The organism is Streptomyces sp. NPDC045431 (assembly GCF_040646655.1).
In the GTDB taxonomy this organism is placed as follows: domain Bacteria; phylum Actinomycetota; class Actinomycetes; order Streptomycetales; family Streptomycetaceae; genus Streptomyces.
This window is the reverse complement of the sequence record NZ_JBEZAQ010000013.1, coordinates 1-52,192: the sequence shown is the minus strand read 5'-3', so window position 1 is coordinate 52,192 and position 52,192 is coordinate 1. Positions and strand designations below refer to the sequence as shown.

The following is a 52,192-nucleotide window of genomic DNA, read 5'->3' as shown; positions in this document are numbered from 1 at the left end:
TACCCGCCCGGAGCGGCCGTACCGCCCGGAGCGGCCGTACCGCCCGGAGCGGCCGTACCGCCCGGAGCGGCCGTACCGCCCGGAGCGGCCGTACCGCCCGGAGCGGCCGTACCGCCAGGAACAGCGGTCCCGCCAGGCGTCACCCAGCAACAACAGCAACAACAGCAACAACAGCAACAACAGCAACAACAACTGGACCAGCAGCAGCAACAACAGCAGCAGAACCAACAGCGACAAGACCAGCAACAGCCCCCCGGGCAGCGGACGCAGCCGGACATCGATCGGGGGCTCATCGCTCGCGCCGGGGCGTTGCTGGCCGAGGACGAGGAGACGAGCCTCGCCGTGTTCCTGTTCCTGCTCTTCCTGCCCGTGGCGATCGTCGCCGTGATGGCGGGCCGGCGCCTGTGAGAGCGAGCGAGCAAGCCGAGGAAGCCGAGGAAGCCCTATGAACCATGTGGTGAGCACGCTGGCGATCGGCCTCTTCGGCGCACTCCTCGCCGCCGGCGGGGTCGTCCTCTGGCGCCACTACCGGCCGGTCGAGGACTGCGAGGCGGACGGCGGGGACGTCGTCGAGTACCTCTCGATGATGATCGCGCTCCTCTACGCGCTGCTGCTCGGCCTCGCCCTCGTCTCCGTATGGGAGCTGCGGGGCGACGCCGGTTCGAACACGTCCACCGAGGCGGGCGCGCTGCACCAGATGACGATGCTCGCGGACGGCATGCCCCCGGCGCAGCAGAAGCGGATCGAGATCATGGCCGAGCGGTACGCCGTCCACGTGGTCCAGCAGGAGTGGCCGCTGCTGGAGGCGCAGCAGCCGCTGGGCGAACAGGGCTGGGTGCTGCTGCAGCAGCTGCGCGCGGTGTCGGAGGCGCCGCCCGACGCGACCCCGGCGCAGGAGGTGACGGCCCTGGAGATGCTCGGGCAGCTCAGCGTGCTGGACGAGGCCCGGCGGGGCCGGGAGTCGGCCGCGGGCGACTCCCTGTCGCCGCTGCTGTGGGCGGGGCTGGCGGTCGGGGCGGTCCTCTCCTTCTGCATCGTGTTCTTCTACGGCGTGGGCCGTACCTGGAGCCATCTGGTGATGCTGATGGGCATGGTGGGGCTGACGGTCTTCCTCGCCGTGCTCATCCACCACCTCGCGACGCCGTTCGGGGAGGTGATGGGGGTGGCGCCGGACCCGTTCACGGAGTACTTCCCCCGGGCGGCCACGGCGGGTGCCTGACCGCCGCGCGGCACCCGGCACACTGACCCGCATGCGCGAGAAGCCCTTCCTCTACGTCGTCGTCTGCGCCGCCGGTATCGCCGGGGACGTCCGCAGGCTGATAGCGGCGGCCCAGCAGAGCGGCTGGGACGTCGGCGTCATCGCCACCCCGCACGCCGTGCCCTTCCTCGACGTACCGTCCGTGGAGGCGCAGACGGGCTACCCGATCCGGTCCGCCTGGCGCCGCCCCGGGGACCCGCGGCCGCTGCCGCCCGCCGATGCCATGGCCGTCGCCCCGGCCACGTTCAACACGATCAACAAGTGGGCGGCGGGCATCGCCGACACGCTCGCGCTCGGGACCCTCTGCGAGGCCTACGGCGCGGGCGTGCCCACCGCCGTCGTGCCGTGCGTGAGTGCCGAGCTGACCGCCCACCCGGCGTACCGGCAGAGCCTGGAACGGTTGCGCGGGATGGGCGTACGGATCGGGGAGGGCAGCGCCGCCGCCGGGGGCTTCCGGTGGGAGGAGGCCCTGGAGCTCCTCGCGCGACCGGCCTGACCCCGGTCCCCGCGCGCCCGCCGGGCGGCGGCGCACCGGCTGCGGGCCCCGCCGTTGTGGAGGGACGATGGGAGGCATGGGCGGTGCGGATGGGCTGCGGGCCGAGCGGGAAGCGGTCGACGGCGCGGAGGTGGGGCCTTCGCCGGTCGGCGGCCTGCTCGACGTGCTCGGCGTGGCGGCGATCGTCGTCGACGCGGACGGGCGCGTCGTCCTGTGGTCCCCGCAGGCGGAGGAGCTGGTCGGCTACAGCGCGCACGAGGCGCTGGGCAAGTACGCCGCGCGGCTGCTGGTCGCGGAGGAGCACTTCGGACTCGCGCTGCGGCTGTTCGAGCAGGTGATGACCACCGGCCAGAGCTGGGCGGGTGTCTTCCCCGTACGGCGCAAGGACGGCACCACGCGGCGGCTGGAGTTCCGCAACATGCGGCTCCTGGACGACCTCGGGGACTTCTACGCCCTCGGGCTCGCCACCGACCGGGAGAAGCTGCGCCAGGTGGAGCGGGACCTGGCGCTGTCGGTGCGGCTGGTGGACCAGTCGCCGATCGGGCTCGCGGTCCTCGGCCCCGACCTGCGGTATGTGGCGGTCAACGCCGCGCTGGAGCGGATCGACGGCCTGGGCGCCGAGGCGCACCTGGGCCGCACGGTCGGCGAGGTGCTGCCGTACCTCGACGCCGACCGGACCGAGGCGGCGATGCGGCGCGTCCTGGAGACCGGCGTACCGCTGCTGGACCGGCAGGTGGTGGGGCGGGCGCCGGCCGACCCGGACCACGACCACGCCTGGTCGGTGTCGATGTACCGGCTGGAGGACGTGGCGGGGCGGGCCATCGGGCTGGCGATCTCGGTCGTCGACGTGACGGACCGGTACCGGGCCACCGCCGAGGCGGAGCGGGCGCGGGACCGGCTGGCCGTGGTCGCGGACGCGTCCGTACGGATCGGCACCACGCTCGACCTGGAGCAGACCGCGCGCGAGCTGGCGGACGTCGCCGTGCCGGAGCTCGCGGACATCGCCGCCGTCGACGTCCTGGACAGGGTGCTGGAAGGCCGCCCGAGCCGGATGACGGCCCTGTCCGACGAGGAGGGCCCGGCGGTCTTCCGGGCGCTCGCGGTCTCGGCGGCGTACCGGACGCCCGCCGTGGAGGCGGCCGACCCGCCGGGCGAGCTGGCCCGCTACGGCGCCGACCGGCTCGTCACCCGCTGCGTACGCACCGCCCGCCCGGTCCGGGAGGCGCACCTCGACGAGCGGACGCTGTCCTGCGTGGCCCGCGACCGGCGGGCGGCGGACCTGCTGGCCGAGGCGGGCGTCCACTCGTACCTGGCGGTGCCGCTGATCGCGCGTGGCGAGGTGCTGGGCGCGCTCGACCTGAAACGGGCCCGCAACCCGGTGCCGTTCAGCGAGGACGACACGCTGCTCGCGTGCGAGCTGGCCGCCCGCGCGGCGGTGTGCATCGACAACGCCCGCCTGTACCGGCAGCAGCGGGAGACCGCGCTGACGCTCCAGCGCAGCATGCTGCCGGAGACGCCCCGCGACCTCGTCGGCCTGGAGGTCGCCTCCCGCTACCAGCCGGCCGGGGCGCGCAGCGAGGTCGGCGGCGACTGGTTCGACATCATCCCGCTCTCCGACGAGCGGACGGCCCTGGTGGTGGGCGACGTGATGGGCAGCGGCATCAACGCCGCGACCAGCATGGGCCGGCTGCGCACGGCGACGCAGACGCTGGCGCGCCTGGACCTGGAGCCGGCCGAGGTGCTGCGGCACCTGGACGAGATCACCGCCGGCATGGAGCCGTCCCTCGCGACCTGCGTGTACGCGGTGTACGACCCGCACCGGGCGGAGTGCCGCCTGTGCACGGCGGGCCACCTCCCGCCGGTGGTGGTGCGCGGCGGCCACACGCCGGTGCTGGTGGACCTGCCCACCGCGCCCCCGCTGGGTGTCGGCGGAATCCCGTTCCGCGAGGTCACGGTGGACCTGGAGCCCGGCGACCGGCTGGTCCTCTACACCGACGGCCTGATCGAGACGCGGGAGCACGACATCGACGTACGCCTGGACGCCCTGCTGGCGCTGCTGCGCACCCTGGGGGACCGGTCGCTGGAGGAGTCCTGCGACCGCCTGCTGACGGAGCTGCGCCACCCGGGGGACCACGACGACGTGGCGCTGCTGATGGCGTGCCCCTCCGGACGACTGCCCCGGAGGCGCGGCGAGGACTAGCCTGGAAGCAGGAACCCAGCCACCAGGAGCAGTCATGACCTGGAGCATTTCGGGCAACTACCTGGCTGGTTGCTCGTGCGCGATGCTGTGCGGTTGTCCCGTCGACGCTCCGCCGCGCGATCCGGAAGGGCGTGAGCGCTGCGTCGGCTGCGCCGTCTTCCACGTGGCCGACGGCCGTCTGGACGACGTGGACCTGTCCGGGGTGGACTTCGCCTTCTACAACGAGTTCCCCTCCCACCTGACCGCCGGCGACTGGAAGGTCGGCGTGGTGGTCGACTCGGGCGCGAGCGACGCGCAGGCCGACGCGCTCGACCGCATCCTGTCCGGCCGGGAAGGGGGCGCCTTCGGCGAGCTCGCGCAGTTCTACGGCGAGTACCTCGGCGTGGAACGGGCGGCCGTCTCCCTGTCGGACGGGGACACGCCCCGGCTGGAGGTCGAGGGCCGGACCCGCATCGCATTCGAACCCCTGCGGGGGCCCGACGGGACGCCCACGACGATGAAGAACGCGATGTTCGGATTCGCCCCCGAGTTCACCCTGGGCCGCACCACCGGCGAATCGGACGCCTTCGGGCTGTCCTTCCAGGCGTCGTACGGCGAGACGTCCGACTACGCCTTCGCCGGCGAGCAGCCCGAGGGCGCGCCCACCGGCCGCGCCTAGCCGTAGCCGGACCCACTGGAGAAACACGGGAGGAGGCCGTCGGGCCTCCCCCCGCGTTCACGCCCGTCCGGCTACGGCTTCCACCACGCCCCGGAGGCGTCGCGCAGCGTGTTGGTGCCGCAGTGCACCTCGCCCATGCCGAGGTGGTAGGTGTCCCAGTCGTTGATGTACGACACCTTCAGCCCGGCGCGGGTGTACGCGTCGGTGACGGCGGCCGTGAAGACGTCCTTGCCGCCGATGACCGGGCCCCACTGCTTCGGGGCCAGGTACCGGTCACGCCCGAGCAGGACGCCGTTGACGGCGCCCGGGACGTACGCGCTGGTCATGACGGTCTCGGGGCCGGCGGGGCCCGCGGCGCGCTCCCCTTCGCGGGGGATGCGCTTCTGCTGGCCGTACTCGTCGACCGCGTCGGGCACCTCGCCCGCGCCCAGGCGCTTCAGCCGCGGCACGCGCTCCCCGCGCTCGCCCTCCTCCGTCGCCTCCGCCTCCGTGCCGCGCGTGTAGAGCGCGGGGACGCGGACGACCTCCGCGTCGGTGACGCCGGTCTCGCGCTTGAGCGTCTCCAGGTTCGCCGCGATGCGCTGCGCGGCCATCGTGTTGTCGGCCACCAGGTACTTGGAGGCCAGCGCCTGCGCGATGGTCTCCTTCGGCGCGGGCAGGTCCGGGGTCCCCGGCACCGAGAACATCCGGGTCTTGCCGTGCCCGGCGTCCAGCGCGTCGCGCAGCAGCTTCAGCCCCGCCTCGGGGTCCGCGACGGCGATGGTCCAGCCGCGCGCGGTGCCCGGCGCCGGGAGGAACTGCACGAACTCGTCGACGTGCCCCACGTGCAGCCACGACGTGTCCAGCAGCAGCGGGTCCTGGAAGCCCTGCGACGCCAGCAGCGTGCGCATCGCGACGGCCGGCTTGGAGCCGGTGTCCTTGCGCTCGCCCATGATGATGCGCCCGGCCGGGAAGGAGCGCCCGCCGTGCGCGTACGGCGGGATGGTCTCCAGGTTGCCCATGGAGTTGAGGGTCCACTCCTCCTCGTCGCGGACCCCCGAGACCTGGACGACGCCGACGCCCCTGCCCCGCAGCTTCTCGAACAGCTCCCGCCCGGACTCGCGGTCCGGCTGGGCCGAGCGCAGCATCACGCGGATCACCTGGCGCCCCCCGCCGGGCGCGGTCATGCTGACGTATCCGGGCTCGACGAAGTCCTGGGCCCAGATGTCCTGGTACTTGTCGAAGGTGACGACCGGCGCGGCGATCCCCGCCGCCTTCGCCTCCTTCGCCAGCCCCGCCACGAAGGTCTGCTGGCTGCGCGCGAACGGGTCGTCGCCGGGGACCTTGGTGACCAGCATCTGCTGGGCGTTCTGGAGGTGGTGGTGGGTGAGCAGCGGCGCCACCCGCAGCGTGATGTCGTCCGAGGTGCTCTTCCCGCCGGCGGTGACGGTGAGGCGCAGGACGGCACGGCCGCCCCAGCGGGTGGTGTCGCGGATCACGTCGGTGGCCTCGACGCCGAACTCCACGCCGGCGCGCAGCTCGGGGGCGGTCAGCCGGGTCGTGGGCGTCACGCGCACCCAGGTGCCGGCGCGGTTGACGAACACGCGGGTGTTCTTGGCGCCGTTGACGACGCCGAGGGTGCCGGTCGCGCCGTTCGGCACGTCCTTCATCGGCACGGACCGTACGCGCGCCAGGTCGGCGGCGTCGGCGGAACCGTTCACGACGGTGTCGGCGGCGTCGTTGCAGGCGGCGAGCCGGGCGTCGGACAGCGGTTTGCCGCCGGCCCCTCTGGTCGGGCAGCGCTTGGTGTCGTCGTCGATGTTCGGCAGGACGACCGCGCCCCGGGCGGCGCTCCAGGTGTCCTCCCCGGCGCTGTCGCTCGCCCCGGCGACGTCCACCCGGCCGTCCCGGTTCACGTCCGCCCGCAGGTCGGCCTGGGGCGGAGCCGGCGCCGCGAACACGGGCGCGGCGAGGGCGACGGGCGCCAGTACGGCGCCGATGACGGATATGGCGAGGCTCGCGCGTCTCGCGTGGCTCGTACGCACCATGCGTCCTTCCATGGGGGATGGCTTGTCGAGTCGGAAGAGGGCGCGCGGGCGCGGCACGTTGCCTGGGATCTCCGGGTCTGGCCGGTTCCCGACCGGAGGATGACCAGGGAGCGGCCGAGGATCCGCCTCGGGCATGACGACGGATCCCGGCGCACTGGTCTAGCCGCGTTTCCCGAGGTGCGTTGGTCCCAGGCGCGCCGGTCCGGGCGCGCCGGCCTAGGCGCGCTGGTCTAGGACTTGGCGGGCAGCACCACCTTCATGCCGAAGCCGTACGACTTCAGGGCGCCCGCGAGCGGGATGAACAGCATGCTGTAGTGCTCCTGGCCCCGGGCGGTCTCAATGCCGCCCAGGTCGAGCAGCGCCTCCGAGGGCCAGCCCAGGTCGTGCAGCAGTCCGCTCACCGTGTGCTTGGCGTCGGCGTCGTCACCGGAGAGCAAGACGGTGCTCGGGCCCTCCAGGGAGTCGGGCGCGACCATGACCGTCGCGTCGACCGTGCACAGCGTCTTGACGACCCTGGCCTCCGGGAAGGTCCGCTGGATCTCCTCCCCGAGGCTCTCCACGGGGTGGGAGAGGGTGTTGTCCTCCCGGAACCCGACCGCCACGTCCAGCACCACCTTCCCCGCGAGGGCCGGGGCCCCGACCGTCTCCAGCAGCGCTACGGACGCCGTGCCCGGTGTCGCGTTGACCACCACGTCGGCGGCCGCGACCGCCCCGGCGGGGTCCAGGACCCCGACCTCTCCGTTGACCGCGGTCGCGAGGTCCCGGCGCAGCTCCGCGTCGTCCGCCCGTCGCGAACCGAAGACGACGTCGTGGCCCGCCGCCGCCCACGCGGCCGCAAGTTCCTTGCCTACATTGCCCGTTCCGAGGATTCCTATTCGCATGGCCCGACGTTATGGCGGCCCGGTGCGCCGTGGCCTCGGCCTGAGGACCGGTCCCGTCGGGCCATCGGCCCTACGCCGAAGGGTCCGCCGGCAGCGCCGGGGGCGTACGACTGACCGTGCGCCCCAGCGCGGCGGCCGCCCGCGCGAACTTGGCCGCGTCGATGACGGCCGCGCCTCCGGGGTCGTTGTTGAAGTACACGTACACGTCCTCCGCGTCCGTCCAGGCGTCCGCGATGCGCCGCGCCCACGAGGCGAGCGCCTGGCGCCCGTAGCGCGGCGGCGGATCGGCGAGGCCGGCGTGGAAGCGTACGTACCCCCAGGGCGCCGTCCGCCACAGCGGCGTCACGGGCCTGGAGTAGCGGTCCGCCCAGCAGAGCGCGGCGCCGTACCGCTCCAGCACCTCCCGCAGCGCGCGCTCGTCCCGCCACCACGACTCGTGGCGCAGCTCGACGGCCACCCGTACGCCGCCGGGGAAGCGGCGCAGGCACGCGTCGAGCAGCTCCACGTCCGCCTGGAGGTTCGGCGGCAGCTGCACCAGCACGGGCCCCATCCGCTCCCCGAGCCCCGCCGCCCGCCCGAGGAGCCGCGCCACCGGCTCCTCGGGCTCCCGCAGCCGCTTGATGTGGGTGAGGTACCGGCTGGCCTTGACCGCCATGACGAACCCCTCCGGCGTCCGCTCCCGCCAGGAGGCGAAGACCTCGGTGCTGGGCAGCCGGTAGAAGGCGTTGTTGTTCTCGACGGTGGCGAAGTGGCGCGCGTACTCCTCCAGCCACAGCCGCTGCGGCAGCTTGGCGGGGTAGAGCACGCCGCGCCAGTCCTTGTACTGCCACCCCGAGGTTCCGACGAGCAGGGCCATGCCCCCATCCCTGCCCGCCCGGGCCCGGTCCCTATCGGGTCCCTATCGCCCGCACTCCACCCAGAGCAGCTTCCCGGGCCTCCCGTGCAGCCCGCCCTGCAGCTCGTAGGCCCCCCAGTTGTCGGCACAGCTCTGCACGAGGTGCAGCCCGCGCCCGCGCTCGTCGTCCTCGCCGGGGCTGGATACGACCCCTCTGAAGGGCGCCGGGATGTGCGGATTGGCGTCCCACACGCTGAGCCGGAGCCGTACGGGTTCTTCGAGCGCGCGGAGGCGGAGGGTGTAGGGCTCGGCGGAGTACCGGTGCGCGTTGGTGACGAGCTCACTGGCGAGCAGCTCGGCGGTGTCGAGGAGCCCGGCCATGCCGTGGGCGGCGAGGACGGTACGGAGGGTGTGGCGTGCCACGCGCGGGGCGCGGGGATCGTGCGGGAGGTGGAGGGTGTAGGCCCAGGACGGCGATACGGTGGCCATGGAAGTCTCCGATCACGGAGGTGAGTTGGTTGGTGCCTGGTGGCTCTGTCGCCCCGTCGGGCGGTGCGCTTCCAGGTGGTAGGCCCACGGCAGACACTAGGACCTCTGCAAGGATTCTTTAAGCTGAATCCAAAGAATCCGTGCGTAGTTCAGTCGTGTGAGTGACCTTCCAACGAGCCCGTTGAACCGAGGAGTTGCGAGATGGCGAGCAGGCCCGCTCCCTCAGCCCGCCGCATGCGCCTGGGTGCCGAGTTGCGAAAGCTGCGGGAACGCGCCGGCATGACCTCCACCGAGGCGGCGCGCCTGGTCGGTACCAGCCCGGGGCAGCTGAGCAACATCGAGACCGCTCGCTTCGGCGCCAGCCCCGATCGGGTGCGAGCCATAGCGCGCATCTACGACTGCGCGGACCAGGCGTTCATCGACGCGCTCGCCGACATGGCCGCCGACCGGAAACGCGGCTGGTGGGAGGAGTACAGGGAAACGCTGCCCGTGGGCATGCTCGATCTCGCGGAGCTGGAACACCACGCGCGCGCCCTGCGCACCGCGTACACCGCCCACATCCCCGGCCTGCTCCAAATCGCCGACCACGCACGCGAGATCTTCCGCCAAGTGGTTCCCGAACTGTCCCCGCCGGAAGTCGAGCACCGGGTCTCACACCGCATCAAGCGCCAGGACGTCATCTACCGTGCCGACCCCGTCCCCTACGCGGCGGTCATCCACGAAGCTGCCCTCCGCATGCAGTTCGGCGGCCCTGCGACGGCTCGCCGCCAGCTGGAGCACCTGCTCGTCATGAGCGAGCGCCGACACATCACGCTCCGGGTGATCCCCTTCGTCGCCGGCGCCTTCCCCGGCTCGGGCCAGTCCCTCGCCTACGCCACCGGCCCCGTGCCACAACTCGACACCGTGCACCTCGACCAGTCGCACGGCCCCGTCCTGCTCGACGCGGAAGCCCAGCTCCAGAAGTACCGCACCCTCCTCGACCGCATGGAGGCCGTCGCGCTCGATGAGCGAGCCTCCCGCGATGCCATCCACGAGATCGCCAAGCACCTGTGAAAGGACCGGCATGAACGCCGTGAGCACCTGGCAGAAGTCGTCGTACTGCGGTGAGGGCGACGCCTGCATACACGTCGCCTCGACGGCGCAAGGCGCCATCGCCCTCAGGGAAAGCGCGGACCCGAGCGGGTCCATACTCACGACCACGGGCGGCGACTTCCGCATGCTCCTCCAGGCCCTGAGGGCAGGGAGCGACTCCGTACCGGGGTTCGAGTTGTCGTACGGCCCCGGGGACGAGGTCCGCCTGCGCGCGGCGGGCGGTGGCGCGGTCGTGACGACGAGCCGGGCGCGGTGGGACGCCTTCGTGAAGGGCGCGGTAGCGGGGGAGTTCGACCACCTCGTGGAGGAACGGAGCGCGAGCGTGCGCGTGAGGTGAGGGCGCGGCCGCCCTCCTTTCCCGAGAGTCGCGGCCTCCGGCGCCCTGTCAAGGGCGCTACGCGTCAGCTGCGCCGATGGGCTTCGCCCATCCTTGACAGGCTGCCTCCACCCGCGAGCCTTCTCTCGGGAGGGCGGCCCGGGGTGAGGGCCTCCGGGACCGGTGCGCGTGTGGCGCGGGCGCGCTGCCGGGCGGCGGGTCGGTGGGTGGAAGTGTGCGGCAGTGGAATGGGGCAGCGGCGGTCGGCTCAGCGGCTGCGGACGGCCTGTTGGCCGGGGCCCACCAGTCCTGCGCCTTGTCCAGCGTCACGTACGCGGCCTCGCGGAACTGGCGCGAAGCTCGGCCCGGGACCGGCAAGCACGAATCGGACCGTACGCCGGGGAAGTCGCCGCATTGCTACGACCTGCACCAACATGCAGGAAGGACACTTCCGCGGCTACCTTCATGGCTACCTTAGGGGACGTGCCCGTCCGGATTCCCCGGACGGGCACGTCGTCGTTCCGGAGGTCAGACGGTCCGCTCGATGCGTTCCAAGATGTCCGCGTCCGTCTCCCGCTGCCAGGCCGGCAGCTCGGCCCAGTCGTCGACGTATCCAGGCTTCGATTCTCGAAGTGCCTGAACATCTGGGCGGTCCAGCAGATCGCGACGAAGCGCCCCTTCTGCGCCGGTGGCTCCGCCGGCGGGGGATACGCCACCGCATCGCCCGCAAGGGCGTCGAGTCCTCGCAGCGGCTGGGCCGACATCGGTGGGTGGTCCCTCATCGGCTACCGCCGACTGATCCGGTGAGCCAGTCGGTCAGGAGCGACCGGCGGCCAGCACTGGTGGTGTCAGTGGCAGCTCGTAGGGTGCGCTGGGATTCGACGAGGAGGTTCGATGGGCTTTTCCGGTCATCTGGTCTTTGCGCGTAGCGAGCGCCCGCTGCTGGAAGCACCCCTGTTCGGCAGTACCGGTCCAGGGCTGAGGGACGACGTGCACGAGTGGCAGCCGCGACCGGACGGCTGGCAGACCCTGCAGTTGGAGCAGGGCGTCTGGGAGGACGATTACCTGTTCGCCTTGGTGGAATGGACTGGCGCGCCGGCCTGCGTCGCTGATGTCTCCGACAGCAGTGTCGCCCTCGTGACCGGCCTGGACATCAATGGGCGCCGCTGGCAGGCATGGCTCAATCTGGACAACGCCGCGGCCCTCCTCGTCGAGGAACCGGAGGACGTGGACGACGTGAGCCTGTGGATAGCCACCCCGGAGTTCGAAGAGGTCATCGGACACAAGCGTGCAGAGCTCGATGCGGAGGTGCCGGCCGACGCCGAAGGCGCCCTCATATGGGCGTCAGCAGCTGGTGTCCAAGCCGCGGCGGCGCAGCAGCCTCGAATCGAGGAACTGCTGCGCGCACAGGAGACCTTCGTGGAGGAGCTGTTCGACGCGCTGCTGGACGAGCTGGGCTTCCGTGAAGCTGTCCACTCCACACCGCAGCCATAAGAAACGACGTCTTAGTGAGCGTTTGGTTAGGTTTGCGGGTGTTCTGGGATAGTTCTAGAGCGTCAAGAATGGGCGTCAGTCTGGCGACTTGCCGAGAAAGCGGCTTATGCGGCAATGGCAAGACTGACAATGCGCCGGGTTTCTCACAAGAGCTCCCGTCTCATTTATGAACAAGACCAAAGCCGTGGAACAGGCCGCCCGCCTCGGCGTCGACCTCGAAATCGTCCAGCGCAACCCCACAACCCGCGGCTTCCACGTCCAGTCCCGCCGCTGGGTCATCGAACGCACCCTCGGCTGGCTCATGCACCACCGCCGCCTGGCCCGCGACTACGAAACCCACCCCCACCGATCAGCCGCCGTGATCCAGCTCGCCACCATCAACCTCATGACCCGCCGCCTCACCCACGAAGCCACACCCAACTGGCGCGACAACTGAACCAAATGAAACAGACAGCCGAGAACCAAACGCTCACTAAGTCAGTGATGGCATGACCAAGAGTTCAACGCACGTCAGTCGGATTGTTGGGTGAGGTTTTCTTGGCCGCGCAATGGGCACTGCAACTGGCGCCGACCGCGAGGGCCGCCAGGATCAGAACGGGCCACAGTCCTCCACCTTCCCTCACTGAAGCGGCCTCCGTAAGTCCCAATGGTTCGAGGATGTCAGTGACCGTTTCCAAGTCCTTGGCGGTGACCTGACGTTGACCCATGATGCTCATCGCGCGCCGGATCCCTTCGGGGTCACGCTGTACAGCGCTAGCCAGGATTTTGGCGTCGCGGGCGACGGTAGAGAAGTCCATTGCCTTGGGGTCGACGCCCTGAAAGTCGCATAGCATCACGCTAGGGTCGAAAGTTGTCCTCTGCTTGAGGGGGTGATCGTTTGGTGCATGCGAATTCATAAACGGCATCTTCAGGAATCCCTGCACGCGAGGGTCGAGCTGCGGAAACGCCGTCGGAACGGCAACAAAGGTGCCGCTAGCAGCGTAGGTGAGTCGTGATTTGCTCATTTGATCTCCAGGTTGGTGTGAGGACTGCGTACACACCACATGCCACCTAAGTCCGGAGGCTGAAGTGTCCGCGTCCGGAAATTCACCCGTATGCGTCAGACTGGTATACGAGTCTCACAGGGCCTGTTCCGGGTGGCCATACAATGATGCGGAAGCGTCGCCCGGCCAGCCGAACCATCGCCGCCGGACTGGCGTCCGCGGGGCTCTTCCAAGACAGCAGATGCGGCCAGAGCGGCATGCATCTCACGGATGTTCTCTTGATCTGTGGATAGGGCATCGTGCGCTCGATCATCCAGCGATGCCGGCCCAGCCTCGTGGAGGATTCGACGCCTCTGCGGGCGATGCGGTGGCGGATGCCGCGCGAGCGGAGCCAACGGCGCAGGTGGTCGTAGTCGTAGCCCTTGTCCGCGTGGAGCTTGGCGGGCCGTCGCCGGCGCGGGCCGCGTCGGGACCGGATCGGAGGGATGCCGCGCACCAGCGGCTCAAGCGCCTGGCTGTCGTGGAAGTTCGCGCCGGAGATCCCGACGGCCTTCCGAGACCTACAGCGTTCTAGATCATCATGTACGAGCCGCCAACCGGCCTCGACTGGCATTCCGTGAGAGCTCTACGGCCCAGCCGGGCGCCACGGTGCGTCCACCCGGGTGGGACGCGCGTCGGCGGACAACTCGAGGGCGTACACGGGTTGGTCGGTGCCGGGGACGGGGCCGACGTAGGTGTGGCCCGTCATGTGGCACCAAGCGGGGAGGTCCAGCGGGGCGGCCGGGTCGGTGGCGATGACGTGGACGACCGTGCCCGGCTCGGCGCCCTGGATGTGCTTGCGCAGGCGCAGCAGGAGGGTGACGCAGAGCAGTCCGGTGCCGTCGACCGTGAGTACGGGGGGCGTGGTCATCGGGGCAGGCTCTGCGTGACGCGCCACAGGCGGCGGGGCAGGGCGCCCTCCTCGAAGGCGTGGACCTCGTCCAGGGTCCAGCCGTCGGCGAGGGAGTCGACCAGGCCGCGCGGGAAGAAGTGGACGGCGAAGCCGCCGTGCTCGTACACGTCGTCGCCGTGGGCGGTACCGGCGCCGTAGTGCGCGTCGCCGGTGTGCCGCACGGTGTAGACGAAGACCCCGCCGGGACGCAGGACGCGGCGGACCTCGCGGACCACGGCGTGGATCTCGCGTGTGGACAGGGCCATGCACAGCAGCATGTGCGCGAAGACCGCGTCCACGGAGGCGTCCGGCAGGGGCAGCGGGTCGCGGACGTCGTGCGCGGCGGTGGTGACCAGACCGTCCACACCCTGGGCGCGGGCGGCCTCGCGCAGCTGGTCGAGGCCGGTGGCGGAGAAGTCGGTGGCCTGGACGGTGAAGCCCTCGCGCGCGAAATACAGGGCATCGCGCCCGTGCCCGGCGCCGAGCTCCAGCACGTCCCTCGCCCCGGCCGCGCGGAACACGCCGGCCGCGTGGACGGCCGCTGTCGACGGCTGCTCCCCGTACATGCCGGGGTGCGCGGCGTACGTGCTCTGCCAGTGCCGCCGCTGCGCCTCCGCGAGTTCCCGCTCGCCGTCCACCATGATGCTCCACTCGCCTTCCCTCGCTGCTGCCGGACCGGCTGGTCAGCTTAGAGGCGTCGCAAGCGCGTCCGGTGGCGGTGATGCGCCCGGGGCCCGGTCACTGGCCCACCCTCCCGTCGACGCACTCGCGCAGCAGGTCCGCGTGCCCGCAGTGGCGGGCGTACTCCTCGATCCGGTGGACCATCAGCTCGCGGATGCTGATGCCGTCCCTCCCCACGCGTTCGCCCAGGTCCGGGTACCCGGCCAGGGCGGCGTCCGTCGCGGCCTGTTCGCGCTCCAGGTCGGCGTACGCGGCGTCGACCACGGCCTGGTCGGCGACGGCTCCGTCGAAGTCCGCGTCGCGAGCGCCGTACAGCTTCGGGAGCGGGTCGGCTTCGCTGATCCAGTCGCGCCAGTCGCGTTCCACCTCGGCGAGGTGCCGGACCAGGCCGAGCAGGGACATCGTCGACGGCGGGACCGACCGGCGGGCCAGCTGCTCGGGGGTGAGGCCCTCGCACTTCATCCGCAGGGTGAGGCGGTAGTTGGTGAGGAAGTCCAGCAGGGTCGCCAGCTCGCCCTCCGGGGTGACCTCGTGCTCGCGGGGGTCGTCCCCGGGGTCGGCCCACATGTCGGGGTAGACGGTCGCCTGGGTCCAGCGTGCGGGTCGGTCGCTCATACGTCGCATGGTCGTCCGCGAGGGCGCCCCCGCGCCACCGGGTTTACTGGATGCTCCAGCGGTGCGGATGCTCCGGATCGACGGGGCAGGCGAAGACGTTGAGCTCACCGTGGCGGCCCACGATGACCTCGGTGGGAGCGGCACGCGGGCGGGTGGGCCGGTCCCGCTCCTCCAGCAGCTTTCGCTCCTCGTCCGTGGGGCCGGGGTCCTGCTCGCGGGCCCACGCGGCGGACAGGACCTCGCGGTAGTGGTGGACGTCCGCCGGCCGGCGCCCCTGGGCGCGGCCGTGGGCCTCGCCGCACACCGGCCACGGCTCGTCCGCCGGCCACAGCATGGGGCCGCCCACGGAGCTGGCCGACACCTCCGGCACGCCCCGGCGCGGATGGAGTCGCGTCGTGGTTCCCCGGAAGGCGGCCAGCTCTGGGAAGAGCGCCTCGACGTCGAGCGGGCGCGGTGGCGTAGTCCTCGTCATGAACACGAACCTAAAACGGTGCCTGGTGATGCCCTCGTCAATGCTCCGTACGGGCGCCGCATTGGACACCGCGGAAGGGTCTACGCGCGTCGTCGTCGGCGTCGGCATATCGGAAAACACCAGCCGCAACAGCCGCAGTTGGAGCAATGGCCACAACCGCCGAGTAGGGGGCGCAATACGTCCGGAGCCGGGGGAGAATTCCGGCCGCACCGTCCAAAAAGCAAGAGGAAATATTCGTGCGACCAAGATTCTTCGGCGCGTCCGCCTCCGTGGCCGCACTCGGACTGCTGGGCTCCCTCGTCACCGGCTGCGGCTCGTCCGGGAGCGGCGGCGACAAGACGACGCTGCGCCTGGTGGCCGCCGAGTACGGCACCAGCCCGGCGACCAGCTCCAAGGCGTACTGGGACAAACTGGCCGCCGCCTTCACCGCCGCCCACCCCGGCAAGAAGGTCGAGGTGACGCTCTACCCGTGGGCCGACGTCGACCGCGAGGTCACCCGCATGGTGAAGGAGGGCAACGCCCCGGACGTGGCGCTGATGGGCGCGTACTCCGACTTCGCCGCGGAGGGCCGGCTCTACGCCGCCAGTGAGCTGCTGTCGGTCAGGGCGGAGTCGAACTTCCTGCCGCCGCTCGCGGAGGCGGGTTCGTTCCACAACACCCTCTACGGCCTGCCCTTCGTGGCCAGCAGCCGGCTGCTCTTCTACAACGAGGAGCTGTTCGAGAAGGCCGGGGCGGAGCCGCCGAAGAAGTGGTCGGACCTGAAGGAAGCGGCCGAGGCGCTGAAGGACGAGGGCGTGTCCTACCCGTACGCGCTGCCGCTCGGGCCCGAGGAAGCGCACGCCGAAGCCCTGATCTGGGAACTGAGCAACGGTGGCGGGTACGCCGACGACGGCGGCGGCTACAGCATCGCGTCCGAGGAGAACACGCAGACGTTCCGCTGGATCAAGGACAACCTGGTCGCGCCCGGCCTGACCGGCCCCGTCCCGCCGGCCGAGCTCAACCGGCAGGAGGCCTTCGCGGCCTTCCTGCGCGGCGAGGTCGGCATGCTGAACGGCTACCCCTCGCTCCTCCACGAGGCGAAGGCGAAGGGCATCAAGGTCGGCACCCTGAGCATGCCGGTGTCGGACACGCTGGGCGAGGGGCGGGTCCCGCCGTCGGTGGGCGTCGCCGACTGGATGATGGCCTTCAAGCACGAGGACAACCGCGAACTGGCGGGCGACTTCCTGGAGTTCGTCTACCAGGACAAGAACCTCAACGAGTTCGCCGGGCGCTACCACCTGCTGCCCTCGACGGTGAGCGCGACGCAGACCAACAAGGACGCGGCGGCGGACGCCAGCGGCGAGCAGTTCCTGGCAGCGCTGCGCGGTGCCCGGCTCTACCCGGTCAACGAGCCGTCCTGGCTGCAGGTCAGCAACATCATCAAGCGGAACATCGGCAAGGCCGTCGCGCCGAACGCCGACCCGAAGCTCGTGCTGGAGGAGATCGCCCAGCAGGCTCGCGAGGTGGCGAAGCAGAAGTAGGGCTCGTAGCAAGGCCAGTTGGCCTCGTACCAGGGCCAGTAGGGCTCGTACCAGGGCCGCCCTCGGGAACCTCCCGGGGATCGTCCTCCCTCCAAGGCCGTACGGCGTCGACCGGATGCCCGGCCACCCGTCGCCCGCCATGTGCCCACAAGGCGCCCGCGGCGACGGCCGCACCTTCCGTGCGGTCCGTCGGCAGGCTAGGGTCTGCCGTCATGAATACCGGGACGGCCTCGCGCCACTCACGGATCGGTGACCCGGTGCTCTCCTGAGCGCCGCACGGGCTCCGCCCTCGTCGTGTTGATCACTGGTTTCCACATTCCACAGGTCAACCACGACAGGAGAGCTCTTGCCCACCACGACACTGCTGGTTCCCACCGCGGACGGCCAAGCCGACGCGTTCGCCGCCTTCCCCGAGGGTGGCGGGCGGCACCCGGGGGTGCTGCTGTACTCGGACGCCTTCGGCCTGCGCCCCGCGCTGGAGGACCGCGCCCGCGAGCTCGCCGGGCACGGCTACTACGTGCTCGTCCCGAACCTCTACTACCGGCACGGCCCGGCACCGGTGACCGAACTGCCCGCGCACATCGGGGAAGCGGTCCGGCCCGAGATCATCGGGCGGCTGATGCCCTTGGTGGAGCGGCACACCACCGCACGCGTCCTGCGCGACGCCGACGCCTACCTCGGGTTCCTCGCGGCTCGGCCCGAAGTCGCCACCGGACCCGTCGGCGTGATCGGGTACTGCGTCGGCGCCGCCCTGGCGATGCGGACCGCGGCCGCCCGCCCCGACCGGGTGGCCGCCGTCGCCGGGTTCCACCCGGGCTTCCTGGTGACCGACGCCCCCGACAGCCCGCACCGCCTGGTCTCCGGGCTCACGGCCCAGGTCCACCTCGGCCTCGCCGAGGGCGACTTGTCGCCCTCGGCCATCGGCGAGCTCGACCGGGCCCTGGAGGGCGCCGGTGTCGCGTACACGACCGAGGTCTACCCCGGCACGGTGCACGGCTTCACCATGCCCGACACCGACGCCTTCGACGCCTCCGCGTTACGGCGCCACTGGGACCGCCTGCTCCCCCTCCTGGAGCGCGCCCTGCCCCACGACCGCGGGGGCGTCGCCGGCGCGGACGGAGGGGCGGAGGGAGGCCTGGGCGGACGGCCCGAACATCCGGAGACCCGGCGGTTCCTCGCCTCACTGCGACCTGGCCAGGTGCTGTCCGGCACGGTCGCGGCGATCGAACGGTTCGGCGTGTTCGTGGCACTGGACGAGGGACCCGCGCACCCGGTCTTTCCGGGCGTCGGCTTCATCTCGGTTCCCGAGTTGTCCTGGCAGAGGTTCGACGCGCCTTCGGACGTCGTTCGGGTCGGGCAGCGGGTGTCCTGTGAGTTCCTGCAGTTCGACACGTGGAACCTGGAGGCCCGGCTGTCGTTGCGGGCGATGCGACCGGACCCCTTCCAGGCGTTCGCCGACCGCGTCCCGGTGGGCCGGGAGCTGCGTGGACGGGTGACCGAACTCGTCCCGTTCGGCGCCTTCGTCGAGCTCGCCGACGGCGTCGAAGGTTTGGTCCACGTACGTGAGCTGGCCGGGCCGTCGGTGGAGGACCCGGCCGAGGCCGTCCGGGTGGGCGACGAGGTCACGGTGGTCGTCACCGAGATCGACCGGGAGCGGCGCAGGCTGGGGCTCTCCCAGCGGCGGGCCGCCGGGGGTGCACCTGCGCCGCGGACGGTCTAGCGGGCCACGAACTGCGTCAGGATGGCCTGGACCTCGTAGATGTCGACGCCCTTGGTGAAGGTCTTCTGGATCGGCGTCTGGCTGCCCGAGAGCCAGAGCTTGAGCTCCGCGTCGAGGTCGAAGGTGCCGGCGGTCTCGACCGCGAAGTGGGTGATGCTGCGGTACGGGATCGAGTGGTACTCCACCTTCTTGCCCGTGATGCCCTGCTTGTCGACGAGGATCAGGCGCCGGTCCGTGAAGAGGATCGTGTCGCGGATCAGCAGGTACGCGGCGTGGACCTGCTCGCCGTTGCCGAGGAGGCGGGCGTAGTCCTGCTGCGCCGTCGCCGGGTCGATGGTGTGGGCGTTTCCGAACAGCGCCATGGCAGGCCCCCAGGTGGTGATGTCGCGTGATCGTCGCACTGTATACCCGGCGCGGCGCTCACAGCAGGGTGCCGAGCGGGGCGATGAAGGGCGGTACGGACCGGCCGGGCGTCCCGCGCCACAGGTGCGGGGCAAAGGCCGGCAGGACCAGTCCGGCGGCGGTCAGGAAGGCGCGCGCGTCCGATGGTGCGGGAACCGGCGAAGTAGTTGCAGAGTGGGACTGGATAGTCCTAAGTTGCAACCATGTCCGGTTCCTCCGACGGCGCTTCCGCGGAAGCGTTCTCCGATGCCCTCGTCGACTTCGTACGGGCCTTCGGCCTGCTCGACCCCGCTCGCACGCCGTGCGGTGCGCCCATGTCGACCGCCGAGGCGTACGCGCTCACCGTGCTGCGCCAAGGGCGGGTGCCGCAGCGCGTGCTGGGGGAGCGGCTGAGCCTGACCAAGTCCACCACCAGCCGGCTCGTGGACCAGCTCGTGGCGCGGGGGTGGGCCGACCGGGTGCCGGACCCCGGGGACGGACGGGCGCAGCTCGTCGGTCTGACCGAGGACGGCGTACGGGTCGCCGCCGACGTGGCGCGGCGGCGCGCCGAGCGGCTGGGCCGGCTGCTCGACCGGGTGCCCAAGGCGCAGCGGCCCGGCGTGATCCGGGCGCTGCGCCTGCTGGAGGAGGCCTCTCATGAGGAGAAGTAACAGGAGGCGGGGCGTGGTCCTCGCCGCCGTCGCGGTCGTGCTGGCCGGTGGCGCCGGGTGTCAGGCCGCGGCCGAGCCGTCCGCGCAGGACCGGCAGCGGCAGGTCGCCCGCAACGGCGCCTCCGTCATGCCCTTCGACCTCGAACGGACCACGCACCACTTCCGGTCGTCCCCCGACGGACTGCTGCAGGAGGTGCGCAGCGACGTCCCCGGGGACGCCGAGCAGGTACGGCTCATCCGCGAGCACCTGGCGCACGAGGCAGAGCGGTTCCGGCGGGGGGACTTCGGCGATCCCGCCCGCATCCACGGCACGGCCATGCCGGGGCTCGAGGAGCTCGCCGCGGGCGCCGAGCGCATCGAGATCGGCTACGCCGACCGCCGCGACGGCGCGTCCCTGCGGTTCCGGACCGCCGACCCCGCCCTCGTCGACGCCCTGCACCGCTGGGCAGCGGCCCAGACCTCCGACCACGGCGACCACGCGGAGCACTGAGCCGAGCCATGAGGACACTCGTCATCGGGGGGTACGGCGCCGTCGGCACGGCCGTGACCTCCGCGCTCACGCGGTGGTTTCCCGGGCGTGTGGTCCCCGCCGGGCGGGACGCGGCCCGTGCCCGGCGGCTCGGCGGCGTACGGGTCGATGTGACCGCGCCGCCCGGGGTGTTCGTGCGGGAGGTGCTGGAGCCGCTCGGCGACATCGGCGTGGTGGTGTTCTGCGTCGAGCCGCCGGACGCCGGTATCGCCCGGGCCTGCCTGGAGCGCGGCGTCCACGTCGTCGACGTCGGCGCGAGCCGCCGCCTCCTCGACGCGGTCGCCGCGCTGGACGCCCCGGCGCGGGAGGCGGGCGCCACCGGCGTGCTCAGCGTGGGGGTCGCTCCCGGGCTGACGAACCTGCTGGCCCGCCGCGCGCACGAGGCCGTCGGCGGGGCCGAACGCCTCGACCTGACCCTCCTCTTCGGCGCCGGCGAGCACCACGGTGTCGACGCCCTGCGCTGGACCCTCGCGGGGCTCGCCGAGCCCGCCGTCCCGGGGGCGCGCCCCGCGCGCGTCACGCTGCCCGGGTACGGGGCCGCCAGGACCGCGCACCCCTTCCCGTTCTCGGACCAGTTCACGCTGGTCCGCACCCTCGGCGTCCCGTCGGTCACCACCCGCCTGTGCCTGGACTCGCGGGCGTTGACCGCCGCGCTGTTCGCCCTGCGCCGTACGGGGGCGGTACGGGCGGTGGCGCGACGCCCGGGTGCGCTGGGTGCGCTGGCCGCCGCCCTGCACCGCGTACGGCTGGGCGGCGGGCAGGGCTTCGCGGTACGGGTCGACGCGCGCGGGCACGGGCCGCACGGGCGGCAGGCGACCTACGCCCTCACCGGGCGGGAACAGAGCGGCGTCACCGGCCTGGTCGCCGCCCATGTGGCGCGCGGGCTGCTCACCGGCGGGGTGCCCGCGCCCGGCGTGCACCACATCGAGCAGCTGCCCGCCTTCGCCGGGCTTCCCGAGGCCGTGGCGGCCGACGCAGGCGACCTTGGGGTGAAACTTCACCACCTGTGATGATCATGACGATTTGATTGCGGTGGTGGGGATGTGCGTACTTCGCGTCGCCGGAGGTCGTTTCCCGGGTGTGAGCGGTATCGAGATGCGGGAGGGTGGCGGCGCGCCCGTCGCCCGTGCGCTCCTGAGTACGTACGCGCGCAGGCTGCCCAAGCCGTCGTTCCGGCTTTCCGGACCGTCGCTCCCCGCCGTCTGGCGGACGGTGATACTCGTGCTGGCCGTCGTCACCATCCTGTGGGGAGCGCTGATGGCCGTCGCGGCCGGGTGAAGCCCGATTGTGGGGTCGGCGGCCCCGGCGTTTGATGGGGGGAGGCATCGACCGTCCGCCCCGCCGAGAGTGCCCGCCCCGAGGAGACCAGCCGTGGATCTCGTACTGCGTCCCGGAAGGCCCGACGACGCCGCCGCATGCGGCCGGATCTGCTACGAGGCGTTCGCCGGCATCGCCCGCGAGCACGCCTTCCTGCCCGACTTCCCCACCACCGAGGTCGGCGTCGGCACCATGGAGATGCTGCTGAACCACCCCGGTTTCTACAGCGTCGTCGCCGAGCTCGACGGCCGCGTCGTGGGCAGCAACTTCCTCGACGAGCGCTCCCCGATCGTCGGCGTCGGCCCGGTCACCGTCGACTCCGAGGTCCAGAACGGCGGCGTCGGCCGCCGCCTGATGCGCGACGTCATGGACCGGGCCACCGAGCGCCGTGCCCCCGGCATCCGGCTCCTCCAGAGCGGCTACCACTCCCGCTCGTTCGCGCTCTACGCCGGCCTCGGCTTCCAGTTCCGCGAGACGGTGGCCTGCCTGCAGGGCCCGCCGATCGGCGGCACCGTGCCCGGCTACCTGGTGCGGCCCGCGCGCGAGGAGGACCGACCCGCCTGCGACGACCTGTGCCGCCGGGTCCACGGCGTCGACCGCGGCGGCGAACTCGCCGACGCCATCGCCCTCGGCACCGCCCGCGTGGTCGAGCACGAGGGCCGCATCACCGGCTACGCCACCGACCTGGCCTTCTTCGCCCACGCCGTCGGCGAGACGACCGAGGACGTCCGCGCCCTCATCGGCGCGGCCGAGGAGTTCGGCGGCCCCGGCATCCTCGTCCCCGCGCGCAACAGCGCGCTGCTCCAGTGGTGCCTGGGCCGCGGGCTGAGGGTCCGGCAGCTCATGAGCCTGATGACCATCGGCCTCTACAACGAACCGAACGGCGCCTACCTCCCTTCCATCCTGTACTGACGGCGACCGACGGCGACTGGCGACGACTCCCGTGGACCGGCGGCGCACGTTCACCAGGCATCCCGCCCGTACGGTCGTCGTGTCCTTCGCCGTCGCCGTCCTGGCCGGTACGGCGCTGCTGGCCCTGCCGGCCGCCACCCAGGACGGCCACGCCGCGGACGCCGTCACCGCGCTGTTCACCGCCACCTCCGCCGTGTGCGTGACCGGGCTCGTGGTCGTCGACACCGGCACGTACTGGAGCGGCTTCGGCGAGGGCGTCATCCTGGCCCTCATCCAGGTCGGCGGCTTCGGCATCATGACGCTGGCGTCGCTGCTCGCCCTGCTCGTCTCCGGCCGGCTGCGCCTGCGGATGCAGCTGACGGCGGCGGCCGAGACGAAGAGCCTCGGCATCGGCGACGTACGCCGCGTGCTGCTCGGCGTGGCGGTCTCCACGCTCGCCGTGGAGCTGGCGATCGGGGCCGTCCTGGCCCTGCGGCTGCGGTTCGGGTACGAGCGGGGCGTCGGCGACGCGGTGTACCTCGGGTTCTTCCACGCGGTGTCGGCGTTCAACAACGCCGGGTTCGGGCTGCACGCCGACAACCTCACGCCGTACGCCCGCGACCCGTGGGTGACGCTGCCGATCGCGGCCGCCGTCATCCTCGGCGGCCTGGGCTTCCCGGTGCTGCTGGAGGTGGTGCGCCACCGCCGCCGGCGGCGTACGACGGGGCGGCGGCGCTGGTCGCTGCACACCAAACTGACGCTGGTCACCACGGCCCTGCTGCTGGTCGTCGGTACGGTGCTGACCTGCCTGCTGGAGTGGGACAACCCCGCGACGCTGGGGCCGTTCGACGGGGCCGAGCGCGTACTGAACGGCTTCTTCCACTCCGCGATGCTCCGCACCGCGGGCTTCAACGCCCTCGACATCGGCGGCCTGGAGGGCTCCACGCTGCTGCTGAGCTGCATGCTGATGTTCATCGGCGGGGGCAGCGCGGGCACCGCCGGCGGCATCAAGGTGACCACCTTCGCGGTGCTGGGCGTGGCGATGCTCGCCGAGGTGCGCGGCGAGCCGCACTCGGAGGCCATGGGCCGCCGCCTCGCGCCGCACACGCTGCGCCAGGCGCTGACCGTGGCGCTGCTGGGCGTGGGGCTGGTCGTCGCCGCGACGCTGGCCCTGGAGACGCTGCACCCGGCGCCGCTGGAGGCGGTGCTCTTCGAGGCGGTGTCGGCGTTCGCGACCGTCGGATTGACCACGGGCATCACGGCGGACTTCTCCACCCCGGGCCGGCTCATCTTGATCATGCTCATGTTCGTCGGGCGGCTCGGGCCCATCACGCTCGTCTCGGCCCTCGCCCTGCGCGAGCGCACCCGCCGCTACCACCTACCGGAGGAGCGACCCGTCATTGGCTGAACACCGGTCCTTCCCGCACCGGCGGCGCCGTCGCAGTGAACGGCCCGCCCCGCCCAAGTCCGCCCCGCCCAAGTCCTCCCCGCGCGACCAGCGCGTGGCCGTGATCGGCCTCGGCCGCTTCGGCAGCTCGCTCGCACACGAGCTGACGCGGCGCGGCTGGGACGTCCTCGGCATCGACACCGACCCGCACCTCGTCCAGCAGCACAGCGACACCCTCACCCACGCCGCCGTCGCCGACTGCACCGACCCCGAGGTGCTGCGCCAGCTCGGCGTGGACGAGTTTCCGAGCGTGGTCGTCGCCATCGGCACCGACGTCGAGGCGAGCATCCTGGTGGCCTCCAACCTCCTGGACATCGAGGTGCCCAACCTCTGGGCGAAGGCCATCAGCCGCCAGCACGGCAGAATCCTCGAACGGCTCGGCGCCCACCACGTGGTGCTGCCGGAGCACGAGATGGGCGAACGCGTCGCCCACCTGGTGACGGGCCGGATGCTCGACTTCATCCAGTTCGACGACGACTACGCGCTCGTCAAGACCGTGGCCCCCGCCAGCGCGACCGGCATCCCGCTCGGCGAGAGCCAGGTGCGCAGCCGGTACGGCGTCACGGTCGTCGGCATCAAGCGGCCGGGGCAGGACTTCACGTACGCCACCGCAGAGACGGTCATGGAGCGCGGCGACGTCATCGTCGTCACGGGCCGTACGCAGGCGGTGGAGACCTTCGCGGAACTGAACTGAGCAGGGAGTGGCCGGATGGCACGGGACACGGACGTCGTGGTGATCGGAATGGGCGTGGGCGGCGAGCACGTCGCCGGGCGGCTGGCCGAGGCGGGGCTCGACGTCGTCGGCGTGGAGGCGGAGCTCGTCGGCGGGGAGTGCCCGTACTGGGCGTGCATCCCCAGCAAGATGATGATCCGCGCCGGGAACCTCCTCGCCGAGGCGGGCCGCGTCCCCGGCACGGCCGGTACGGCCACGGCGACCCCCGACTTCGGGCAGGTGGCGGCGCGCATCCGGGACGAGGCGACCGACGACTGGGACGACCGCGTGGCCGTGGACCGCTTCACCGGCAAGGGCGGCCGTTTCGTCCGCGGGCGGGCCCGGCTCACCGCACCGGGGCGGGTCGAGGCCGACGGCGAGACGTACGCCGTGCGGCGCGGGGTCGTGCTGGCGACCGGCAGCCGCCCGCAGGCGCCGCCGGTGCCCGGCCTGGACGCGGTCCCGTACTGGACGAACCGCGACGCCGTCTCCGCGAAGGAGGCCCCGGACTCGCTGCTGGTGCTCGGCGGCGGCGCCGTCGGCGTGGAGCTGGCGCAGGCGTTCGCCCGCTTCGGCACGGCCGTGACGGTGGTGGAGGCGGCGGACCGGCTGCTTCCGGCGGAGGAGCCGGAGGCGGGCGAGCTCGTCGCGGGGGTGCTGCGGGAGCAGGGGCTCACCGTACGCACCGGGGCGCGCGCCACGGGCGTACGCCACGACGGGGACGGCTTCCACCTCACGCTCGACGGCGACGGAGCGGCCCTCACGGCACGGCGGCTGCTGGTGGCGACCGGGCGGCGGGCCGTGCTGAGCGGCCTCGGCCTGGAGACCGTCGGGCTGGACCCGGAGGGGGCCCGCGCGCTGGAGGTCGACGGGCGGATGCGGGCGGTCGGCGCCGACGGCGTGTGGGGCGTCGGCGACGTCACCGGGCGCGGTGCCTTCACGCACGTGGCGATGTACCAGGCGGAGATCGCCGTACGCGACATCCTCGGCGAGCCGGGTCCGGAGGCGGACTACCGCGCCGTGCCGCGCGTGACGTTCACCGACCCCGAGGTCGGCTCGGTGGGGCTGACGGAGCACGCGGCGCGCGAGCGCGGCCTGCGGGTGCGTACGGGAACGGCGCAGGTGCCGTCGTCGACGCGCGGCTGGATCCACCGGGCGGGCAATGAAGGGCTCGTCAAGCTGGTGGCCGACGCCGACCGGGGCGTCCTGGTGGGCGCGACCTCGGCGGGCCCGGCGGGCGGGGAGGTGCTGTACGGCCTCGCGGTCGCGGTGCAGGCGGAGGTGGAGGTGGCACGGCTGCGCCACATGATGTTCGCGTACCCGACCTTCCACCGGGCGGTGGAGAGCGCGCTCGCGGACCTGGACCTGAGCTGACGTACCGTCACCCGGCTTGTCAGCGGCGGGGGATAGGCTGAGGCATGGACGACATCGACGGGGTCGAGATCATCACCTGCGCGGACGGCGAGGCGTTCGAGCGCTGGCTGGCCGCGCACCACACCCGGCACGAAGGCGTGTGGATCAAGGTGGCCAAGAAGAGCTCCGGCGTTCCGTCGGTCACCTCCGACGAGCTGGTCGACATCGGCCTCTGCTACGGCTGGATCTCCGGTCAGCGGCGGTCCCTCGACGCGCGGTACTACCTCCAGAAGTACGTGCCCCGCCGCCCCCGGAGCCTGTGGTCGCGCGTGAACGTCGAGAAGGTCGAGGCGCTGACCGCCGCCGGGCGGATGCGCGAACCGGGCCTCGCGGAGGTGCGCAAGGCCCAGGCGGACGGGCGGTGGGAGGCGGCGTACGCGTCCCAGCGCACGGCCACCGTGCCGCCGGACCTCACGGCCGCGCTCGACGCGGACCCCGGCGCCCGGCGCGCCTTCGAGGCGCTGGACCGGACCGGCCGGTACCAGCTCATCCTCCCGCTGCTCCAGGCCGCCACCTCGGAGAGCCGGCGGGCCCGGCTCGACAAGGCGCTCGCCTCGCTGCGTACGACGGGAGGCACGGCGGGCACCTCACCGGCCTCACCGGTCTCTCCGGCGTAGGTCGTCCCGGCCCCGGAGCGGCTCCACCCGCACCGGGCCCGCCCGCAGCGGCGGCTCGAACGGGTCCGGCCGGGGTACGGGCCGGGGCGCCGGCCGGGGCCGGGCGGCCGGTCGCGCGTGAGCGGCGTCGTACGCCGCGCGCCGCTCCACGTCGTGCAGCAGGGCGTACGCCGCCACCACCCGGTCCAGCTCCTCCCGGGCGCCCGGCGTACCGGGGGCCGCGTCGGGGTGCAGGGCGCGGACGAGCGCGCGGAAGGCGGCGGTGACCTGCGCGTCCGAGGCCGTCGCCGGGACGCCGAGGACCGCGTAGGGGTCGCCGGGGTCGCGCCGCGGGGGTGTCGCCACCGCCCTTCACCTCCCGTCCCCCCGTCCCGGCCCGAGTTCCGTGTTGCCCACTTCCGGGATATAAAAATTGAGCGAGCCCTTGTCAAGTGCAGTCCGCGTGAGAAGGGAGTCCGTTCATGGAGGCACTGGTCTGGCTGCTCGTCCCCCTGATGGCCGCCGTCGGCGTCGGCCTCTGGGCCTGGTACGTCTCGCGCCCGAACTCGCTCGACCTCTGGACCGACGTCGAGCGGTACGACCGGCTGCGCGCCGGCCTGAGCTCGCCCCGCCGGCCCGGCCTTACACGCCGCACTTAGCGGGTACGCGTTCCGTCTCGTCCTCATCGAGAACGGAGCAGACATGAGCTACGCCGTACCTCACCGCGACCGTCGACCGGTCATCGTCGGTGTGGAGGACTGGCACGGCCAGGAAGACCTGGTGCGCTTCGCGGCGGGGCAGGCGGTGCTGCACGGCACCGCCCTGCACATCGCCCACGCCGTGCGGGCGGAAGGGCCGGAGAGTCCCGCCGACCGGGCGGGGGCGGATCTCGTCCAGCGGTACGAGCGGATCGTACGGGCCGAGTTCCCCCAGCTCACCGTGGCCGGTGAGGCGCCCACGGGCAACGCAGCGGCCGTGCTGGTCGAGCGCTCCGCCACCGCCGCGATGATCGTCATCGGCCACCGGGGCAGCGGCGGCTTCCCGCGGCTGCCCCTGGGGTCGGTCAGCTGGCAGGTCGCCACGCACTCCGAGTGCCCGGTCATCGTCGTACGACCGGGAGAGGCGGGGGACGCGGGGGACGCGGGGGACGCGGGGCGGAGCCGGGAGTCCGGGGGCCTCGGGGGTCCCCGGGAGAACCGGGTCGTGGTCGGCGTGGCCACGGACGAGGTGTCCCTGGCCGCGCTGGACCTGGCGTACGAGGAGGCGGAGCTGCGCGGCGCCCGGCTGGAGCTGGTGCACGGCGCGTACCACCCCGGCATGGTGCCGACGGGGCCGGTCGGCATGGTGCCGCCGGACTTCTCGGTCATGGACGACGGCGCCGAGGCCTTCCTCCGGAAGGAGATCGAGCTGCGCCGCGACCGGCACCCGGGGGTGGAGGTCGACGTGCGCATCGACCACACCCGCCCCGCCAGCCTCCTCGTCGAGGCGGCGCGCGACGCGTCGCTGCTCGTCGTCGGCACCCGCGGCCGCACGGGGCTGCGCCGGCTGCTGCTCGGCTCGGTCAGCGCCGAGGTCCTGCACACGGCGAGCTGCCCGGTGCTGGTGGTCCCCACGGCCACCGAGGACGCCGCGGACGCCGAGGCCATCGCGGCCGCCGGGGCGTGAGCGGGCGGTGCTCCTAGCGCCCGAGGCGGCGCCGTAGCGCGCGACGGACCCAGCGCCGCACGGGCCGCAGGAGCCGCCGCACCCAGCGGCGCGCCCGGCCGCGCGCCCGCCGCAGCGGGTGAGTGGCGCCGGGCGCGCCGTACGGCGGCGCCTCGGGCAGCAGGGGCACGCGCGGCATCAGGTAGCGGATGCCGTCGCGCACCATGACGCACAGGGGCGTGCCGTCCACGTCCTCCACGAGCACGGTGAAGGGCCGCGGCGGGTCCCCGGGCGGCTCGCCGGGGAGCTCGGCGGCCAGTTCGCGGACGCCCCGGCGGCCGCGCTCGTGCCGTACGGCCACCACCTTGCCGTCGACCAGGACCTCGACGTCGTGCGCGGCCCGCCCGAGCAGGACGGTGATGGAATGGCCCTCCTGGTCGAGGTGGAAGCGGTGGCGGTGGGGCGCGGACATCGCCCCGAGCCCTGCTGCGCCTACCTGAGGGGGCGCGTACGGCCCCGGCGGGACCAGCGGACGGCGAAGAAGATCACGTCGACGACGAGCACGACGATCCCGATGATCAGCAGGAACATCAGGCCCTCGACGACGACGCCGATGAGGCCCAGGATGATGGCGACCAGGATCAGGAACAGGAACAGCGCCATGGGTGGAGCACCTCCTCCGGTGGAGTGACCGGCGGCCTCCCGGTGGAGTGACCGGCGGTGAGCGACCGGCCGGCCGGTGGCGGCCGGTCAGCGGCGTGCGAGTCTTCGCTCGCCGTTGGCGCCCGCCCGGTAGGGCAGGCCGTAGTGCTGGAAGATCGCTTCCTCGCCGTCGGCCGGCAGGACGCCGTCCATGTCGATGGACGGGGCCTTGCGGACCTCGCCCTTGGCGTACGGCACCTTGAGGTAGTCCGGACCGGCGATGGCCTCGTCGAGGGGCACGAAGACCAGGCGCTGCCGGGTGGGCAGGCCGGTGCGTACGGTGGCCATGGCGGGTTCGTCGGTGCCGGTGTCCACGTAGACCGCCTCCAGCACGCCGATCTTGTGGCCCTTGGGGTCGACGACGTCGTGGTTGCGCCACTCGCGGATGTCTGCTGACCGAATCATGCGTGCTGCCCTCTGCGCGGGTGGTTGGTCGTGGGCGAGCGACTACGCGGGTGCCGGGCACCCGCTTCCTGACGGCCGCTCTCCCGTCCAGCCTGCCCCGGCGCGCCGGACGCCGCCACACGGAGCCGGGGCGGCACCACTGGCGGCCCTGATCGTCCTGGTCGTCCTAGCCGTCGGTGTAGCTGAAGTCGCCCACCGTCCACGCGCTGACGTCCTCGATGGCCACCCGGTACATCCCGCCCGTCTCCGGGATGCCGACCGTGCCCTGGAGGATCCGGGCGACGTGGAAGTGCAGGTGCGAGGGGGCCGTACCGCGGGAGCCGTCCGCACGGTCAGTGCCGTCCGCGCGGTCAGTGCCGTCCGCACGGTCAGTGCCGTCCGTGCCGCTGAAGACGCCGGCGAACGCGCTCAGCCGCGCCGAGTCCCGCAGGACCTCGGCGACGCGCTCGCGCCACACGGCCTCGGGGGCGAGCCGCCCCGTGATCACGGCGCCGTTCACGACGACGGTCAGCGACATCTGATTGGACCGCTGGGACTCCACCGTGGCCGCGACGTCCACGAGCAGGTCATCAGGCTTCGTCATGCGGCCGACCCTACAATCCCGGCCGTCCCGGCGGCAGCCGCCCGGGGGAGGGAGGCTTGATCCGGCGGTGACGTATACCCAAGTTCCCTGTGGGGCAAGCGTGGTGACGGGCGAGGAGGGGGCGCGCGGGGGTGCGGGAGATTTCGACATGGTCACAAGCGGCCGGATTCGTGTGACATCTCTAAGGTGTGCCTTACCTAAGTTGTATGGTGGCGCCGTTGGTCCGGCCGAGGGGAAGGGACGTGGAGTCCATGGGCGAGGTCCGCCTGGTGGCGAAAAACCTTGAGGTCGGGCATGGTGGCGGCCGTCCGGTCCTGAAGCAGGTGGACCTCTCGCTGCGGGCCGGTGCGATCACCGTGCTCGTCGGGCCCAACGGTTGCGGAAAATCGACCCTGTTGCGGACCGTCGCCGGTCTGCTGCCGCCGCTCGCCGGCGAGATACGCGTCGACGACGCGCCGCTCGAGTCGTTCGCGCGCCGCACCCTGTCCCAGCGCCTCGCCTTCCTGCCGCAGACTTCGCAGGCCCCGGCCGGGGTGACGGTCCGTGAGCTCGTACGGCACGGCCGGTACGCCCACCGGGGCGCCCTCGCCCGGCACACCGCCGAGGACACCGAGGCCATCGACTGGGCCCTGGAGGTCACGGACGCCGCGCCGCTCGTCGAGCGCCGGCTCGACGAACTGTCCGGCGGCGAACGCCAGCGCGCCTGGCTGGCGATGGTGCTGGCCCAGCGGGCCGGGGTGCTGCTGCTGGACGAGCCGACCACGTACCTCGACATGCGCCACCAGTTCGAGGTGCTCGACGTGGTGCGGCGCCTCGCCCGCGAGCACGGCATCGCCTGCGGGGTCGTGCTGCACGACCTGATGCAGGCGGCGGCGTACGCCGACGACGTCGTGGTGGTCGCGGACGGCGGGATCGCGGCGGCGGGCGCGGCCGAGGACGTACTGACCCCGGACGTCATCGAGCGCGCCTTCGGCCTGCGCGTCAACGTCGTACGCGACCCGGAGACCGGCTACCTCGCCTGCTTCCCGCAACGGTCCGAGGCGTCCCTGGGGGAGTCCGCCGCTTCCTGAACCGCGCGCGTCCCCCACCGTGCGGGTCCCCACCGCGCGCGTCCGCACCCGTGAGCGTCCCCGACCACCCGCGTCCCCCACCGCCCGCGTCATCCCTTACCCAAGGCACAAGGAGAGTTCGACCATGCAGAGAATCCTGCGCGCCCTCGCGACCGGCGGTACCGCCGCGGCCCTCATACTCACCGCCACCGGCTGCGGCGGCGGCACGGTCGGGGACACCGCCGGTGACAAGAAGACGGGCGGCGCCGACAAGGCCGCCACCGGCAAGATCACCGTCGACACCGCGCAGGGCAAGGTCACCCTCGACAAGCCCGCCACCAAGGTCGTGGCGCTGGAGTGGACGTACACCGAGGAGCTCGTCGCCCTCGGCGTCACCCCGGCCGGCAACGCCGACAACCAGGGCTACGGCACCTGGATCACCGCCAAGGGCGCGGCCCTGCCCGACAAGGTCACCGACGTCGGCAACCGCAACGAGCCCAGCCTGGAGAAGATCCGCGCCCTCCAGCCCGACCTCATCGTGATCGACAACGACCGGTCGAAGGCCAACCTCAAGCAGCTCCAGGACATCGCGCCGGTGCTGTCGTTCACGTACACCACCAAGCCGCAGCTCGAGACGATGAAGAAGAACTTCGGCGAGCTGGCGAAGGCGGTCGGCAAGGAGGACAAGGCCGCCGAGGTCACGAAGCAGATCGACACCAAGGCCGCCGACCTCAAGGCGCGTCTCGACAAGGCCGGCAAGGGCGGCATGAAGTACGCGCTCGCGCAGGGCTTCACCGCCAACGGCACCGCCTCGATCCGCATGCTGACGGACGACGCCATCGCGCCGCAGGTGCTGGGCCTGGCCGGGATGAAGAACGGCTGGAAGGGTCAGCCGGACGCGTGGGGCATGACCACCGTCGGCGTCGAGGGCCTGACGCAGGTCGAGAAGGACGCCACCTTCCTCTACGTCGCCGCCGACAACGACAACCCCTTCACCGGCGCCTTCAAGGACAACGCCGTCTGGAAGGGCCTGCCGTTCGTCAAGAACGACAAGGCGCTGCCGCTCGACCCGGGCACCTGGCTCTTCGGCGGCCCGCTGTCGGCGATGCACATCCTCGACGAGACCGGCAAGGCCCTGAAGGTCTGATGGCTCGGGAAGGACTGACGGCGGACGCACCCGCCCGTCCGCGCCGTCCGGTCGACAGCCGCCGCCCACGGGCCCTGCTCGTGGGCGGCGCCCTGTCGCTGCTGCTGTGCCTGGTCGCCGTGGTCCACCTCGGCCTCGGGGTGTCCGGCGTGGGCATCGGCGACATCGTGGACCTGCTCCTCGGCCACGGCGACGCGCGCACCCACGACGTCCTGATGGGCAGCCGCATGCCGCGCACCCTGACCGGGCTCGTCGTCGGTCTCGCGCTCGGCGTCTCCGGCGTGCTCATCCAGGGCGCCACCCGCAATCCGCTCGCCGCGCCCGACACGCTCGGCGTCAACGCGGGCGCGTACCTCGCCGTCGTCGTCGTCGCCTTCTTCGGCGTCAGCCTCGGCCCGCTGCCCGCCGGTGCGGCGGCGTTCCTCGGCGGGCTCGTCGCCATCGCCGTCGTGTACGCGCTCAGCAGCGGCGGCGTCATGACGCCCGGCAAGGTGCTGCTCGCCGGCGCGACGGTCGGGCTGGCCGCCACCGCCGGGGCCGAGTTCCTCCAGATGCTCGACGTCAACGCCACCCGCGGGCTGTTCTTCTGGGGCAACGGCACCCTGATGCAGTCCGGTCTGGAGCGGCCGCTCGTCCTCGGCGCGGTCGTCCTCGCCGGCGCGCTGATCGCCCCGCTGCTGGCCCGGCCGCTGGACCTGCTGTCGCTCGGCGACGAGACCGCCCAGGCCATGGGCGTACGCGTGGAGCGCATCCGCCCGGCCGCCTTCCTCGTCGCGGTGCTGCTGTCCGCCGCCGCCGTCACGCTCGCCGGGCCCATCGGCTTCGTCGGGCTCATCGCCCCCGTCGTGGTACGGCAGTTGGGCGTCCGCGCGCACGCCGCGATGATGCCGATGGCGGCGCTGCTGGCGGCGGCGCTGGTGCTCGGCGCGGACGCGGCGGCGCAGCTCATCGTGAAGCCGTCCGCGACGCAGCCCGCCGAGATCCCGGTCGGCGTGGTCACGGCGCTGATCGGCGGCCCGGTCTTCATGCTGCTCGCGCGCCGGGTCAGCACCGGTGACGCCGATACGGGCGCGGCCGTCGCGGTCTCCGACCAGCGGCGCGCCCCGGCGTACGCCGTCGTCCTCGGCGCCGGGCTGGCCGCCCTGGCGCTGGCGATGGCGGTGTCGCTGCGCATCGGCGACGTACAGATCAGCTGGGGCGGGCTCGTCACCGCGCTGTTCTCCACCGCCGACCAGATCACCGAGTCCGTGGTGGCCTACCGCCTGCCGCGCATCCTGGTCGCCGCGCTCGCCGGGGCCTGCCTGGCCGTCGCGGGCGCCGCCGTCCAGGCCGTCGTCCGCAACCCGCTCGCCGAACCGGGGCTCGTCGGTGTGACCGGCGGGGCCTCGCTGGGCGCGGTCGCCGTCATCCTCGTCGTACCGTCGGCGCCGCTGGTGGCGCTGCCGGCGGCGGCCGCGGTCGGCGGCGTCCTGATGCTCGCGGTGGTGCTACTGGTGGCGCGGGGCAGCGCCAAGGGCGGCCGGGGCGGGCTCGACCCGACCCGGGTGGTGCTGGTCGGCCTGGGCGCCGCCGCCACCTCGATGGCCCTGGTCAACATCATGGTCGTCGGGGCGCAGATGAACATCTCCACGGCGCTCGGCTGGCTCGCGGGCAGCACGTACGCCCGTGACTTTTCGGCGCTGGCCTGGCTCGCGGTGCCCGCGCTGGTCGCGGTCCTGCTCGTGGCCGCCGCCCGGCCGGTGAACCTGCTGTCGCTCGGCGACGAACTGCCGCGCGCCCTCGGCCTGGAGCTGAGCCGCGCCCGGCTCCTCGTCCTCGGCGCGGGCGCGGTGCTCGCGGCGGGCACGGCGGCGGCGGTCGGCGCGGTCGGCTTCGTCGGCCTGGTCGCCCCGCACCTCGCCCGGCGCGTCGTCGGCAGCGGCACGGCCCGCATGGTGCCGATGGCGGCGGTGCTCGGCTCCGTCCTGGTGGTGTCCTCGGACGCACTGGGCCGCTGGCTGCTGGCCCCGACGGAGATCCCGGTCGGCATCGTCACCGCGCTGGTGGGGGCGCCGTACCTGGTCTGGCTGCTGCGGCGGACGCGGGAGGTGTGAGGCTCTCCGCATGCCCGCACACCTCAGCCGCGGTGCCTCGGGAGCCATCCGGCGCTTCGCCGGATGGCTCGTCGGCGGCTCGGTGGGCCACCCGATGAGTCGCCCTCCCAGATGGGGATCTGCTTCGCCGCCTTCGCCAACGTCCTCACACTGGACGGGGAGAAAGAGCCGGTCAACGAAGACCATGCCGGGCGCCGGGCCGCGGCCTGGCTCTACCGGTACTGCACGGTGCGCACTCCACTGACCTCGGTCCCGGAAGGTACGCGGACGGCCGCACCCGTGCGCCCTCGTAATTGAACACGTTCAACACGGCTGGCAGGATGGTGCCGACGGCCTCCGCACTGGCGTGTGGGCCCAACGAGGCATGCCATCAGGGGGCGGACCGTGGACGAAAGCACACCGTGGTGGAACCTGGGAGTCATCGGGCTGCGACTTGTCGACCTGGTGGTCCGCTACGCCCTCGTCTTCGCGCTCACCTTGTGGGCCACGGACGCCTCGCTGCCGGGAGATCCGGGCATCCTCCGGGGCTGGCCGTCCTTCGCCCTCGTGATCGGAGCCCCCTCCCTCCTCATCAGCTTCGTCTACGGGCTGGCCAACACCCGTACCGGCATGGCTTTCCGAGGGCCGCTCGTGGGGCTCCTGATGCTCCCCCTGTGGTTTCTACTCTTCTTCCCGCCGCTCCTGCTCTTCCCCGCCGCGGGCCAGGTCGTCTTTGCCCTGTGGGTGATGCGGGCCCCGCTTCTGGGCCCCTCCCAGCTCCGGCGGCACGGCCGCGCGGCGCTCACCGTCGTCGCCGGACTGCCTCAGGCGCTGTCGCGCTACATCCGCCGCGCGGCTCCCTAGGATCCGAGATGGCCGTGGCGTTCTGAGCGGGATCAGCCGTCCTGTTTCTCGCCCAGTGCGGCCCGCAGCCAGGCCAGTCCGTTCTGGCCCAGGAGTTCCTCCGCCAGGCGCTTGGCGGTATCGGTGACCAGCCGGTCGCGGCTGTTGTCAACCCAGCGCTGCGCGTTGCCGTACCCCTGCTCCTTGTACTCCAGGCCCTGGAGCATGCACTCCAGCTTGTCGGCATCGCGGGCGCACACCGCCTCGGGGCTTTCCTTGGCCTCGTACTCCGCGACCAACTCCCGTACCGCCGAGGCGAGCGCCTCTGGCATGCCGGCCACCTGGTCGGCAGTGACCGCCTGCGGATCGGCTTGCGGCGCGTACTTCCTGCCGAGGTAGTTGACGTCCCCTGTACGCGTCTCCTGCGAGTCGTGCCATACCGCGAGCAGAGCGGCGCGCGCCGGATCGGCGTTTTCCAGCTTGGCGATGACCGAGGCGATGAGGGAGGTACGCCAGGCGTGCTCCGCGACACTTTCCGGGTCCCGCACGCCCGCCATCCACCAGCCGGTGCGCCGTGTGTGCTTGAGCGTCCCCGCTTCGTACAGGAAGCGGGCCACCGCGGACAGGTCTTCAGCCACCGTCCGTCTCCTCTCACGCCTCGGCGAGGCGGATCGCGTACCGGATGCCGTCCAACTCTCGGCGTGCCTGTGTCGAGAGCTCTCCGCTATCCAACATCATCGGCAGACGTTCTCGAAGGGCCTGAGTAGCGTCGGTTGCCCCCCTCAGCAGGTGAGGCCGCGCTGTGAGCAGAGCCCACAAGGTGTGGACATTGAGGTCGAAGAACCCATGCTCCGGTGTCAGCCCCCGGACAAGGTGGCGCATCAGTTTGTCTCCCGACCAAGGTCCGGGCCGAGGGGTGGCGATGAAGTCATCGCTCAGCTCGACGTGCACGGCTTCACCTACCCAGTACGCCCAATAGTTAAGGTTGGCGGCCTCACTCGCGTCGTCATCGAGCAGCGTGCCGATGAAGTGCCCCATGCGGTCGCGGTCTCCTTGGCGGGCGGCGACTGCGGCGACCGACCGGCTGTTCAGCCAGCGCGTTAACCAGTCGCTGGGCCGCTCGGTTCGTTGCTGGTGCCTGAGCCACTCAGATGTGTCGGCGGCTGTGTCGTACCCAGCCAGGTAGAGGGCCTGACGTCGGAGGAGGAAGTGCTCGGCTCCCCGCGAACGCTCGGCGGCACGACGCATCTGGGCAAAGAAATGACGGAGTTCAGCGGTGGGCAATTCCGGGGCGTCCGGAATGGGACCACGGCGGGGGCGCGGCGGCGGAGGCAGATTGCGGAGTGGCGACGGAGGGATTCCGTTGAGCGGCCAGGCAACGACCTCCACTAGGTCACGCTGCATCACCCACGCCCCGATCGGGCTGTCCTCCGGCGCCAGATCGTCATCCAGAGCACTGCCCAGGAGAATGTCTGCCTCCATCGCCCGTTCGAGAGTGGACAGCAGGGCTGGTGCCGCGCCGAGACGAAGGAGGCGGTGCCGGTGTACGAGTATCTGGCCGGTTGGCACAGCGGTGAGCGGCCGTCGTCCCGATTCCCACCCGGCGACGGTGTCGGCGGACACCCGCAGTTGCTCCGCAAGCGTGTCCTGCGTGTGTCCCAACTGTTCGCGAACGAGCCGCAACGTGTACCCCGAAACAAGGCCGTTGCGACCACGCGGGGGCGATCCCTGACTGGTGGTCGGGGTGGAGCGCTGGTTGCCGAGCACGCGGGCCCCCTTGCCCTTGGTACCGCAATGCCAACCCGTACTCACGGTCAGTTCAGGTCGACGCCGTCGATTTCTACCGTCTTAGTCAGTGACGAGTGGCAACTCAGCGTAGCGGAAGGGCGTGGATCGTGGATGCTGGCGAGAAAGTTGGGAGGGTGGCCGTGCGCCGGGCTCAAGAGGAGCGGGGGTGCGCCTACTGCCCCGAAAGCGGGGCCGAGGTCTGTATTCGGGTCGTCGCCAGTAGCCCTGGCCGTGACCGCCCTGTGCTCGCGCACCGCTCATGCGCCGAGCGCCGCGGCATCAAGCCGCTGTACGAGGTGCTCCCCGCGCCGGAGCCCACGCTGTGAGCGCCCCGGCACCGCCGGGCCCGGTCGGTGCGGGAGCCATGTGGCTCGCCTCCGTGATGGATCCGCCGTCGATCATCCTGACCGCGTGGGCCGACAGCGCCTACGCTCTCGCCGAGGTACCGCTCGGTGTGCGGTTCGACGTCGTGCGCGCCACCGCGTGCCTGGGTGTGCGCGCCCTCGACGCCTTGGCGAACGCGGCTGTGTCGCTGGGGCCGGTGCTGTACTGCCGCCCGCGTCAGGCCGTCGAGTTCCTCGTACCGGTCGGCACCGCTGCCACGTGGGAACCGTTGCGCGGCACCGTATGCGCCGGGCGCGGCAGCGCGCTGCTCTGCCCGGCGCCGGGCGTGACCCGCCGCGGTAGGACGTGGCTGTACCCGCCCGTCGGCGACGGCGTACTCACGGACGCCGAGTTGCTGCGCGTCCACTTGCTGCGGGCGTACGCGCGGGGCCGGTCGTGACGGCGGCGGCATCCGGCCGGGTGTTCTGCGTGCACTGCGACGGCCCGATCCGGGGCGAGGCCGTCCGTATCGAGCCCGTCGAGGCCGGGTCCGGCGCCCACCCCGACAACTACCGGCACGAGAGCTGCGCCCCGCGCACGGGCGCCTCGGGGCGCCGGGGTGCGCGCCCGCCGCGCTGAGGCCCGCACCAGCGTGCGGCCGCATGAACCGGGCCCCGGTCTACCCGTCCGGCGGATGCGGCGACGGTCAGGGCTGCGGCCGCACGTAGGCACGGCCGCACAGGGGCGGGGGCGGCTGAAGGGCCGCTCCCGTCGGCGAGGAGACGCGATGCACCACCACGGCTATCTGTGGCTCGGGTCCGGGCTGCACCAGGTGCCGGACGGGGTCCGCCGGGCCGGACACCCGGAGTTCCCGAGCAGCCCCTACCCGCCGCTGGAGCTGGCGCACTGGCTGCTGAAGCCGCCCTCCTTCGTACGGGGAACCTGGGCCGAACCGAAGGAAGCCGCCGCGTGGTTCGCCGAGCAGGTGCGGCCGCACGTCGACGCCTTCGGGTGTGACCACGACGCGCTCGCCGGTGGCCAGGACATCGTCGGCGGCTGGTGGCTCAGCGGGCAGAGGTACCTCGGGGTGTACCTGATCGCCTGCTCACCGCACCGGTTCCGCCCCGAGTACGGCTGTCCCGCCCCGGCGGCCTGATCCGTCCCGGTATCGTCGCGCCGACGAGGGGGAGACCGATGACTTCAAGCACACCGCACACTCCGGGCAGGGACAGCACCTTCTCCATCGGCGGCGAATTCCGGGTGGCCCGACTCGGATTCGGGGCCATGCGCCTGGCGACCGGGCCAGGGCCGGAACGGGAGGGCGCCGTCGCGGTGGCCCGGCGGGCCGTCGAGCTCGGGGTCACCCTGATCGATACGGCGCACCTGTACGGATGGGGGGCCAACGAGGAACTGCTGGCCGAGGCCCTGTATCCGTACCCGGACGACTTGCTGATCACCACCAAGGTGGGGGTCACTCGGTCCGGCCCCGAAGGGTGGGCGTACGACGCACGGCCGGAAAGCCTGCGCGAGCAGGTCGAGCAGGGCCTGCGCCGGCTGCGGACCGAGCGCATCGGGCTTCTGCAGCTGCATCGGATCGACCCGAAGGTTCCGCTCGTCGAACAGGTCGGCGCGCTCGGCGTGCTGCAACGCGAAGGGAAGATCGGGCACATCGGCCTGTCCGAAGTCACCACCGAGCAGCTCGCCGAGGCCCGGCAGACCGCGGAGATCGCGAGCGTGCAGAATCGGTACAACCTCTTCGACCGGGACTACGAGCCGGTGATGGAGGCATGCGAGGCCGGCGGCATCGCCTTTCTTCCCTGGCGTCCCGTCGCCGCGGAAACCGACCCCGGCCAGGCGGCCGTGCTCGCCGCCGTGGCGGGCGAACTCGGGGCCACCGTTCCGCAGGTCCTGCTCGCCTGGCTGCTCGCCCGCTCTCCGGTCGTCCTGCCGATACCCGGAACCGGCTCGCTCGCCCACCTGGAGGAGAATCTCGCAGCGGCGGACCTTCGGCTCACCGACTCCCAGCGGCAGCTCCTCGACCGTACCGCCTTGCCCGCCTAGGGATGCCTCAGGACGCCCCCGCCATCCGGGCCGACGGCGTCTCCTGGGCGGTCGCGTCCGCAGTCGCCTCCGGCGCCGGCCGCAGCGTCCGGGCCGCCACCACCCCCACCGCGCAGACCAGCGCCGCCGCGAGGCACACCGCCGTGAAGCCGTCCGCGAAGGCCGCGCGGGCCAGGGGCTGGAGCGCGGTGGGGACGAGTTCGAAGCGGCCGGTTTCGACGGCGGCGCGCACACCCGCCTCAGGGCCCAGGCCCTCGCCCACCCGGGCCGAGAACAGAGCGCCGAACACCGCGATGCCGGTCGCGGTGCCGAGGGGGTAGCAGGCGTTGGTGAGGCCCGAGGCCATGCCGGCGCGGTCCGCCGGGACCGCGCCCACGGCCACGCCCATCAGGGGCGGGAAGATCACGGCCCCGCCGATGCCCAGCAGCACCAGACCGAGCGCCGTGACCGCGAAGTCGGCCCCGGAACCCGCCGCCGCCAGCGCCAGCAGCCCCGCCCCCTGCGCCGCGAAGCCCCCCGCCACCAGCGCGTCCGCCGTGTAGCGGCGCTGGAGGCGCGCCACGAAGAGGCCCGCGATCAGCAGGCTGCCGGTCAACGGCAGGAGGTGCAGGCCGACTTCGAGCGGCGTGTACGCGTGCGCCGACTGGAGCCACAGGGTGATGAAGGCCAGCACGCCCAGGCTCGTCAGCCGGGCGAGGAACCCCAGCAGCGCCGCGCCCGAGAAGGCGCGCACCCGCAGGAGCGCCAGGTCGATCAGGCCGTCGCCGCGCCGCTGGACGGCGACCAGGGCGAGGGCGAGCCCCACGCCGACGGCCGCCGAGAGCACCACCTGCGGCGACGTCCACCCGGCCTCCGGCCCGGCGATCAGCGGGTAGTGCAGCGCCAGCAGCGCCCCGACGCCGAGGAGCGCGCCGAGCGGGTCGATGCGGCGCCGGGTGTCGCGCGGTGCCGCCGACTCGGGCATCCGGGTCAGCGCGCCGGCCACCACCAGCACCCCGATCGGCACGTTCACCAGGAAGATCCACCGCCAGCCGAGGAGGTCGACGAGGACGCCGCCGACCACGGGCCCGAGGGCCCCCGCGGCGGAGGCGATGGCGGCGAACGCCGCTATCGCCCGCTGGCGGCGGGCCCCTTCGGGGTAGGCGGCGGCGATCAGCGCCAGGGTGGGGGCGAAGACGAGCGCGCCGCCGACGCCCTGCGCGGCACGGGCGGCGATGAGCGTGCCGACGTCGGGCGCAAGACCACATCCGGCCGAAGCGAGGGTGAAAAGCGCCATCCCGGCGGTGAAGACGGTCCGGCGCCCGATCCGGTCGGAGAGCGCGCCCGCGCTGAGCAGCAGGGCGCCGAAGGCGAGCGAGTACGCGGAGACCGTCCACTGGACCTGGCCGAGCCCGCTCTCCAGGTCGCGGGCGATACCGGACAGGGCGACGTTCACGACCGTCACGTCCAGCGTCATCATCACGCCACCCGCGCTCACGAGGGCGAAGGTCCATCGGGGCGTGCGTCGGCGGGAAGCCACCGCTGAGCACCTCCAATTCGGGTCCGGGCGGGGAGGCCGAAGCCATGTCAAAAGCCGCGCGTACGCCGTGCCCGAAGCACCTGACAGGCCGTCAAATAGCTTGCGCCGACGCGTGGCTGAAAGTTGACCTTGTCCCTAAGGTAAGCCTAACCTAATCTAGCCCCGCCCGGACGTCCAGACGTTCGAGCGCAATGATCCGGCCAGACATCGGAGCTGCCTGATGCCCCTTTCCGCCGACCATCCCGTGCCCGCTCTGCCCGAAGTGGCCCCCGCGGCCTGGCGCGAGGCCAACCGCCGCCTCCTGGCCAAAGCGCTCGGCGAGTGGTGTTTCGAGGACATGCTGAAAGCGGTTGAGACCGGCGAAGGCGGCTACCGCGTCGACCTCGACAGCGGTACGACGTACGCGTTCGACGCCACGCCCGGCGCCTTCGGCTGGCTGCGCGTCGACCCGGACTCGATCACCCGCACCGCCACCAGCATGCTGGGCAACTCCATCGCCCAACCCGCCTGGGACGCCCTGCAGTTCCTGATGGAGGCGACCTCCACCATCGGCAGCGACCCCTCCACCATCGCCACCTACTTCACCGAGCTCTCCGCCACTCTCGCCGTCGACGCCGCACGCCTCACCCACGGCGGCGAGACCGTGGCCGAGATGCGCGCCCTGGGCCACTCGGAGCTGGAGTGCCGGATGACCGGCCACAACCTGCTCGTCGCCAACAAGGGCCGGATCGGCTTCTCCGCCACCGACGTACGCCGGTACGCCCCCGAGTCCGCGCAGCCGCTGAAACTCCAGTGGATCGCCGTCCACCGCGGCCTCGCCGAATTCCGCGGCACCTCCGAGCTGTCCGAAACCGCCATCCTGGAAGAGGAGTTGGACGCGGAGACCCGCAGCCGGTTCACCGCCGTCCTGGAGGAGGCCGGGGTCGACCCGCAGGGTTACGTGTGGATGCCCGTGCACCCCTGGCAGTGGGACCACGCCGTGCAGATCGTGCACGCCGCCGACGTCGCGCAGAACCGCATCGTCCCGCTGGGCGAGAGCCCGGACGCGTACCTGCCCGGCCAGTCCATCCGTACGATGGCCAACGCCACCACGCCCGAGCGGTACGACGTCAAACTGCCGCTGAAAATCCTCAACACCCTGGTCTGGCGCGGCATACCGCCGCACTGCACCATGGGCGCCCCGGTCGTCACGCAGTGGCTGCGCGGGCTCGTCGAGCGTGACCCGTTCCTGACCGACACGTGCCGCACCGTCTTCCTCGGCGAGGTCGCCTCCGTCACCGTCCAGCACCCCTACCTGTCGAAACTCCAGGACGCGCCCTACCAGCATCTGGAGACCCTCGGCTGCATCTGGCGCGACTCCGTCTCCGCGCGCAAGGACCCCGACGAGCGGGTGCGCACCTTCGCCTCGCTGCTGCACGTCGACAGCGCCGGCGACGCCTTCGTCGCCGAACTCGTCCGCGCCTCCGGCCTGGACCCGCAGGAGTGGCTGCGCCGCCTCTTCGACACGCTGCTCACGCCGATCCTGCACGTGCTGTACCGGTACGGCGTCACCTTCAACCCGCACGGCCAGAACACGCTGCTCGGGTACGACGAGAACGACGTCCCGGTGCGGCTCTACCTCAAGGACTTCGTGGACGACGTCTGCGTGTCGTTCACCGACGTGCCGGAGCGCGGCCCCGAGCCCGACGGGCACGACCACGTGCTGCCCCGCAAGCACCCGTCGATCATCAAGCAGCACGTCATGGACCAGGTCTTCGTCGGCCACTTCCGCTACCTCGCGCCGCTCTGCGCCGACCAGCTCGGCGTACCGGAGAAGACCTTCTGGCGGCTGGTGCGGCAGACCATCCTCGACTTCCAGCGGCAGTTCAAGGAGCGGTTCCCCGAGCTCGCCGGGCGGTTCGCCGAGTATGACCTGCTCACCCCGGAGATCCCCCGGTACGGCCTGAACCGCGACCGGATCGTGGTCACCCGGTACACCGACCGCGCCCTGCGCCACGCGCTGTATCCGAACGGCACGCACCCCAACCCGCTCGCCGAGGACTGAGGAGGCAGCGTGATCCCGTTGGCCCAGACCCGACCCCCGTTTTCGCCGTCCCCGTCGCCGTCCTTCCCGCCGTCCGTGCTCGCCGCCTCCCAGGAGGGCCTCGCCGAGGTCCTCGCCACCCTCGCCGAGGCGGTCGACGCCGCCGGCGCCGCCCGCCGCCCCGCCGGACCGATCCCGGCGGGCGCCCCCGCCGACGTCCTCGCGGCGGCGGCCGAGACCCTCGGCCCGGCCGAACTCCCCGCCGAGGGGCTGGGCGCCAAGGCGGCGCTCCAGCTGCTCGCGACCGTGCTGCTGGAGCAGGGCATCGACCTCTCCCACCCGCGCGCCGCCGCCCACCTCCAGGCGCCGTCCCTGTCGGTCGCGGTCGCCGCGGACACCCTGGCCGCCGCCGGGAACGCGTCGCTGGACACGTACGACTCCGGCCCCTCCGGCATCGCCGTCGAGCGGTGGCTCATCGGCGCCCTGATCCGCCTGGCCGGGCTCGGGGAGCGCGCCGACGGCGTCCTCACGCCCGGCGGCTCGCTCTCCAACCTGATGGGCCTGCTGCTCGCCCGCGACGCCGCCGCGCTGCGGCGCGGCATCGACGCCCGCCGGGAGGGCGTGGCGGCACTGCCCGGCCCGGTGGTGTTCTGCTCGGAGCTCGCGCACTTCTCCACGCACCGGGCGTGCGCCGCGCTCGGCCTCGGCGAAGCCGCCGTGCACCCGGTGCCCGTCGACGGGCGCCGCCGCATGCGGCCCGAGGCGCTCGCCGCCGCGCTGGCGGAGCTCGGCCCGGACCGGACGCCGATCGCGGTGGTCGCCACCGCCGGGACCACGGACTTCGGCTCCATCGACCCGCTGCCGGAGATCGCCGAGATCGCCTCCGGGCACGGCATGTGGATGCACGTGGACGCGGCGTACGGCTTCGGCGCGCTCTTCTCCGACCGGCTGGCCGACCGCCTCGCGGGCCTGGAGCTCGCGGACTCCGTCACCCTGGACCTGCACAAGATCGGCTGGCAGCCCGCCGCCGCGAGCGTGCTCCTGGTGTCGGACACCACCGCGTTCACCTCGCTCGACCGCGAGGTGGCCTACCTCAACCCCGTCGACGACTCCGAGGCCGGTTTCGACGGCCTGCTGGGCCGCAGCCTCCAGACCACCCGCCGCCCCGACGCGGTGAAGGCCGCCGCCACGCTGCTGACCTACGGGCGGGAGGGGCTCGGCCGCATGGTCGACGTCTGCCACGACCTGGCCCGCCACGCCGAGCGCCGCATCCTCGCGGAGCCGGAGCTGGAGCTCGTCGCCCCGGCCGAGCTGACGACGGTGGTGTTCCGCTACCGCACCGCGGACCCCCGGCGCTCCGACGAGCTGAACGGCGCCCTGCGCCGGCGGCTGCTCGAATCCGGCGCCGCGCTCATCGGGCGCACGGAGGTGGAGCAGCGCGTGTGCCTGAAGTTCACGCTGCTCAACCCCACCGCCACCACCGACGACATCGACGGTCTCGTGGACACGGTCCTCGACGCCGGCCGCACCTGCGAACGACTCATCGAGGAGGGCGCCGCATGAGCATCACCACCCCGGCGGCAACCACCACGGCAGCCACCACCGCCCCCGACCCGCTGCACGTGCTCGACGCGCGCGGCGCAGCCGAACACGCCCACGTCGAGGCCCTCCTGCGCTGCTGGCTGCGCGAGACCGGCACGCCCGTCACCCCCGGCCCGCTCCGCGTGGAGCTGCCCACCGCCGGGCTCGCCCTCGTCACCGAGGTCACGCACTGCTCGCCCACCGGCTGGCACCGCTTCGCCCCCGCCCGCCTGGAGGGCCCCGGCGGCCCGCTCGGCCCGACCGCCGACCCCGTCACCGCCGTGGCCCTGCTCTCCACGGAGGCGGCGGTACGCGGCGGAAGCCGTCCCGGCGGAGTCCCCTCCGGTGAGGTCGCGGACCTGGTGGAGCGCACCGCCGAGTCCGTACGCCGGGTGGCGGCCTTCATCGCCGACCGCCGCGCCCACCCGAAGCCGCCCCCGGAGGTGGACGGCTTCCTCGACGCCGAACAGGCCCTGCTGCTCGGCCACTTGAACCACCCGGCGCCCAAGAGCCGGGACGGCATCTCGGACCACGAGGCGCGGGCGTACTCGCCGGAGCTGCGCGGCTCCTTCCGGCTGCACTGGTTCTCCGCCGACGAGTCGGTCGTCTCCCACGACGCCGTCGAAGGCGCCCCCTCGCTGGCCGGCCGCGACACCGTCGCCCTCCTCGCCGACCTCGCCGAACAGCGCCTCGACGACGGCCGGGTGCTGATCCCCGCACACCCCTGGCAGGCCCGCGACCTGCTGCACCGGCCGCGGATCCAGGCGCTCGTCGCCTCCGGCGCGCTGAAGCCGCTCGGTGAGCTGGGCCCCGAGTGGTGGCCCACCTCCAGCGTGCGGACCGTGTACCGGCCGGACGCCGACGTGATGCTGAAGCTCTCCCTCGGGCTGCGGCTGACCAACTCCCGCCGCGAGTCGACCCGTACGGAGCTGCGCCGGGGCCTGGAGATCAACCGGCTCCTCGACGCCGGATACGCCGGGGCCACCTTCGCCGCCCACCCCGGCTTCGCGATCACCCGCGACCCCGCCTGGATCGCGGTGGACGAGCCGGGCCGCCCGGAGGGCCCGGACGTCACCGGCCTCGACGTCGCCGTGCGCGAGGTCCCGGACGGCATCGCGGACCTGCGCTGCCTGGTCGGCCTGGTGGCGCCGCGCCCCGGCCTCGGCCGCAGCGCGCTCGGCGACCTGGTCGCGGCGCTCGGCCCGGGCGCGGCCGAGCAGTGGACGGCCGACTACACCGACAAGGTGCTCGTGCCGATGCTGCACCTGTACGCCGCCACCGGCATCGGCCTGGAGGCCCACCAGCAGAACACCCTGGTCCGGCTGGACGCGACCGGACGCGTCACCGGCTCCACCTTCCGCGACAACCAGGGCTACTACCTGGCGACCTCGTACCTCCCGGGTCTGCTGAAGCGGCTCGGCGCCGACTCCTCCATGCTCGCCGTCGTCGACGACGCCCTCGTGGACGACCGGCTCTCCTACTACCTGCTGCGCAACCAGGCGCTGTCGGTCGTCGGCTGCCTCGCCGTCGACGGACTCGCCGACGAGCGCGACCTCCTCGCCGTCCTCGCCGACCGGCTGCGCGCGGCGCTCCCCGCGCTCGCGGAGGCGGGGCCCGAGGGCGACCGGCTGGCGCGCCGCTGGCTGGAGGCGGACACCCTGCCGTGCAAGGGCAACCTGCTGACCCGGCTGCACGGCATCGACGAGGTCCTCGCGCCGCTCGACGCCCAGTCCGTCTACCTCGACGCCCCCAACCCGCTCCAGGAGGCCACGGCATGACCTCGGTGGACCACGATCCGACCGCCACGATCCCCGGCCCGCCGCTCCCGGTCCTGAACGGCCCCTGGTCGGCCCGGGTCGCCCGGGCGGAGGGCGCCGACCTCGACGTGGTGCACGGCTGGATGCAGTCGCCGCACATCGACGCCTTCTGGCACCAGGCCTGGCCGCGCGAGCGCTGGTACGAGGAGATCGCCGGGCACCTGGCCGGTGACGCCATCCTGCCGGTCCTGGTCGACCTGGACGGCGAGCCGTTCGCGTACATCGAGGTGTACCGGGTGATCCGCGACCGCCTCGCCGGGCAGTATGCCGAGCTGCCGCACGACCTGGGCGTGCACATCGCCATCGGCGACGCGGCCCGCACCGGTCAGGGGCTGGGCCGGCGGCTGCTGCGCGCCCTCGCGGAGGGGCTGCTCGCCGCCGACCCGGAGTGCGTCCGGGTGGTCGCCGAGCCGGACGTGACCAACGCGCCGTCGCTCAGGGCGTTCGAGGCGGCCGGGTTCCGCCCCTGCGGCGAGGTCGTCTTCCCCGACAAGACCGCCGCCCTGCTCGTCCATCCGCGCAGCGAGGAGGACCTCCCCAAATGACGCAGCTCATCTCCGAACACGACGTGGTGGCCATCGGCTGCGGCCCCTTCAACCTGGGCCTGGCCGCGCTCGCCTCCACCGTCGACGACCTCGACCTCGTCGTCCTGGAGGAGCGGCCGGAGCTCACCTGGCACCGGGGCATGATGTTCGGCGACGCCTCGATGCAGGTGAACTTCCTCGCCGACCTCGTCACCCTCGTCGCCCCCTGGCACCCGCTGTCGTTCCTGGCGTACCTCCACGACATGGACCGGCTCTACACCTTCACCGTGCGCGAGAACTTCTTCCCCTCGCGCCGCGAGTACGAGGACTACCTGCGCTGGGCGGCCGCCCGGCTGCCCTCCGTCCGCTTCTCGCACCGCGCCGAGGAGGTCCGCTGGGACGCCGGGGCCGAGCGGTTCACCGTGGACGTCGTACGCGGGGACGGCACGCGGCTGCGGATGCTCGCCCGCAACCTGGTCCTGGGCATCGGCACCGCGCCGCACGTCCCGGAGGCGCTGGCGGACCTGCCCGAGTCGCTGCTGCTGCACACCTCGGACTACCTCTACCGGGCGGCCGACGTGGCGGCGGCCGGCAAGGTCACGGTCGTCGGCTCCGGGCAGTCCGGCGCCGAGGTCGCCGTCGACCTGCTGACCCGCAACCTCGACGGCGGCCCGGCGGTGAGCTGGCTGACCCGTACGTCGTCGTTCGCGCCGCTCGACTACACCAAGATGAACCTGGAGCTGACGACCCCGGCGTACATGCGGTACTTCCACTCCCTCCCGGAGGGCGTGCGCGACCGGCTCGTCGGCGAGCAGTGGCAGTTCTACAAGGGCATCTCCACCGACACCCTGGAGGAGATCCACGAACTGCTCTACCGGAGGCAGCTGGAGCACGGGCTGGCCGACGTGGAGCTGCGCTTCGGCATCACCGTCGAGTCCGCGGCCGTGGACCCGACCGGCCGCGCGGCGGTCCTGACCTGCCGGCACCGCGACACGGACCGCGTCTTCGAGCACACCACCGGTCTCGTGGTCGCCGCCACCGGCTACCGCAACCGGACGCCCGCCTTCCTGGCCCCGGTGGACGAACTGCTCCAGCGCGACGGGCGCGGGCGGCCTCGCGTACGCCTGGACCACTCCGTCGAGCTCGCGGACGGGGTGAGCGGCCGGGTCTTCGTCGCCAACGCCGAGATCCACGCGCACGGCGTCTCGTCGCCGAACCTCGACATCGGCGCCGTACGCAACGCGACCATCCTGAACGCGATCACCGGGCGCGAGACGTACCGGCTGCCGAAGCACAGCGCCTTCACGCGCTTCGAGCCGCCGGGGCCGATGGCGTAGACGAGGGATATCGTCGCGTGACGCCCGTCGCGCGACGATATCGGCAACTTCCATGGCGCTGTTGCGGCGGAATCGGTAGGTTCCTCAGGCATGGAGAACAGCTCGGCGTCCCGCACGCTCCCCGTCACCGACCGCACGCGCCATCGCCGCCTGCGCGACCAGGGCAGCACGGACCGCGCCGCCCTCGACGCCATCCTCGCCGCCGGTTTCCTCTGCCACCTCGGAGTCGTCGTCGACGGCCACCCCATGGTCGTCCCGACGGTGTACGGCTCCGACGGCAGGTGGCTGTACGTGCACGGCTCCGTCGCCAGCCGCAGCCTGGTCGCCGCGCCGGAGGCGACGGTGTGCGTCACGGTCACGCACATGGACGGCCTGGTCCTGGCGCGATCGGTCTTCGAGCACGGTGTCAACTACCGCAGCGCGATGGTCTACGGCGTCCCGCGCCTGGTGACGGACCCGGAGGAGAAGCTCGCCGGCCTGCGCTGCCTCACCGAGCAGGCCACGCCGGGCCAGTGGGACTACGCCCGCCGTCCGAACCGCAAGGAGCTGGCCGCCACCGCGCTGCTGGCGCTCTCCCTGGAGGAGGCCTCCGTCAAGATCCGCACCGGCGGCCCGGACGACGGCGACGGCCCCGACGCCGAGCTCGGCCTGTGGGCCGGGGTGGTGCCGATGACCACGGTCTTCGGGGAGCCCGAACCCGACCCGGCCCTCGGGGACGGTGCCGCGCCGCCCCCGCCCCACATCGCCGCGCTCAGTGGGCGCCGCTGAGTTCTCCGCTGAGCTTGCCGTGCAGCCGGGCGCTGGGCTCGTTGAGCCCGGTGATCTCCACGCGCTTGCCGCGCTGGGCGTACCTGTGCACGACGGCGTCGAGGGCGGCGACGGAGGAGGCGTCCCAGATGTGCGCCGCGCTCAGGTCGACGACGATCCTGTCGGGGTCGCCCGCGTAGTCGAACCGGCCCACCAGGTCGTTGGAGGAGGCGAAGAACAGCTCGCCCGTCACCCGGTAGACGACGGTGGTGCCGTCCGGGTCGGTGACGGCGGTGACGTCGGCGAGGCGCGCCACGCGCCGGGCGAAGACGACCATCGCCGTGACCGAGCCGACGACGACACCGACGGCGAGGTTGTGCGTGGCCACGACGCACCCGACGGTGATCACCATGACGGCGATCTCCCCGGCCGGCATCCGCCGCAGCGTCCCCGGGGCGACGGAGTGCCAGTCGAACGTCGCGCACGACACCATGACCATGACCGCGACGAGCGCCGCCATCGGGATGTCGGAGACGACCGGCCCGAAGACGATGCACAGCACCATCAGGAACGCGCCCGCGAGGAAGGTCGACAGCCGCGTCCGGGCGCCCGACACCTTTACGTTGATCATCGTCTGGCCGATCATCGCGCAGCCGCCCATGCCGCCGAAGAAACCGGTGACGATGTTGGCGACGCCCTGCCCGATGGACTCGCGCGTCTTGCTGGAGCGGGTGTCGGTGATCTCGTCCACGAGCTTGGCCGTCATCAGTGACTCCATCAGCCCGACCAGCGCCATGGCGAAGGCGTACGGGGCGATCGTCGCCAGCGTGTCCAGCGTGAACGGCACGTCCGGCAGCCCGGGCACCGGCAGCGACGACGGCAGCGCGCCCTTGTCCCCGACGGTCGGCACCGCGATCCCGGCGGCGACGGTGACGACGGTCAGGACGGCGATCGACACCAGCGGCGCCGGCACCACCGTGGTCACCCGGGGGAGGAACACCATCAGCGCCAGGCCCGCCGCCATCAGCGGGTAGACGGCCCACGGCACGTCCCGCATCTCCGGCACCTGCGCCAGGAAGATCAGGATCGCCAGCGAGTTGACGAAGCCGACCATCACCGAGCGGGGGACGAACCGCATCAGCCTCGCCACCCCCAGCGCGCCGAGCGCCACCTGGAAGACCCCGGCGAGGATCACCGCGGCCACCAGGTAGCCCAGGCCGTGCTCGCGGTTGAGCGGCGCGATCACCAGCGCGACGGCACCCGTCGCGGCGGAGATCATCGCCCTGCGGCCGCCGACGACCGCGATGACCACGGCCATGGTGAAGGAGGCGAACAGCCCGATCGCCGGCTCGACCCCCGCGATGATCGAGAAGGAGATCGCCTCGGGGATCAGCGCGAGCGCGACCACCAGACCGGCGAGCACCTCGGTGCGCCACACCTTCGGATCGGTCAGCCAGTCGGGCCGCAGCCGCCGGAGCAGCGGAACGGCGGAAGGCGTGGAAGAAGACAAAGGAACGGCACCTGCCAGAGAAAGGGGGACCGGACAACCCTACGGGAGCCGGTGGACCCCCAGCCGTGGTGGGGATCACTGCGGCCACGGGGCCGCACGGCCGTCACCGCCGTCCGCGGCCGCCGTTGGACAGGCATGACCGTGATCTTGTCGTCCTCGCCGTGGCTCTCGCCCGGATGGGGCGAAAACCCCCGACTGCCCCCGACTCCCGGCCTGCTGCCGACCCCTTCCGGGAATACCCCCACCGGGTATAGCGTCTTAGCTGTCGCATACCCCCTTGGGGTATTTGTTCTCAGTGAAGGGGCAGAGTGATGTCAACCGTCAATCCGCGGCGCTGGTGGGCACTTCTCGTGCTGGCCACCGCGCAGTTCATGGTCATCATGGACACTTCGATCATCGGCGTGGCACTCCCGGAGATGCAGCGTGACCTGGGCTTCTCCCAGGGGGACCTGCAGTGGGTGTTCAACGCGTACGTCATCGCCTTCGGCGGACTGCTGCTGCTCGGCGGGCGGCTGTCCGACCTGCTCGGGGCCCGGCGCGTCTTCGTCTCCGGCTGGGTCGTGCTGACCGCCGGCTCCGTGGTCGCCGCGGCTGCGAGCACCGCGTGGGTCGAGGTCGCCGGGCGCGCGGTGCAGGGCGTCGGCGGGGCGCTGATCGCGCCGGCGTCGATGACGCTGCTGATGATGCTCTTCGGGCACGACCCCAAGGAGCTGGGCAAGGCGCTCGCCCTGTACGGCGCCGCGGCGCCGGCGGGCGGCACCGCCGGGGTGTTCCTCGGCGGCGTCTTCACCGAGTGGGCGAGCTGGCCGTGGGTCTTCATCATCTACGTGCCGATCGGCATCGCCACCCTGCTGGCCACCGGCCTGCTCCCGGCGGTCGCGGGACGTCGCGGCTCGGTGGACGTCCTCGGCGCGGTGTCCGTCACCGCCGGTCTCGCGCTCGCGGTGTTCGCGGTCGTGCGGGCCCCCGAGGTCGGCTGGGGCGACGCCCAGACCGTCCTGGAGCTCATCGGCGCAGCCCTGCTCCTGGCGCTGTTCCTGGTCGTCCAGCGGTCGGTCAAGGCCCCGCTGATGCCGCTCGGCGTCTGGCGCACCCCCGGCCTCGGCGTCTCCAACCTGGCGATGACGCTGCTGGGCGCCGCGTGGATCCCCATGTGGTACTTCCTCAACCTCTACCTCCAGCAGGTGCTGGGCTACGGGGCGTTCGCCAGCGGCGCGGCGCTGCTGCCGATGACCGGGCTCCTGATGGTCTTCATGACGCTGCTCACCGCCCGGCTGCTGGGCCACTTCGGGGCCAAGCCGCTGATCGCGGGTGGTCTGCTGGTCCTCGCGGCGGGCCTGGTGTGGCTGTCGGCCGTCGAGCCGACCGGCACGTTCCTGGTCGACGTGCTGCCCGCGTCCCTGGTGGCGGCGACGGGCATGTCCCTCGCCTACATCCCGGCCATGATGTCGGCGATCTCCGGCGTACCGCAGGAGCAGGCCGGTCTGGCCTCCGGCATCGTCAACACCACCTACCAGGTGGGCTCCGCCCTCGGCCTGGCCGCGCTCACCGCACTCGCCACCTCGCGGGGCGCGGGCGCGCTGGGCGACCTGCCGGCCCTCACCGACGGCTTCCGCGCCGCGTTCCTGGGCGCCGCCGCGGTCGCCGCGGCCGGCGGCGTACTCACCGCCCTGCTGATGCGCGGCGCGAAGTCCCCGGCGGCGGCCGCCCCGGCCGAGGCACCGGCGTCCGCGCCGAGGGAGCGGGTGGGCTCCTGACCCATGGACGGCTGCTGCCGCACCCCACCTGACGACCCGGGGCGGCCCGGCACCGCAACGGCGGGGTCGGCGATCTCCACCCCCAGCAGCACACGCGCCCGAGCCCGCTCCACCACGCCGAACCCGCGGCACAT

The 52,192-nt window shown here is 72.6% G+C and carries 55 protein-coding genes and 4 pseudogenes; 38 read left to right on the top strand and 21 right to left on the bottom strand.

Annotated elements, in window-relative coordinates:
- Positions 1 to 237, bottom strand: a 237-nt coding sequence (locus AB0A69_RS23955; protein ID WP_361425514.1) for a hypothetical protein, incomplete at its 3' end; no start/stop codon positions are given.
- A 208-nt stretch (positions 238 to 445) separates the two neighbouring features.
- Here AB0A69_RS23955 and AB0A69_RS23950 point away from each other — a divergent pair.
- From AB0A69_RS23950 to AB0A69_RS23935, 4 genes are all read left to right on the top strand, one after another.
- Positions 446 to 1,219, top strand: coding sequence for a hypothetical protein (locus AB0A69_RS23950; protein WP_361425511.1), 774 nt, complete (start codon positions 446 to 448; stop codon positions 1,217 to 1,219).
- Between the two features lie 31 nt (positions 1,220 to 1,250).
- Complete coding sequence (locus AB0A69_RS23945) at positions 1,251 to 1,754, top strand: flavoprotein (RefSeq protein ID WP_361425508.1); 504 nt, start codon at positions 1,251 to 1,253, stop codon at positions 1,752 to 1,754.
- Positions 1,755 to 1,830: 76 nt separating this feature from the next.
- A complete protein-coding gene (locus tag AB0A69_RS23940) occupies positions 1,831 to 3,954 on the top strand; it encodes a SpoIIE family protein phosphatase (protein WP_361425505.1) in 2,124 nt (707 codons plus the stop codon).
- A gap of 34 nt (positions 3,955 to 3,988) precedes the next feature.
- Positions 3,989 to 4,612, top strand: coding sequence for a DUF1326 domain-containing protein (locus AB0A69_RS23935; RefSeq protein WP_361425502.1), 624 nt, complete (start codon positions 3,989 to 3,991; stop codon positions 4,610 to 4,612).
- A gap of 71 nt (positions 4,613 to 4,683) precedes the next feature.
- Here the strand turns inward: AB0A69_RS23935 and AB0A69_RS23930 are convergent, their stop codons facing one another.
- The 4 genes from AB0A69_RS23930 to AB0A69_RS23915 all read right to left on the bottom strand — a co-directional run bounded on the left by AB0A69_RS23930 (position 4,684) and on the right by AB0A69_RS23915 (position 8,844).
- Positions 4,684 to 6,639 (bottom strand): protein-arginine deiminase domain-containing protein, encoded by a 1,956-nt coding sequence (locus AB0A69_RS23930; RefSeq protein ID WP_361425499.1) that lies wholly within the window; start codon positions 6,637 to 6,639, stop codon positions 4,684 to 4,686.
- A 230-nt stretch (positions 6,640 to 6,869) separates the two neighbouring features.
- A complete protein-coding gene (locus tag AB0A69_RS23925; RefSeq protein WP_361425497.1) occupies positions 6,870 to 7,520 on the bottom strand; it encodes an NAD(P)-binding domain-containing protein in 651 nt (216 codons plus the stop codon).
- Between the two features lie 70 nt (positions 7,521 to 7,590).
- Positions 7,591 to 8,376, bottom strand: a complete 786-nt coding sequence (locus AB0A69_RS23920) for a DUF72 domain-containing protein (RefSeq protein ID WP_361425494.1) — start codon at positions 8,374 to 8,376, stop codon at positions 7,591 to 7,593.
- A gap of 42 nt (positions 8,377 to 8,418) precedes the next feature.
- Positions 8,419 to 8,844: an ATP-binding protein gene (locus AB0A69_RS23915; RefSeq protein WP_361425491.1), complete on the bottom strand. Its 426-nt coding sequence runs from the start codon at positions 8,842 to 8,844 to the stop codon at positions 8,419 to 8,421.
- A gap of 201 nt (positions 8,845 to 9,045) precedes the next feature.
- Between AB0A69_RS23915 and AB0A69_RS23910 the strand changes: the two genes are divergently transcribed.
- The 5 genes and pseudogenes from AB0A69_RS23910 to AB0A69_RS23890 all read left to right on the top strand — a co-directional run.
- Complete coding sequence (locus tag AB0A69_RS23910; protein WP_361425488.1) at positions 9,046 to 9,897, top strand: helix-turn-helix transcriptional regulator; 852 nt, start codon at positions 9,046 to 9,048, stop codon at positions 9,895 to 9,897.
- 10 nt (positions 9,898 to 9,907) lie between these two features.
- Positions 9,908 to 10,273, top strand: coding sequence for a DUF397 domain-containing protein (locus tag AB0A69_RS23905; RefSeq protein WP_361425485.1), 366 nt, complete (start codon positions 9,908 to 9,910; stop codon positions 10,271 to 10,273).
- A 662-nt stretch (positions 10,274 to 10,935) separates the two neighbouring features.
- A pseudogene (locus AB0A69_RS23900) lies at positions 10,936 to 11,028 on the top strand (IS5/IS1182 family transposase); the annotation flags it as partial.
- Positions 11,029 to 11,146: 118 nt separating this feature from the next.
- Entirely contained in the window at positions 11,147 to 11,746 is a 600-nt protein-coding gene (locus AB0A69_RS23895; RefSeq protein ID WP_361425482.1) for a hypothetical protein, read from the top strand.
- Between the two features lie 184 nt (positions 11,747 to 11,930).
- A pseudogene (locus AB0A69_RS23890) lies at positions 11,931 to 12,182 on the top strand (transposase); the annotation flags it as partial.
- 64 nt (positions 12,183 to 12,246) lie between these two features.
- Here the strand turns inward: AB0A69_RS23890 and AB0A69_RS23885 are convergent.
- From AB0A69_RS23885 to AB0A69_RS23860, 6 genes and pseudogenes are all read right to left on the bottom strand, one after another.
- Positions 12,247 to 12,750 (bottom strand): hypothetical protein, encoded by a 504-nt coding sequence (locus tag AB0A69_RS23885; protein WP_361425479.1) that lies wholly within the window; start codon positions 12,748 to 12,750, stop codon positions 12,247 to 12,249.
- A gap of 241 nt (positions 12,751 to 12,991) precedes the next feature.
- Positions 12,992 to 13,279 (bottom strand): annotated as a pseudogene (locus AB0A69_RS23880) (transposase); the annotation flags it as partial.
- Between the two features lie 75 nt (positions 13,280 to 13,354).
- Positions 13,355 to 13,639 carry a sulfurtransferase TusA family protein gene (locus AB0A69_RS23875; RefSeq protein WP_361425476.1) on the bottom strand — a complete coding sequence of 95 codons (285 nt, stop codon included), beginning with the start codon at positions 13,637 to 13,639 and terminating at the stop codon, positions 13,355 to 13,357.
- The gene (locus AB0A69_RS23870) at positions 13,636 to 14,301 is read right to left on the bottom strand and encodes a class I SAM-dependent methyltransferase (protein WP_361425474.1); all 666 of its coding nucleotides are present in this window, start codon (positions 14,299 to 14,301) and stop codon (positions 13,636 to 13,638) included. The genes AB0A69_RS23875 and AB0A69_RS23870 overlap by 4 nt, the downstream gene beginning before the upstream one ends.
- A gap of 97 nt (positions 14,302 to 14,398) precedes the next feature.
- Complete coding sequence (locus AB0A69_RS23865; RefSeq protein ID WP_361425471.1) at positions 14,399 to 14,965, bottom strand: DinB family protein; 567 nt, start codon at positions 14,963 to 14,965, stop codon at positions 14,399 to 14,401.
- A 34-nt stretch (positions 14,966 to 14,999) separates the two neighbouring features.
- Positions 15,000 to 15,428, bottom strand: coding sequence for a hypothetical protein (locus AB0A69_RS23860; protein ID WP_361425846.1), 429 nt, complete (start codon positions 15,426 to 15,428; stop codon positions 15,000 to 15,002).
- Positions 15,429 to 15,664: 236 nt separating this feature from the next.
- Between AB0A69_RS23860 and AB0A69_RS23855 the strand changes: the two genes are divergently transcribed.
- The 3 genes and pseudogenes from AB0A69_RS23855 (at position 15,665) to AB0A69_RS23845 (ending at position 18,668) form a co-directional block, all read left to right on the top strand.
- Positions 15,665 to 16,948 (top strand): extracellular solute-binding protein, encoded by a 1,284-nt coding sequence (locus AB0A69_RS23855; protein ID WP_361425468.1) that lies wholly within the window; start codon positions 15,665 to 15,667, stop codon positions 16,946 to 16,948.
- Positions 16,949 to 17,294: 346 nt separating this feature from the next.
- Positions 17,295 to 18,032, top strand: a pseudogene (locus AB0A69_RS23850) (dienelactone hydrolase family protein); the annotation flags it as partial.
- A 114-nt stretch (positions 18,033 to 18,146) separates the two neighbouring features.
- Positions 18,147 to 18,668, top strand: a complete 522-nt coding sequence (locus tag AB0A69_RS23845; RefSeq protein ID WP_361425819.1) for a S1 RNA-binding domain-containing protein — start codon at positions 18,147 to 18,149, stop codon at positions 18,666 to 18,668.
- On the opposite strand, the gene AB0A69_RS23840 is transcribed toward AB0A69_RS23845, so the two are convergent.
- Positions 18,665 to 19,030, bottom strand: a complete 366-nt coding sequence (locus tag AB0A69_RS23840) for a PH domain-containing protein (protein WP_361425465.1) — start codon at positions 19,028 to 19,030, stop codon at positions 18,665 to 18,667. The two genes, AB0A69_RS23845 and AB0A69_RS23840, sit on opposite strands and share 4 nt — an antisense overlap.
- A gap of 243 nt (positions 19,031 to 19,273) precedes the next feature.
- Here AB0A69_RS23840 and AB0A69_RS23835 point away from each other — a divergent pair, with 243 nt between their 5' ends.
- The 9 genes from AB0A69_RS23835 (at position 19,274) to AB0A69_RS23795 (ending at position 26,646) form a co-directional block, all read left to right on the top strand.
- Positions 19,274 to 19,720, top strand: coding sequence for a MarR family transcriptional regulator (locus AB0A69_RS23835; RefSeq protein WP_361425462.1), 447 nt, complete (start codon positions 19,274 to 19,276; stop codon positions 19,718 to 19,720).
- Positions 19,707 to 20,210, top strand: coding sequence for an aspartate carbamoyltransferase (locus AB0A69_RS23830; RefSeq protein WP_361425459.1), 504 nt, complete (start codon positions 19,707 to 19,709; stop codon positions 20,208 to 20,210). Before AB0A69_RS23835 ends, AB0A69_RS23830 begins: the two co-directional genes overlap by 14 nt.
- A gap of 8 nt (positions 20,211 to 20,218) precedes the next feature.
- Positions 20,219 to 21,259 carry a saccharopine dehydrogenase NADP-binding domain-containing protein gene (locus AB0A69_RS23825; RefSeq protein WP_361425456.1) on the top strand — a complete coding sequence of 347 codons (1,041 nt, stop codon included), beginning with the start codon at positions 20,219 to 20,221 and terminating at the stop codon, positions 21,257 to 21,259.
- A gap of 70 nt (positions 21,260 to 21,329) precedes the next feature.
- Positions 21,330 to 21,527 carry a hypothetical protein gene (locus AB0A69_RS23820; protein WP_361425453.1) on the top strand — a complete coding sequence of 66 codons (198 nt, stop codon included), beginning with the start codon at positions 21,330 to 21,332 and terminating at the stop codon, positions 21,525 to 21,527.
- A gap of 93 nt (positions 21,528 to 21,620) precedes the next feature.
- A complete protein-coding gene (locus tag AB0A69_RS23815; protein ID WP_361425450.1) occupies positions 21,621 to 22,478 on the top strand; it encodes a GNAT family N-acetyltransferase in 858 nt (285 codons plus the stop codon).
- A gap of 79 nt (positions 22,479 to 22,557) precedes the next feature.
- Positions 22,558 to 23,865: a potassium transporter TrkG gene (locus AB0A69_RS23810; RefSeq protein ID WP_361425447.1), complete on the top strand. Its 1,308-nt coding sequence runs from the start codon at positions 22,558 to 22,560 to the stop codon at positions 23,863 to 23,865.
- Positions 23,858 to 24,598: a TrkA family potassium uptake protein gene (locus AB0A69_RS23805; protein ID WP_361425444.1), complete on the top strand. Its 741-nt coding sequence runs from the start codon at positions 23,858 to 23,860 to the stop codon at positions 24,596 to 24,598. Before AB0A69_RS23810 ends, AB0A69_RS23805 begins: the two co-directional genes overlap by 8 nt.
- A gap of 15 nt (positions 24,599 to 24,613) precedes the next feature.
- Positions 24,614 to 25,990 (top strand): NAD(P)/FAD-dependent oxidoreductase, encoded by a 1,377-nt coding sequence (locus AB0A69_RS23800; protein ID WP_361425441.1) that lies wholly within the window; start codon positions 24,614 to 24,616, stop codon positions 25,988 to 25,990.
- Between the two features lie 44 nt (positions 25,991 to 26,034).
- Positions 26,035 to 26,646 (top strand): YdeI/OmpD-associated family protein, encoded by a 612-nt coding sequence (locus AB0A69_RS23795; RefSeq protein WP_361425438.1) that lies wholly within the window; start codon positions 26,035 to 26,037, stop codon positions 26,644 to 26,646.
- Here the strand turns inward: AB0A69_RS23795 and AB0A69_RS23790 are convergent.
- Complete coding sequence (locus tag AB0A69_RS23790; RefSeq protein WP_361425435.1) at positions 26,626 to 26,991, bottom strand: J domain-containing protein; 366 nt, start codon at positions 26,989 to 26,991, stop codon at positions 26,626 to 26,628. The two genes, AB0A69_RS23795 and AB0A69_RS23790, sit on opposite strands and share 21 nt — an antisense overlap.
- A gap of 116 nt (positions 26,992 to 27,107) precedes the next feature.
- Between AB0A69_RS23790 and AB0A69_RS23785 the strand changes: the two genes are divergently transcribed.
- Both AB0A69_RS23785 and AB0A69_RS23780 read left to right on the top strand, forming a co-directional pair.
- Entirely contained in the window at positions 27,108 to 27,284 is a 177-nt protein-coding gene (locus tag AB0A69_RS23785; protein WP_361425432.1) for a hypothetical protein, read from the top strand.
- A 43-nt stretch (positions 27,285 to 27,327) separates the two neighbouring features.
- Positions 27,328 to 28,290: a universal stress protein gene (locus AB0A69_RS23780; RefSeq protein ID WP_361425429.1), complete on the top strand. Its 963-nt coding sequence runs from the start codon at positions 27,328 to 27,330 to the stop codon at positions 28,288 to 28,290.
- Between the two features lie 13 nt (positions 28,291 to 28,303).
- Here the strand turns inward: AB0A69_RS23780 and AB0A69_RS23775 are convergent, their stop codons facing one another.
- The 4 genes from AB0A69_RS23775 to AB0A69_RS23760 all read right to left on the bottom strand — a co-directional run bounded on the left by AB0A69_RS23775 (position 28,304) and on the right by AB0A69_RS23760 (position 29,959).
- Positions 28,304 to 28,741 (bottom strand): hypothetical protein, encoded by a 438-nt coding sequence (locus AB0A69_RS23775; protein ID WP_361425426.1) that lies wholly within the window; start codon positions 28,739 to 28,741, stop codon positions 28,304 to 28,306.
- A 20-nt stretch (positions 28,742 to 28,761) separates the two neighbouring features.
- Positions 28,762 to 28,932: a hypothetical protein gene (locus tag AB0A69_RS23770; protein WP_361425423.1), complete on the bottom strand. Its 171-nt coding sequence runs from the start codon at positions 28,930 to 28,932 to the stop codon at positions 28,762 to 28,764.
- Positions 28,933 to 29,019: 87 nt separating this feature from the next.
- The gene (locus AB0A69_RS23765) at positions 29,020 to 29,376 is read right to left on the bottom strand and encodes a PRC-barrel domain-containing protein (RefSeq protein ID WP_361425420.1); all 357 of its coding nucleotides are present in this window, start codon (positions 29,374 to 29,376) and stop codon (positions 29,020 to 29,022) included.
- Positions 29,377 to 29,542: 166 nt separating this feature from the next.
- The gene (locus tag AB0A69_RS23760) at positions 29,543 to 29,959 is read right to left on the bottom strand and encodes a hypothetical protein (RefSeq protein WP_361425417.1); all 417 of its coding nucleotides are present in this window, start codon (positions 29,957 to 29,959) and stop codon (positions 29,543 to 29,545) included.
- 251 nt (positions 29,960 to 30,210) lie between these two features.
- Here AB0A69_RS23760 and AB0A69_RS23755 point away from each other — a divergent pair, with 251 nt between their 5' ends.
- The 4 genes from AB0A69_RS23755 to AB0A69_RS23740 all read left to right on the top strand — a co-directional run bounded on the left by AB0A69_RS23755 (position 30,211) and on the right by AB0A69_RS23740 (position 35,091).
- On the top strand, positions 30,211 to 31,029 hold the full coding sequence (locus AB0A69_RS23755; protein WP_361425414.1) for an ABC transporter ATP-binding protein: 819 nt from the start codon (positions 30,211 to 30,213) through the stop codon (positions 31,027 to 31,029).
- Positions 31,030 to 31,153: 124 nt separating this feature from the next.
- Positions 31,154 to 32,155 (top strand): iron-siderophore ABC transporter substrate-binding protein, encoded by a 1,002-nt coding sequence (locus AB0A69_RS23750; protein WP_361425411.1) that lies wholly within the window; start codon positions 31,154 to 31,156, stop codon positions 32,153 to 32,155.
- On the top strand, positions 32,155 to 34,248 hold the full coding sequence (locus AB0A69_RS23745) for an iron ABC transporter permease (protein WP_361425408.1): 2,094 nt from the start codon (positions 32,155 to 32,157) through the stop codon (positions 34,246 to 34,248). Before AB0A69_RS23750 ends, AB0A69_RS23745 begins: the two co-directional genes overlap by 1 nt.
- A 384-nt stretch (positions 34,249 to 34,632) precedes the next feature.
- On the top strand, positions 34,633 to 35,091 hold the full coding sequence (locus AB0A69_RS23740) for a hypothetical protein (RefSeq protein WP_361425405.1): 459 nt from the start codon (positions 34,633 to 34,635) through the stop codon (positions 35,089 to 35,091).
- A 32-nt stretch (positions 35,092 to 35,123) separates the two neighbouring features.
- On the opposite strand, the gene AB0A69_RS23735 is transcribed toward AB0A69_RS23740, so the two are convergent.
- Positions 35,124 to 35,708, bottom strand: coding sequence for an HD domain-containing protein (locus AB0A69_RS23735; RefSeq protein WP_361425402.1), 585 nt, complete (start codon positions 35,706 to 35,708; stop codon positions 35,124 to 35,126).
- A 13-nt stretch (positions 35,709 to 35,721) separates the two neighbouring features.
- Positions 35,722 to 36,837 carry a helix-turn-helix transcriptional regulator gene (locus AB0A69_RS23730; protein ID WP_361425399.1) on the bottom strand — a complete coding sequence of 372 codons (1,116 nt, stop codon included), beginning with the start codon at positions 36,835 to 36,837 and terminating at the stop codon, positions 35,722 to 35,724.
- Between the two features lie 343 nt (positions 36,838 to 37,180).
- Here AB0A69_RS23730 and AB0A69_RS23725 point away from each other — a divergent pair, with 343 nt between their 5' ends.
- The 4 genes from AB0A69_RS23725 (at position 37,181) to AB0A69_RS23710 (ending at position 39,243) form a co-directional block, all read left to right on the top strand.
- Positions 37,181 to 37,642, top strand: a complete 462-nt coding sequence (locus AB0A69_RS23725) for a hypothetical protein (protein ID WP_361425396.1) — start codon at positions 37,181 to 37,183, stop codon at positions 37,640 to 37,642.
- Positions 37,639 to 37,821: a hypothetical protein gene (locus AB0A69_RS23720; protein ID WP_361425393.1), complete on the top strand. Its 183-nt coding sequence runs from the start codon at positions 37,639 to 37,641 to the stop codon at positions 37,819 to 37,821. The genes AB0A69_RS23725 and AB0A69_RS23720 overlap by 4 nt, the downstream gene beginning before the upstream one ends.
- A gap of 148 nt (positions 37,822 to 37,969) precedes the next feature.
- Complete coding sequence (locus AB0A69_RS23715; protein ID WP_361425390.1) at positions 37,970 to 38,338, top strand: hypothetical protein; 369 nt, start codon at positions 37,970 to 37,972, stop codon at positions 38,336 to 38,338.
- Between the two features lie 38 nt (positions 38,339 to 38,376).
- Positions 38,377 to 39,243 carry an aldo/keto reductase gene (locus tag AB0A69_RS23710; RefSeq protein ID WP_361425387.1) on the top strand — a complete coding sequence of 289 codons (867 nt, stop codon included), beginning with the start codon at positions 38,377 to 38,379 and terminating at the stop codon, positions 39,241 to 39,243.
- Positions 39,244 to 39,250: 7 nt separating this feature from the next.
- Here the strand turns inward: AB0A69_RS23710 and AB0A69_RS23705 are convergent, their stop codons facing one another.
- The gene (locus tag AB0A69_RS23705) at positions 39,251 to 40,720 is read right to left on the bottom strand and encodes an MFS transporter (RefSeq protein ID WP_361425384.1); all 1,470 of its coding nucleotides are present in this window, start codon (positions 40,718 to 40,720) and stop codon (positions 39,251 to 39,253) included.
- A 262-nt stretch (positions 40,721 to 40,982) separates the two neighbouring features.
- On the opposite strand from AB0A69_RS23705, the gene AB0A69_RS23700 reads away from it, so the two are divergent.
- From AB0A69_RS23700 to AB0A69_RS23675, 6 genes are all read left to right on the top strand, one after another.
- Positions 40,983 to 42,806: an IucA/IucC family siderophore biosynthesis protein gene (locus tag AB0A69_RS23700; RefSeq protein ID WP_361425381.1), complete on the top strand. Its 1,824-nt coding sequence runs from the start codon at positions 40,983 to 40,985 to the stop codon at positions 42,804 to 42,806.
- Positions 42,807 to 42,815: 9 nt separating this feature from the next.
- Positions 42,816 to 44,348: a pyridoxal-dependent decarboxylase gene (locus tag AB0A69_RS23695; protein WP_361425378.1), complete on the top strand. Its 1,533-nt coding sequence runs from the start codon at positions 42,816 to 42,818 to the stop codon at positions 44,346 to 44,348.
- Positions 44,345 to 46,144 carry an IucA/IucC family protein gene (locus AB0A69_RS23690; RefSeq protein ID WP_361425375.1) on the top strand — a complete coding sequence of 600 codons (1,800 nt, stop codon included), beginning with the start codon at positions 44,345 to 44,347 and terminating at the stop codon, positions 46,142 to 46,144. The genes AB0A69_RS23695 and AB0A69_RS23690 overlap by 4 nt, the downstream gene beginning before the upstream one ends.
- Positions 46,141 to 46,728: a GNAT family N-acetyltransferase gene (locus AB0A69_RS23685; protein ID WP_361425372.1), complete on the top strand. Its 588-nt coding sequence runs from the start codon at positions 46,141 to 46,143 to the stop codon at positions 46,726 to 46,728. The genes AB0A69_RS23690 and AB0A69_RS23685 overlap by 4 nt, the downstream gene beginning before the upstream one ends.
- Positions 46,725 to 48,044 carry a SidA/IucD/PvdA family monooxygenase gene (locus AB0A69_RS23680; protein WP_361425369.1) on the top strand — a complete coding sequence of 440 codons (1,320 nt, stop codon included), beginning with the start codon at positions 46,725 to 46,727 and terminating at the stop codon, positions 48,042 to 48,044. The genes AB0A69_RS23685 and AB0A69_RS23680 overlap by 4 nt, the downstream gene beginning before the upstream one ends.
- Before the next feature lie 90 nt (positions 48,045 to 48,134).
- On the top strand, positions 48,135 to 48,812 hold the full coding sequence (locus AB0A69_RS23675) for a pyridoxamine 5'-phosphate oxidase family protein (RefSeq protein WP_361425366.1): 678 nt from the start codon (positions 48,135 to 48,137) through the stop codon (positions 48,810 to 48,812).
- Here AB0A69_RS23675 and AB0A69_RS23670 read toward each other — a convergent pair.
- Positions 48,796 to 50,301: a SulP family inorganic anion transporter gene (locus AB0A69_RS23670; protein ID WP_361425363.1), complete on the bottom strand. Its 1,506-nt coding sequence runs from the start codon at positions 50,299 to 50,301 to the stop codon at positions 48,796 to 48,798. The genes AB0A69_RS23675 and AB0A69_RS23670 overlap by 17 nt on opposite strands.
- 311 nt (positions 50,302 to 50,612) lie before the next feature.
- Here AB0A69_RS23670 and AB0A69_RS23665 point away from each other — a divergent pair, with 311 nt between their 5' ends.
- Positions 50,613 to 52,058, top strand: a complete 1,446-nt coding sequence (locus tag AB0A69_RS23665) for an MFS transporter (RefSeq protein ID WP_361425360.1) — start codon at positions 50,613 to 50,615, stop codon at positions 52,056 to 52,058.
- Positions 52,059 to 52,192 lie beyond the last annotated feature (134 nt).

Bases quoted from the DNA above. Each gene is read 5' to 3' on its own strand.
- AB0A69_RS23950 (WP_361425511.1), top strand. From the start codon at position 446: ATGAACCATGTGGTGAGCACGCTGGCGATCGGCCTCTTCGGCGCACTC.
- AB0A69_RS23945 (WP_361425508.1), top strand. From the start codon at position 1,251: ATGCGCGAGAAGCCCTTCCTCTACGTCGTCGTCTGCGCCGCCGGTATC.
- AB0A69_RS23940 (WP_361425505.1), top strand. From the start codon at position 1,831: ATGGGCGGTGCGGATGGGCTGCGGGCCGAGCGGGAAGCGGTCGACGGC.
- AB0A69_RS23935 (WP_361425502.1), top strand. From the start codon at position 3,989: ATGACCTGGAGCATTTCGGGCAACTACCTGGCTGGTTGCTCGTGCGCG.
- AB0A69_RS23930 (WP_361425499.1), bottom strand. From the start codon at position 6,639: ATGGTGCGTACGAGCCACGCGAGACGCGCGAGCCTCGCCATATCCGTC.
- AB0A69_RS23925 (WP_361425497.1), bottom strand. From the start codon at position 7,520: ATGCGAATAGGAATCCTCGGAACGGGCAATGTAGGCAAGGAACTTGCG.
- AB0A69_RS23920 (WP_361425494.1), bottom strand. From the start codon at position 8,376: ATGGCCCTGCTCGTCGGAACCTCGGGGTGGCAGTACAAGGACTGGCGC.
- AB0A69_RS23915 (WP_361425491.1), bottom strand. From the start codon at position 8,844: ATGGCCACCGTATCGCCGTCCTGGGCCTACACCCTCCACCTCCCGCAC.
- AB0A69_RS23910 (WP_361425488.1), top strand. From the start codon at position 9,046: ATGGCGAGCAGGCCCGCTCCCTCAGCCCGCCGCATGCGCCTGGGTGCC.
- AB0A69_RS23905 (WP_361425485.1), top strand. From the start codon at position 9,908: ATGAACGCCGTGAGCACCTGGCAGAAGTCGTCGTACTGCGGTGAGGGC.
- AB0A69_RS23895 (WP_361425482.1), top strand. From the start codon at position 11,147: ATGGGCTTTTCCGGTCATCTGGTCTTTGCGCGTAGCGAGCGCCCGCTG.
- AB0A69_RS23885 (WP_361425479.1), bottom strand. From the start codon at position 12,750: ATGAGCAAATCACGACTCACCTACGCTGCTAGCGGCACCTTTGTTGCC.
- AB0A69_RS23875 (WP_361425476.1), bottom strand. From the start codon at position 13,639: ATGACCACGCCCCCCGTACTCACGGTCGACGGCACCGGACTGCTCTGC.
- AB0A69_RS23870 (WP_361425474.1), bottom strand. From the start codon at position 14,301: ATGGTGGACGGCGAGCGGGAACTCGCGGAGGCGCAGCGGCGGCACTGG.
- AB0A69_RS23865 (WP_361425471.1), bottom strand. From the start codon at position 14,965: ATGCGACGTATGAGCGACCGACCCGCACGCTGGACCCAGGCGACCGTC.
- AB0A69_RS23860 (WP_361425846.1), bottom strand. From the start codon at position 15,428: ATGACGAGGACTACGCCACCGCGCCCGCTCGACGTCGAGGCGCTCTTC.
- AB0A69_RS23840 (WP_361425465.1), bottom strand. From the start codon at position 19,030: ATGGCGCTGTTCGGAAACGCCCACACCATCGACCCGGCGACGGCGCAG.
- AB0A69_RS23835 (WP_361425462.1), top strand. From the start codon at position 19,274: ATGTCCGGTTCCTCCGACGGCGCTTCCGCGGAAGCGTTCTCCGATGCC.
- AB0A69_RS23830 (WP_361425459.1), top strand. From the start codon at position 19,707: ATGAGGAGAAGTAACAGGAGGCGGGGCGTGGTCCTCGCCGCCGTCGCG.
- AB0A69_RS23825 (WP_361425456.1), top strand. From the start codon at position 20,219: ATGAGGACACTCGTCATCGGGGGGTACGGCGCCGTCGGCACGGCCGTG.
- AB0A69_RS23800 (WP_361425441.1), top strand. From the start codon at position 24,614: ATGGCACGGGACACGGACGTCGTGGTGATCGGAATGGGCGTGGGCGGC.
- AB0A69_RS23795 (WP_361425438.1), top strand. From the start codon at position 26,035: ATGGACGACATCGACGGGGTCGAGATCATCACCTGCGCGGACGGCGAG.
- AB0A69_RS23785 (WP_361425432.1), top strand. From the start codon at position 27,108: ATGGAGGCACTGGTCTGGCTGCTCGTCCCCCTGATGGCCGCCGTCGGC.
- AB0A69_RS23780 (WP_361425429.1), top strand. From the start codon at position 27,328: ATGAGCTACGCCGTACCTCACCGCGACCGTCGACCGGTCATCGTCGGT.
- AB0A69_RS23775 (WP_361425426.1), bottom strand. From the start codon at position 28,741: ATGTCCGCGCCCCACCGCCACCGCTTCCACCTCGACCAGGAGGGCCAT.
- AB0A69_RS23770 (WP_361425423.1), bottom strand. From the start codon at position 28,932: ATGGCGCTGTTCCTGTTCCTGATCCTGGTCGCCATCATCCTGGGCCTC.
- AB0A69_RS23765 (WP_361425420.1), bottom strand. From the start codon at position 29,376: ATGATTCGGTCAGCAGACATCCGCGAGTGGCGCAACCACGACGTCGTC.
- AB0A69_RS23760 (WP_361425417.1), bottom strand. From the start codon at position 29,959: ATGACGAAGCCTGATGACCTGCTCGTGGACGTCGCGGCCACGGTGGAG.
- AB0A69_RS23755 (WP_361425414.1), top strand. From the start codon at position 30,211: ATGGGCGAGGTCCGCCTGGTGGCGAAAAACCTTGAGGTCGGGCATGGT.
- AB0A69_RS23750 (WP_361425411.1), top strand. From the start codon at position 31,154: ATGCAGAGAATCCTGCGCGCCCTCGCGACCGGCGGTACCGCCGCGGCC.
- AB0A69_RS23745 (WP_361425408.1), top strand. From the start codon at position 32,155: ATGGCTCGGGAAGGACTGACGGCGGACGCACCCGCCCGTCCGCGCCGT.
- AB0A69_RS23715 (WP_361425390.1), top strand. From the start codon at position 37,970: ATGCACCACCACGGCTATCTGTGGCTCGGGTCCGGGCTGCACCAGGTG.
- AB0A69_RS23710 (WP_361425387.1), top strand. From the start codon at position 38,377: ATGACTTCAAGCACACCGCACACTCCGGGCAGGGACAGCACCTTCTCC.
- AB0A69_RS23700 (WP_361425381.1), top strand. From the start codon at position 40,983: ATGCCCCTTTCCGCCGACCATCCCGTGCCCGCTCTGCCCGAAGTGGCC.
- AB0A69_RS23690 (WP_361425375.1), top strand. From the start codon at position 44,345: ATGAGCATCACCACCCCGGCGGCAACCACCACGGCAGCCACCACCGCC.
- AB0A69_RS23685 (WP_361425372.1), top strand. From the start codon at position 46,141: ATGACCTCGGTGGACCACGATCCGACCGCCACGATCCCCGGCCCGCCG.
- AB0A69_RS23680 (WP_361425369.1), top strand. From the start codon at position 46,725: ATGACGCAGCTCATCTCCGAACACGACGTGGTGGCCATCGGCTGCGGC.
- AB0A69_RS23675 (WP_361425366.1), top strand. From the start codon at position 48,135: ATGGAGAACAGCTCGGCGTCCCGCACGCTCCCCGTCACCGACCGCACG.
- AB0A69_RS23665 (WP_361425360.1), top strand. From the start codon at position 50,613: ATGTCAACCGTCAATCCGCGGCGCTGGTGGGCACTTCTCGTGCTGGCC.